Source organism: Rhodococcus sp. 077-4, assembly GCF_047782425.1.
Classification (GTDB): Bacteria; Actinomycetota; Actinomycetes; order Mycobacteriales; family Mycobacteriaceae; genus Rhodococcoides.
The window spans coordinates 1,208,056-1,265,726 of sequence record NZ_JAJPWC010000002.1; the positions used below are offsets into that span (position 1 = coordinate 1,208,056).

Genomic DNA, 57,671 nt, shown 5'->3' on the forward strand with positions numbered 1-57,671 from the left:
GAGGGCTCCGATCGCCATCAGCAGGGCGCCCGCGGCTCCGAATCGGCGGATGTTTCGGAGTTGGCCCGTTTCGGACGGGTTCAGCCCCGGCGCTTCCTGCTCGTCGCCGTGCAAGGTAGCGACAACGCTGCCCGGTGGAGTGGGCTCGAGGCCGATGACGCGGCGTGCGGGGGCCAGGACGAATCTGCGGACGATCGCCGACGGGGTGGCCTTCGAGGTGCGGGAGTCCTGTGCCGAGTCGGCGCCGCTCGTGGAAGGTGAGCGCTCGGAACTGTGCTCACTGTCGGTCGATGCCACAAAGGGAGCGTAGCGGTGCGTCCGAGCGCGACCTGCACCGTGCTCCTCGACTCGGCGTCACAACACCCGTGGCGGTGACCTGCATAGGGCACCCTTGCTGGACCGGGTTCGGCAATTCCGTCACACTGGTGTTGTGAAAACAACCGATAGCTCGCTCGTGCGTCCGGGAAGTGTCGAATCCTCGGCCGCCGGCGCAGGCGTTTCGTCGGTGCGACCTGCCTCGGCCCCCGAGGGACAGACGCGGAGCGCAGTGGTCACACTACTGCTCGAAGAAGGCCCCATCACCGCCTCCGATATCGGCACTCGGTTGGGGTTGAGCGCAGCAGGTGTCCGACGTCACCTCGATGCACTCATCGATGCAGGTGAGGCCCGTATCACGACACCCGCGGGTGCGCGTCGGCGTGGTAGGGGGCGTCCGGCGAAGCATTTCCAGCTCACTGCAGCCGGTCGTAACCGTCTCGGTCATACCTACGACGATCTGGCTGGTGCAGCCATGCGGCAGCTCCGCAAGATCGGCGGCGATGCGGCCATCGAGACGTTCGCTCGGCAACGCGTCAACACCATCGTGGCCGATGTCGAACCTGCTACGGGGGCCGACGCCGATGCCGTGGAGGACGCGGCGGGGAGAATCGCCGACGCCTTCAGTGCAGCGGGGTTCTCGGCCACCACCCGGCAGGTCGGCAACGGTGTGCAGATCTGCCAACACCATTGCCCGGTCTCGCATGTGGCTTCGGAGTTTCCGGAGCTGTGCGAGGCGGAGCAGACCGCGTTCGCCGAGATACTCGGCACACACGTGCAGCGCTTGGCGACCATCGCCAACGGGAACTGCGCCTGCACGACGCACGTGCCGCTCATGGTGGCGCGGCACTCGAATACCGATAGTTCCGACAAGAAGACTTCCGACGCGCAGCCCCGTGTCGGAGAACGCCCACGCCTCCGGAAGGAGCCCGCATGACCGTCACACCAGACCAGGTGACACCCACCGCGCCGCTGACCCAGGACGAGACCATCGCCTCGCTCGGCACCTACGGATACGGCTGGGCCGACTCGGACGTAGCCGGTGAAAGCGCCAAGCGCGGTCTCTCCGAGGCCGTCGTTCGGGACATCTCGCAGAAGAAGAGCGAGCCCGAGTGGATGCTCGAGGCGCGCCTCAAGGCACTCAAGACGTTCGAGCGCAAGCCGATGCCGAACTGGGGTTCCAACCTCGACGGCATCGATTTCGACAACATCAAGTACTTCGTGCGGTCCAGCGAGAAGCAGGCCGCAACGTGGGAAGACCTGCCCGAGGACATCAAGAACACGTACGACAAGCTCGGCATCCCAGAGGCGGAGAAGCAGCGCCTCGTCTCCGGTGTGGCCGCTCAGTACGAGTCCGAGGTGGTCTACCACTCGATCCGTGAGGACCTCGAAGCGCAGGGTGTGTTGTTCCTCGACACCGACACCGCGCTCAAGGAGCAGCCGGAGCTGTTCCGCGAGTACTTCGGCACCGTGATTCCGGCGGGCGACAACAAGTTCTCCGCTCTGAACACTGCGGTGTGGTCCGGTGGATCGTTCATCTACATCCCGCCGGGCGTCCACGTGGACATCCCGCTACAGGCGTACTTCCGGATCAACACCGAGAACATGGGCCAGTTCGAGCGCACGCTGATCATCGTCGACGAAGGTGCCTACGTGCACTACGTCGAGGGCTGCACCGCACCGATCTACAAGTCGGATTCGCTGCACTCCGCCGTGGTCGAGATCATCGTCAAGAAGGGCGGCCGTTGCCGCTACACGACCATTCAGAACTGGTCGAACAACGTCTACAACCTGGTCACCAAGCGTGCCAAGGCCGAAGCGGGCGCAACGATGGAGTGGGTCGACGGCAACATCGGCTCCAAGGTCACGATGAAGTACCCGGCCGTGTGGATGACGGGCGAGTACGCCAAGGGCGAGGTTCTCTCGGTCGCGTTCGCAGGCCCGGACCAGCACCAGGACACCGGCTCGAAGATGCTGCACCTGGCACCGCACACGTCCTCGAACATCGTCAGCAAGTCCGTTGCCCGTGGCGGCGGGCGGACGTCCTACCGCGGTCTGATCCAGATCAACAAGGGTGCGCACGGCTCGCGATCGACGGTCAAGTGCGACGCGTTGCTCGTCGACACGATCAGCCGCTCCGACACGTACCCCTACGTCGACATCCGTGAGGACGACGTCTCCATGGGCCACGAGGCCACCGTCTCGAAGGTCAGCGACGATCAGTTGTTCTACCTGATGAGCCGCGGCATGACCGAGGACGAGGCCATGGCGATGGTCGTGCGCGGCTTCGTCGAGCCGATCGCCCGCGAACTGCCGATGGAATACGCCCTCGAGCTCAACCGGCTCATCGAGCTGCAGATGGAAGGGTCGGTCGGATAAGTGAACAACCCCCTCACGGGAGTGATCGGCGCTGTCGCGTCCGAGAACCCGGCCAAGGAAGACAAGACGAAGCTCGTCGAGAACAAGGGCGCGCAGTTCACGTCCTACGACGTGAATGCGTTCGAAATCCCGTCCGGTCGTGACGAGCTGTGGCGTTTCACGCCGCTGCGTCGGCTGCGCGGGCTGCACGACGGTTCCGCCGTCGCCGATGGTGCCGCACAGGTCACCGTCGATGCTCCGGAGTCGGTGGTCGTGGAGACCGTCGGCCGCGAGGACGATCGACTCGGCAAGGCCGGGGTACCGGCCGATCGCATTGCCGCCCAAGCGTTCTCGGCATTCACCGAAGCCACGATCGTCTCCGTGCCCAACGAGGTCGAGGTAGCCGATCCGATCGAGATCACCATCGACGGACCTGGTGTCGATCACGTCGCCTACGGTCACGTTCAGATTCGTCTCGGCACGTTCGCGCGGGCCACCGTCGTGATCGACCAGCGAGGCAGCGGCACGTACGCCGAGAACGTCGAGTTCGTTCTGGGCGACAGCTCGCAGTTGCACGTGGTGCTCATTCAGGACTGGCAGTCCGACGCCGTACACGTGGCGGCGCACCACGCGATGCTCGGACGCGACGCCGTGTTGCGGCACTACAACGTCAGCCTCGGCGGCGATCTGGTGCGCATCAGCCCGACCGTCCGATACAGCGCTCCCGGTGGTGACGCGAACCTCCTCGGTCTGTACTTCGCCGATGCGGGGCAGCACCTGGAGCAGCGCCTGTTGGTCGACCATTCGGCTCCGCACTGCAAGTCCAACGTGATGTACAAGGGTGCGCTTCAGGGTGAAGTAGGCCCGGGCAAGCACGACGCGCACACCGTCTGGATCGGCGACGTTCTCATCCGCGCCGAGGCCGAGGGCACCGAGACCTACGAGCTCAACCGCAACCTGGTGCTCACCGACGGTGCTCGCGCCGACTCGGTACCCAACCTCGAGATCGAGACCGGGGAGATCGTCGGAGCAGGCCACGCCAGCGCCACCGGTCGTTTCGACGACGAGCAGCTGTTCTACCTGCGCGCCCGAGGCATCTCCGAGGAAGTCGCTCGCCGACTCGTCGTTCGCGGCTTCTTCCACGAGGTCATCGACAAGATTCCGGTCCCCGCCGTGCGGGAGCGTCTGGACGCTGCCATCGAGACCGAACTCGCCGTCGTCGGCGCGTAGGTCTCACCCCGAACCTTTCTCGACTGCACAAAGGAACGTGAAGATGTCCACACTCGAAATCCGCGACCTGCACGTCAGCGTCGCCAACTCCGACTCGACCGCGGAGCCCATCAACATCCTCAAGGGTGTCGACCTCACCGTGAAGTCCGGTGAGACACACGCGATCATGGGGCCCAACGGCTCCGGCAAGTCCACCCTGTCGTACGCGATCGCGGGTCACCCGAAATACACGGTCACCTCCGGCACCATCACCCTCGACGGTGAAGACGTGCTCGAGATGAGCGTCGACGAGCGGGCTCGCGCAGGCCTCTTCCTGGCCATGCAGTACCCCGTCGAGGTGCCGGGAGTGTCGATGTCGAACTTCCTGCGCACCGCCGCCACCGCAGTGCGAGGCGAAGCACCGAAGCTGCGGCACTGGGTCAAGGAAGCCAAGACCGCGATGAGCGAACTCGAGATCGAGCCCAACTTCCTCGAGCGCAACGTCAACGAAGGATTCTCCGGCGGCGAGAAGAAGCGCCACGAAATTCTTCAGTTGGGACTGCTCAAGCCGAAGATCGCCATTTTGGACGAAACCGACTCCGGCCTCGACGTCGACGCACTGCGCGTGGTCTCCGAGGGCGTCAACAAATACAAGGAGCGCGAGGACGGCGGAGTACTACTGATCACGCACTACACCCGCATCCTGCGCTACATCAAGCCCGACTTCGTGCACGTCTTCGTCAACGGGGAGATCGTGAAGTCCGGCGGAGCCGAGCTGGCCGACGAGCTGGAGGCCAACGGATACGCCGGCTACGCCCAGGCCGCGACCACCGGAGCATGAGTACGGCTGCGCCGGCAACGGTAGCGGCATCGTTCGATGTCGCCACCGTTCGGCGCGACTTCCCCATCCTCTCGCGCACCGTCCGTGACGGAAAGCCACTGGTGTACTTGGACTCCGGCGCTACCTCGCAGCGGCCCGTACAGGTACTCGACGCCGAGCGGGAGTTTCTGACCACCTGCAACGCTGCCGTACACCGCGGGGCACATCAGTTGGCCGAGGAAGCCACCGACGCCTACGAGGGCGCTCGCGGCGCCATCGCGTCGTTCGTCGGGGCGGATGTCGACGAAATCGTGTTCACCAAGAACGCCACCGAGTCGCTCAACCTGGTCACGTACGTTCTGGCCGACCAGCGCTTCGATCGGCATCTCGGTCCGGGCGACGAAATCGTCGTGACCGAACTCGAGCATCACGCCAATCTCGTTCCCTGGCAAGAACTTGCGGCCAGGACAGGTGCGACTCTGCGCTGGTACGGCGTCACCGACGACGGACGAATCGATCTCGACTCGCTCGAATTGTCCTCCGCCGTCAAGGTTCTCGCGTTCACTCATCAGTCCAACGTGACCGGTGCCGTTGCTCCGGTCGAGGAATTGGTGCGTCGAGCCAGGTCCGTGGGCGCACTCGTCGTTCTCGATGCGTGCCAGTCGGTGCCGCACATGAAGGTCGATTTCCACGCGCTCGACGTCGACTACGCTGCGTTCTCCGGTCACAAGATGCTCGGGCCCTCGGGTGTTGGCGTTCTCTACGGCAAGGCCGCACTGCTCGAGGCGATGCCCCCGTTCATCACCGGTGGCTCGATGATCGAGACCGTGACGATGGAGAAGACGACTTTCGCTGCGCCTCCGCAGCGGTTCGAGGCCGGAGTTCCGATGACCTCGCAGGTGGTCGGACTCGGCGCTGCTGTGCGCTATCTGGAGAACATCGGCATCGATGTCGTTGCAGCGCACGAGAAGACCCTGGTCGCAGCAACTCTCGCCGAGTTCGCGAAGATCGACGGGGTCCGAGTCATCGGCCCCACCGAGAACGTCGACCGCGGTTCGGCAGTGTCGTTCGTCGTCGACGGAATCCACGCCCACGACCTCGGGCAGATCCTGGACGACGAGGGCGTCGCCATCCGCGTCGGGCATCACTGCGCATGGCCACTACATCGCCGGTTCGGTGTGGCTGCGACGGCTCGCGCCTCGTTCGCGCTGTACAACACGGTCGAGGAAGTGCAGGTTCTCGCGCAGGCGATCCGCCGCGCGCAGGCGTTCTTCGGTACCGCCGACGCAGGCGCGGGAGGTCAGCTGTAGATGCGGATGGAACAGATGTATCAGGAAGTGATCCTCGATCACTACAAGCACCCGCACGGCCGCGGGCTGCGCGAGCCGTTCGGTGCTCAGGTGCATCACGTCAACCCCACCTGCGGTGACGAGGTGACCCTCCGTGTGCAGATCGAGGACGGCACCGTCGCCGATGTCTCGTACGACGGCCAGGGTTGCTCGATCAGTCAGGCCGCGACGTCGGTTCTGACCGATCAGGTCGTCGGCCTGACCGTCGCCGAGGCTCTGAAGACCGTCGACGCGTTCAGTGAGATGGTCGGCAGCAGAGGTACCGTCGAGGGTGACGAGGATGTCATCGGTGATGGAATCGCGTTCGCCGGTGTGGCCAAGTACCCGGCCCGCGTCAAGTGCGCGCTCCTGGGTTGGATGGCTTTCAAGGACGCGGTTGTTCAAGTAGTGGACGCAGATTCGACACCCACGACAGGCGAGACCGCCCAGTCGGCATTTTCCGGAGGACAGCAATCATGACGGACGCAACAGAGACGACGCCGGAGACCACACCGACGGAATTGACCGCCGAAGAGATCAAAGTGCTCGAGGATCTCGAAGAAGCGATGCGCGACGTCGTCGACCCCGAACTCGGCATCAACGTCGTCGACCTGGGGCTGGTCTACGACATCAAGATCGACGCCGAAGACATCGTCACGGTGGACATGACGCTCACCTCTGCGGCCTGCCCGCTGACCGACGTCATCGAGGATCAGGCCCGCGGCGCGCTCGTGCGCAGCGGGCTTGCCGCCGACCTGAAGATCAACTGGGTCTGGATGCCGCCGTGGGGTCCCGACAAGATCACCGACGACGGACGCGAGCAGCTCAGGGCTCTCGGCTTCACCGTCTGACGTAGGGCCGCTGGGTGCCGTCAGGCACCTTTGGCTTCGGCGTCCTTGGCATCTGCCTTCGCGGGAGCCGACTTCTTCGCCGCGGCTTTCTTGGCCGGGGCCTTCTTGGCCGCCGCTTTCTTCGCGGGTGCCTTCTTCGCCGGAGTCGTAGTGGTGGACCCCGATTTGGCGTTCTTACCGGCCGCCTCGACGCTGCGTTGCAACGCAGCCACGAGGTCGACCACTTCGGCGTCCTCGCCGTCGTCGTCGGATTCTGCCTCGGTGTGCACGACTTTCTCGCCACCGTTGGCAAGCGTCTCGTCGATCAGCTTTCGCAATTCGATCTGGTAGTCGTCCGTGTACTCGGTGGGATCGAATTCCGAGGACATGCTCTCGACCAGCGACGTCGCCATCTTGACTTCCTGCGGACGCGCGGACGGTGCATCCTCGAGCGAAGGAAACTCAGCGGCCCTGACCTCGTCCGGCCACAGCAGCGTCTGGATCACCAAGACGTCGTCGCGCACCCGCAGCGCGGCCAGCCGAGTTTTCTGCCGCAGAGTGAAGTGCACCAGCGCAGTGCGCTCGGTCTCTTCCAAAGTTTCCCGTAGCAGTACGTACGCCTTCGGTGACGCGGAGTCCGGCTCGAGGAAGTAGCTCTTGTCGTAGAGAATCGGATCGATCTGCTCGGTCGGCACGAATTCCAGAACAGGGATCTCGTGCTTCTCCGCTGCTGGGAGCTTGTCGAAATCGTCGTCGGTGAGGATCACACGTTCGCCGTCGGGGGAGTCGTAGGCCTTGTCGATATCGGCGAACTGCACCGACTTGCCGCATTCCTGGCAGATGCGGTCGTACTTGATGCGACCGCCGTCCTTCGCGTGCACCTGATGGAACCTGATGTCGTGCTGCTCGGTGGCCGAGTAGACCTTCACCGGAACGTTGACCAGTCCGAAGGCAATCGAGCCCTTCCATATGCTGCGCATCTGTCAATGATCGCCGACCGGGCACCCGCGTGTCGACCGTTGGCGAAGAAACTCAGCTGCGGGACGTTCGATGCACGATCGTGCGCGCTATCGCCAGCCTGGCCGATGATGGCAGCGTCGGAAACATCCGCAGCATCGCGGTCATCGTCCCGAGAGCGTCGTCGTGGCCTGAGAGGTACGAGCGCTGCAGTTCGACCGGTAGTGAGAAGAAGCTGGAGAAGAACTGGGGAACCATCTCCGGTTCGAGTGCGAGCGCCGTACGCAGCCCCAGGTTTCGCAGCTTCTGCACTGTCCAGATGTTGAGTGCGCGGCGGCGCCGCGGTCGATCCCCGTCACGGAACCGGTCGACGAGAACATCCGCCGAGGCCAGGGACGCTGCCACGCTGTAGCCCGTGGCGGGGTGCATCAGATTCGAGCGAGATCCGAACAGCACCGGACCGCTTCGCCCGGTGTGCAGCAGCGACCGAGGCGGTGGCTCGACCGAGAAGCGAACTCGCTCTACATCCTCCTGGCCGTTCGGTTTCACATTGCGGTTCGCCAGACGGTGATGCAAACGTTTGCGAAGGACCGCGAGATCCAGCGCCGGTCGGCCTACCAGGCACGTCTCCTCGAGCAGAATTCGATCATCGTCGAGCGCCACGGCGTACAGGAAACTCGGGGCTTCGCCGGGTCGAGCGCCGTTGTCGGTGCGCCAGTCCATGAACCAGGCGTCGGACCCTTCGAGAATCGGTTCGGCGCGGTCCCGTTCGACGACGATGCCGAAAGCGGTTTGCTGCGCGAGATCGCGAGAATCGAGCGTCCCGCGGGCATCGACGACATGCAGCGCGTCGATGGTGGTCCCATCGGTTGTCGTCACACGAGAACCTGTGACATCGACGGCTGCTCCGGCCAGTACGCGCACTCGGTCCAGAGACAGGGTTGCTTGAAGTTTCGGTGTGTGCAGCACGCAGTACGACCGATCGATGATCCGGTGGTGATCGGTCCACACAGCCGGCTTCTGCGCGGTCGAGGCGACTGCTTCCGCGGGCAACCACGACGGTAACTCGTCGGCCCAGGCAGAGTAGGTCGGCGTCCACGTCCGCGCCGGGTGCGGATCGAGCACGAGGACGTCGAGTCCGGCCTCTGCACATCGGTGCGCAACGGCCCGCCCCGCCGGGCCGAGTCCGACGACAGCGACGTCGGCCGAGTAATCGTTCACATTCCGCCGGTGGCGAGCAAACCACCGTCCACGCGCACGGTCTCGCCGGTGATCCAGGAGGACGCGTCCGAGACCAGGAATGCGACCAGAGCCGCTACATCTTCCGGGTTTCCGAGACGCTTCATCGGATAGCCGGCCGCGGCTGCGTCTTCTCCGTTGGCAACGAGAGCCTCCGCGAACTTGGTCTTCACCACACCCGGTGCCACCGCATTGACGCGAATTTTCGGCCCGAGCTGCCAGGCGAGCTCCTCGGTGAGGCGGATCAAGGCAGCTTTCGATGCGCCGTACGCGGCGATCACGCCGGTGGAGCGGATACCCGCCACGCTCGCAATGTTGACGATAGCGCCGCCGTTCTCACCCATCCAGGCATGGAACGCCTGCTGGACGAAGCCGAGAGTGCCGACGACATTGGTGTCGAAAATCTTGCTCACACCCGCCAGGTCGGCGTCCATCAGCGAGCCGTACACGGGATTGATACCGGTGTTGTTCACCAAGATGTCCAGGGAACCGAACGTCTCGACGGTTCTCGTCACCGCGTCGCGTCGGTGCTCCGGATCACCTGCATTGCCGTCGATCGCGAGTACGGAATCGCCGAGTTCGGCTGCCGCCGCAACGAGCGGTTCCCGTTTGCGTGCGGTGATGGCCACGTTCGCTCCGCGAGCGAGCAGTTCCGCGGCGATCGCCTTACCGATGCCCCTACTACCTCCGGTGACGAGCGCGGTGCGCCCGGTGAGGTCGAGGGTCGGCGCGCTGGTTGCAGAGTCCGTTTCGAAGGCGTCGGTCATCGATCAGACGTTACCGGTGTCACCGTCGTTACTGGGTGAGGGCACGTGAATGCTGAGCTAAAATGGGGGTTTGCTGTGCCGTGCTTCGGCGCACCTGTGTTCGCCCGTCGGTCGACGGGCAACGATCTTGTTCGGCAATCGCTAGGAGCTCACGCGTGATCACCGCCACCGACCTGGAAGTTCGTGCCGGTGTGCGGACCCTTCTGTCCACCGAGGGGCCCGCGCTCCGTGTCCAGGCAGGCGACCGCATCGGGTTGGTGGGTCGTAACGGTGCAGGCAAGACCACGACTCTGCGCATCCTGGCAGGCGAAGGTGAGCCGTACGCGGGCGAGGTCGTGCGTACCGGCGACCTCGGCTACCTGCCGCAGGACCCCAAAGAAGGCGATCTCGACGTGCTGGCCAGGGATCGGGTGCTCTCGGCCCGGGGCCTGGACACCCTCCTGCACAGTATGGAGAAGCAGCAGGCGCTGATGGCCGAGGTCGCGGACGAGGCGTTGCTCGACAAGGCCGTCCGCAAGTACGGCGAACTCGAAGAACGCTTCGCCTCCCTCGGTGGCTACGAAGCCGAGAGCGAAGCTGCGCGCATCTGCAACAGCCTCGGCTTGGCCGACCGCATCCTCGGCCAGCCACTGCGGACACTGTCCGGTGGTCAGCGTCGCCGAGTCGAGCTGGCCCGCATTCTGTTCGCCGCGTCCGACGGTAGTGGCGGACGCTCGAACACGACGTTGCTCCTCGACGAGCCGACCAACCACCTCGACGCCGATTCCATCACCTGGCTGCGCGGATTCCTGCAGAGCCACGAGGGCGGACTGATCGTCATCAGTCACGATGTCGAGCTGCTCGGGGACGTCGTGAACAGGGTGTGGTTCCTCGACGCCGTGCGCGGGGAAGCAGACATCTACAACATGAACTGGAAGAAGTACCTCGACGCCCGCGCCACGGACGAGCAGCGGCGCCGTCGCGAGCGCGCCAACGCCGAGAAGAAGGCCGGAGCACTGCGCGTGCAGGCTGCCAAGATGGGCGCGAAGGCCACCAAAGCCGTTGCAGCACAGAACATGGCGAAGCGCGCCGACAAGCTGATGGCCAACCTCGACGCCGAGCGAGTGTCCGACAAGGTCGCTCACATTCGTTTCCCCGAGCCGGCACCGTGCGGCAAGACACCGCTGATGGCGAAGAACCTGACCAAGATGTACGGGTCTCTGGAGATCTTCGCCGGCGTCGACCTGGCGATCGACCGAGGCAGCCGCGTCGTGGTGCTCGGACTCAACGGCGCGGGCAAGACGACGCTGCTGCGCATCCTCGCCGGAACCGAGAAGGCCGACACCGGAGAGATCGAACCCGGCCACGGCATGCGCGTCGGATACTTCGCACAGGAACACGACACCCTCGACGATCACGCGTCGGTCTGGGAGAACATCCGGCACGCGGCACCCGACACCGGCGAGCAGGAACTGCGATCGCTGCTCGGAGCCTTCATGTTCACCGGCCCCCAGCTCGACCAGCCTGCAGGTACGTTGTCCGGCGGCGAGAAGACCCGATTGGCGCTCGCCGGGTTGGTGTCGTCGGCAGCGAACGTACTGCTGCTGGACGAACCGACCAACAACCTGGACCCGATCTCGCGTGAGCAGGTCCTCGACGCACTCCGTAGCTACAAGGGTGCCGTCGTACTCGTCACCCACGATCCCGGTGCCGCGGAAGCGCTCTCACCCGAACGGGTGATTCTGCTCCCCGACGGGACCGAGGACCACTGGTCGCAGGAATACCTGGAACTGATCCAGCTCGCGTAACAGTGCTCAGTCCTGCCTGCGGACCGATTCTTCGACCAGGTCGAGGATTGCCGCCAGGTTGGACCCACCCTGACCGGACGCTATCCGAGCGACCAGACCGTCCAGCACGAGATCCAGGTAATCGGCCAAGACGTCGTTGGGGACATCGTCACGCAGTCTTCCCGCGGTCTTCTGACGTTCGAGCCGGCCGAGAGTCGCGTCGGTCAGTTCCGCCGAACGCTCGGCCCAGCTGGTCCGGAAATCGGCGTCGGTGCGCAGTCGCCGGGTGATCTCGAGCCGGGTTCCGAGCCACTCGAACTGCTCGGGTTGCGCCAGCATGTCTCGCATCACCTGGACCAAGCCCTGGGTGGCCGCGACCTCTGCCATGCGTCGGGCGTCTTCTTGCGCCAACGCCAGGAACAGGCCGTCCTTGTCCTTGAAATGGTGGAATATGGCTCCGCGCGAGAGACCGGTTGCTTCTTCCAGGCGTCGTACCGTCGCGCCTTCGTAACCGAACTCGCCGAAGCACTTTCGCGCGCCGTCGAGAATCTCGCTTCGGCGGGCGGCCAGGTGGTCTTCGCTGACCTTGGGCACGTGTGAGTTCCCTACTTTCGATGAGGGCCTCGACCGATACGGCGATGGGCCCGGAAACACGTTGTCGGTTCCGGGCCCATCGCCGCTGCAAGGCGTACGTCAGATGACGCGCACTCAGCCTCTGATCATGTTGCGCAGCACGTACTGCAGGATGCCACCGTTGCGGTAGTAATCCGCTTCACCCGGGGTGTCGATGCGAACCACGGCCTCGAACTCGACCTTCGAGCCGTCTTCCTTGGTCGCGATGACGGTCATCGTCTTCGGGGTTGTACCCTCGTTCAGCTTCGCGACGCCGACGATGTCGAACGTCTCGGTGCCGTCGAGCTTGAGCGACGACGCGCTCTCACCGGCCGGGAACTGCAGGGGAACGACGCCCATGCCGATGAGGTTGGAGCGGTGGATGCGCTCGAACGACTCGGTGATGACGGCCTTGACGCCGAGGAGCGAGGTGCCCTTGGCGGCCCAGTCGCGCGAGGAGCCGCTGCCGTACTCCTTGCCGCCCAGCACGACCAGCGGGATGCCGGCCTTCTGGTAGTTCTGCGACGCGTCGTAGATGAAGGACTGCGGTCCACCGTCCTGCGTGAAGTCGCGGGTGTAGCCGCCCGAGACGTCGTCGAGGAGTTGGTTCTTGAGGCGGATGTTCGCGAACGTTCCGCGAATCATGACCTCGTGGTTTCCGCGACGCGAACCGAGCGAGTTGTAGTCCTTGCGCTCGACGCCGTGCGAGTCCAGGTACTGCGCGGCGGGCGTGCCTGCCTTGATGGGTCCGGCCGGGCTGATGTGGTCGGTGGTGACCGAATCGCCGAGCAGAGCCAACACGCGTGCACCCGTGATGTCCTCGACCGGAGCCGGGTCCATCGTCATGCCGTCGAAGTACGGAGGCTTGCGCACGTACGTGGACTTGGGATCCCACTCGAACGTGTCGCCTTCGGGGGTCGAGAGGTTCTGCCAGCGGCTGTCACCGGCGAAGATCGTCTCGTAGGACTTGCTGAACATGTCCCGACTGATCGAGGACTGGATGGTCTCTTCGATTTCCTGCGAGGACGGCCAGATGTCCTTCAGGAACACGGGGTTGCCCTCGTGGTCCTCGCCGAGCGCATCGGTCTCGAAGTCGAAGTCCATCGTGCCCGCCAGGCCGTAGGCGATGACCAGCGGCGGTGACGCCAGGTAGTTCATCTTCACGTCGGGGGAGATGCGACCCTCGAAGTTGCGGTTGCCCGACAGCACTGCGGTGACCGAGAGGTCGTTGTCGTTGATCGCCTTCGAGATCGGCTCGAGCAGCGGGCCGGTGTTACCGATACACGTGGTGCAGCCGTAACCGCCGAGGTAGTAGCCCAGCTTCTCGAGGTACGGCCACAGGCCGGCCTTCTCGTAGTAGTCGGTGACGACCTGCGAGCCGGGCGCCATGTTGGTCTTGACCCAGGGCTTGGTGGACAGGCCCTTCTCCACGGCATTGCGGGCGAGCAGCGCTGCACCGAGCATGACCGACGGGTTCGAGGTGTTGGTGCAGGAGGTGATGCCTGCAACCACGACGGCACCGTGATCGAGGACGAACTCGCCGGCTTCGTCGGTGGTGACGCGAACCGGCTTGCTCGGACGACCCTCGGAACCGTAAGCGGCCGAACGAACGTCGACGGAGTCCTCTTCGGCGAAGCTCAGCGACGCGGAGTCGCTGGCCGGGAACGATTCGTCGAGTGCCTCGTCGAGCTTGCTGTCACCCTCGTGCGCCGGGTGGTTCTCCTCGACGTAGTTGTGGATGTCCTTGCGGAACGCGATCTTGGACTCGGACAACAGGATTCGGTCCTGCGGGCGCTTCGGGCCTGCGATGGACGGAACGACCGTGTTGAGGTCGAGCTCGATGTACTCGGAGTACACGGCCTCGTTCTTCGGGTCGTGCCACATGCCCTGTTCCTTGGCGTACGCCTCGACGAGCGCGAGCTGCTCGTCGCTGCGGCCGGTGAGGCGCAGGTAGTTGATCGTCTCTTCGTCGATCGGGAAAATTGCTGCGGTGGAACCGAACTCGGGGCTCATGTTGCCCAGGGTGGCGCGGTTCGCGAGCGGAACCTCGGCCACACCCTCGCCGTAGAACTCGACGAACTTACCGACGACGCCGTGCTTGCGCAGCATCTCGGTCGCGGTCAGCACCACGTCGGTCGCGGTGACGCCGGGCTGGATCTCACCGGAGAGCTTGAAGCCGACGACGCGCGGGATGAGCATCGAGACGGGCTGGCCGAGCATGGCTGCCTCGGCCTCGATGCCGCCGACGCCCCAGCCCAGCACACCCAGGCCGTTGACCATCGTGGTGTGCGAGTCGGTGCCGACGCAGGTGTCGGGGTAGGCCTGGCCCTTGCGAGTCATGATGGTCGGTGCCAGGTACTCGATGTTGACCTGGTGCACGATGCCCATGCCCGGGGGGACGACCTTGAAATCGTCGAATGCGCCCTGTCCCCAACGCAGGAACTGGTAACGCTCGCCGTTGCGCTCGTACTCGAGATCGACGTTGCGCTCGAGGGCATCGGCGCGGCCGAAGACGTCGAGGATGACCGAGTGGTCGATGACCATGTCGGCGGGGGAGAGGGGGTTGACCTTGTTGGGGTCGCCACCCAAGGTGGTGACGGCTTCACGCATCGTGGCGAGGTCGACGATGCACGGCACGCCGGTGAAGTCCTGCATGATGACGCGTGCAGGGGTGAACTGAATTTCGAAGCTCGGCTCCGCGGACGGATCCCACGAGGCAATCGAACGGATGTGGTCGGCGGTGATGTTGGCGCCGTCCTCGGTGCGAAGGAGGTTCTCCGCGAGGACCTTCAGCGCGTAGGGCAGTTTCTCGGCACCGGGCAAGGCCGACAGTCGGAAGATCTCGTACGAGTTCTCGCCGACTTCGAGGGTGCCCTTTGCACCGAATGAATCATTACTTGCGGTCACTTCTGCTCCACTCGTCTCTGAGGCACACCGCCGACGGGGCTGTGTCGACGGTTGAAGCGAGGCGCTCACCGTGGGCCTCGGCCTCGAGTCTCGAAACCGGGATCTCGAGGCGGACGCACGATCAGTGTCTCGATGGAAGTCTAACAGTACGCTTGTCCTGTGAAAACCTGCGGTCCTGTTCTCGGCGCGTGTCGAGAGAGGGATGCGCACCACGATCCTCACGCAGTGCTCCCTGCTACGCAATGAAGGGCGACCTCAGTAGTGGCACCGGAGCTGCACGCCTACCAGGTGTGGACGCGGCTGTGACGTAGGGTTCGACGCGACTGGTTCCTACCGACTGGACGAGAGATGCCTGAGCCGATTCACGCCGTTTCCCCACTTGCCACCGACATTCCGGCAGGTCTGGACGTCGACAGCATCGTCGCCACGGTCAGCGAGTCCGGCGTCAGTGCGCCGGCCGACGAGCAAGCCGGGCTCTCCGGAGCAGTGGCACGCGCCGAAGACCACGGCATCGATCTGAGCATCGTCATCGTGCCGACGGAACCTCGCCACGATTCGCAGCTCCGCGACCTCGCAACCGCGGTGGGCGCGCGCGAGGGCGGCACGGTCCTCGTTCTCAGTCCAGGGCAGGTGGGCACGTTCAGCGACTCCATCAGCCGAGTGACGCTCGAAGCGGGTCAGGACCGTACCTACACCGGCAATCACGTCGTCGCCGCCGACAACTTCGTCGACACCCTCGTGGAGGACCAGACGCCGTGGGGTCTGATCACGGGCGGCCTCGTCGTCGTGGTCGCCGCTGCGGCGACCCTCACCGCTGCCGTCAAGGTACGTCGGTACCGCGCTGGTGCGGCGTCGAGTCCCGACTCCGACGCGAACTGAACCGAGTTCCACCGCGTCGTTCACACAACCGACGCCCGAGCCGCGCGACGCGCTCGCGATTTGTCGCGACCCACCCCTCGAAAAAGTCGGAAAAATTGTTTCCGACAAACTCCGAGTTCACAGCGTTGTGCCTGGTGAAATCACAAATGTGTCATTTGTGACTGGAGTTTCTTTAGCGTGCAAAGTGTCGTACGGTGCCATTGGCACTGCTGGGGAAGGAGTGTCGCAGAAGGCGGTTGTCATCCGTGGGGAACTCGGGAGGCCACTGCTTCGGGTGTGACTGACGTGGTTCGCACCTGTCGTATCGCTGCGTGTTTCTTTCCCGCTCGGCGAGCGCGTTCACCGTCACCTGCGATCGGGGTGGAGGGCGGAGAGCACCTCGACGGCACGACGGTTCGAAGGGACCCGAGTGAAGGCCGGACCCGAGGGAGACATTTGTGAGCCGACGTCCAGTCCGCGGAACTCGCCGCAGAACGCTCGTCCGTACCCGATTCACGCTGGTGGGCGCAAGCCTCGTACTCGCATTGATGGCAACTCTTCCCGGAGTTGCCGCTGCAGTACCACCGCCGCCGCCCAACCCCTCGGACAACGACATCGCTGCAGCAGGAAGCGCCGTCGATGCGCGCCTGGGTCAGGTCGGCCAGTTGATCGATGCAATCGCGTCGGCCAACCAGCAGCTCACCCAGCTCGACAACGAAGTCGCCTCAAAACGAGAAGGCGTCAACAAAGCCCTGGTCGATCTGCAGAATGCTCGTGACGCAGCCGATGTCGCCGCCGCGCTCGTCGGCGCTGCCCAACAGGCGCTCGCGGACGCAGGGACTCAGATTCAGGCAGCGCAACGAAAGTTCGACGAGTTCGCCAAGTCCAGCTACACCCAGGGCTCCGGCGTGGCCTCGATGGCGTCGTTCCTCGGTTCGAGCGGACCGGACGACGTCTTGGACCGCGCCCAGGTGCTGAAGGTCCTGTCCAACAGTCAGAACGCGGTGCTCGACGGCCTGCAGAGGGCCCGCACCGAGCAGGCGAACCGCGATTCCGCGGCACGTGAATCCAAGCAACAGGCCGACGACGCAGCCTCGGAAGCCGAGGCCAAGAAGGCCGAGGCCGAGCAGGCCATCGCCGAGGCACAGGCAGCTCTGCAGGCAGAGGCCGACCAGAAGGCCGCGATCGAATCTCAGCGCGATGCTGCGCAGAGCGAGCTCGACGCAGCCCGCAGCAACGTCGCCGGTCTACAGGATCAGCGCGCAGCGTACGGCGACTGGGAGACACAGAAGGCAGCCGAGGACGCGGCCATCGCCGCCGCCACGGCCGCAGCGAAGGAAGCTGCCGTGCAGGCAGCCGCCCGCGTCTCGGCCAACTTGGCGGCGCAGCAACGCGCCGCGGCCATCGCCGAGGGTCAACGTTCGCACGTGGACGTCGACGACGATACGAGCGCGACCACCGAATCGGACAGCTCGACCGCAACCACCCCGGCCAAACCCAAGCCCACCAAGCCGAAGACGACCACAACGCCGTCGGTCACCGGGAGCGCGGCCGTCGAGTTGGCGATCGACCGCGGAATGAGCCAACTCGGTGTGCCCTACTCATGGGGCGGAGGCGACGAGAACGGACCGACCAAAGGCATCAGAGACGGCGGCGTCGCAGACAGCTACGGCGACTACAACAAGGTCGGCTTCGACTGCTCGGGCCTGATGATCTACGCCTTCGCCGGTCTGGGAATCTCCCTGCCGCACTACACCGGCTACCAGTACACAGCGGGCAAGCAGGTGCCGTCATCGGACATGAAGCGCGGCGACATGATCTTCTACGGACCCAACGCCAGCCAACACGTCGCGCTGTATCTCGGCGACGGCAAGATGCTCGAAGCGCCGCAGTCGGGTTCGGTGGTCAAGGTGTCCGACGTGCGCTACAGCGGAATGACGCCGTACGCCGTGCGAATGGTGTCCTGACCGCCGTCCGGCAACTTCCGGCCTCCCGTCGGGGGTGCCTTTCGGCGCGCATTCGGATCACCTGGAATAGTTGATCGCGGCGGTATCGAACAGTGCCCGACGATGATCGACTGAAAGCGGTGAATTCTTGGTGACATCACGTGACGGCCGGATTTCGAACGACGAGGCGGCGGCGCAAGCCGAGTCTCCGACTCCGAATCCACCGGGTGGGGAGCCGAAGCGGGTGGACAGTCCTGGCCTGGCCGAGGACGTCCAGCTTCTCGAGAAGGCCGTGTACGAGGTCAAGCGCGTGATCGTCGGTCAGGACCGACTCGTCGAGCGCATCCTGGTCGGGTTGCTCGCTCGCGGGCACGTGTTGCTCGAAGGCGTGCCAGGCGTTGCCAAGACCCTCGCCGTCGAAACCTTCGCGCGCGTGGTCGGCGGCTCGTTCTCTCGAGTCCAGTTCACTCCCGACCTCGTTCCGACAGACCTCGTGGGCACCCGCATCTACCGCCAGGGGCGCGAGGAGTTCGACACCGAACTCGGACCCGTCGTGGCGAACTTCGTGCTCGCCGACGAGATCAACCGCGCGCCTGCCAAGGTGCAGTCGGCATTGCTCGAGGTGATGGCCGAGCGACACGTGACCATCGGTGGCAAGACGTTCCCGATGCCCGATCCGTTCCTGGTGATGGCAACGCAGAACCCCATCGAGAACGAGGGTGTGTACCCCCTTCCCGAGGCTCAACGCGACCGGTTCCTGTTCAAGATCGTCGTCGACTACCCGACGGTCGAGGAGGAACGCGAGATCGTCTATCGCATGGGCATCAAGGCTCCCGAGCCCAAGCAGATCCTCGACCCCGTCGAGTTGGTTCGACTGCAGAACCTCGCCAGTTCGGTGTTCGTGCACCATGCGCTCGTCGACTACGTCGTGCGGGTCATCTCGGCCACGCGCACGCCCGAGCAGTTCGGTCTGGACGATGTGGCGAACTGGATCGCCTACGGTGCGTCGCCGCGTGCCACGCTCGGCATCATTGCCGCCTCACGCGCGCTGGCTCTGCTCCGGGGTCGCGACTATGTCGTACCTCAGGACGTTCTGGAAGTCATTCCGGACGTGCTTCGGCACCGCCTCGTCCTGTCCTACGACGCTCTCGCCGACGAGGTGACCCCCGAGACGGTCATCTCCCGGGTGTTGCAGACCGTGGGGCTGCCTCAGGTGTCGCCGCAGGCGGTACCGGTGCCCCAGAGCAATGGAGCAGGCCCGGACGCGCCGCATTTCGACGGACGCCAGCCGCAGGGGCCGTACCCGGCCCAGGGGCAGTTTCCGGCCCCCGGCCAGTTCCCCGCCCCGGGGCAGTTTCCAGCTCAGGGGCAGGTCTCCGTGCCCCACCAGCCCGGATCTCAGCAGCCCGGGCCCCAGCAACACCCGCAGGGCGGTCAGTACGGCCAACCGGCACCGTCGCTGCAGAAGCCGTCGAGTGACGGATCGGCGATCGGTACGCCGGGGCAGTGAGCGGACCCGACACCGCTCCCACGAACGCAGGCCGCGCCGTCGTCTCACGGCCACCGTCGTTCAGATCGGGTGAGCTGCGCGATCCGAAATTGGCTGCGGCGCTGCGAACACTCGAACTGACAGTGCGTCGACGGCTGGACGGGGTGCTGCACGGCGACCATCTGGGGTTGATTCCGGGCCCGGGATCCGAACCGGGCGACGCCAGGGAATACCAGCCGGGTGACGACGTCCGGCAGATGGACTGGTCGGTGACCGCGCGCACGACGCATCCGCATGTGCGGCAGTCGGTGGCCGATCGCGAGCTCGAGACCTGGCTCGTGGTGGACTTGTCCGCCAGTCTCGATTTCGGCACCACCGGGTGTGAGAAGCGTGATCTCGCGGTAGCGGCGTCGGCAGCCATCACGCATCTGTCCGGCGGTGGTGGCAATCGCATCGGCGCGGTGGTGGCCACCGGTTCCGACACCACGCGAATCCCGGCACGGGGTGGCCGCGTACACACCCAGTCGATGCTCCGGTCCATCGCCACGACACCGGCTGCTGCCGACGGAGTCCGCGGTGATCTGAGAGCTGCCATCGAGGCGTTGCGGCGCCCCGAACGACGCCGCGGGATGGCCGTGGTGATCAGCGATTTCCTCGGCCCCATCGATTGGGAACGCTCGCTTCGAGCTATTTCGGCTCGGCACGACGTCTTGGCCGTAGAAGTACTCGATCCACGAGATCTGGAACTGCCCGATGTCGGTGATGTCGTTCTGCACGATCCGGAATCCGGCCGCACCCGAGAATTCAGCACGACGCCGCGGCTGCGAGCTGACTTCGCCCGCGCCGCGTCAGCACACCGTGACGACGTGGAGAAGGCGCTACGGCGCTGTGGAGCACCTCGTCTGACCTTGCGCACCGACGGTGATTGGATTGCCGATGTCGTTCGGTTCGTCACCGCTCGCAGACACACCATCGGGTCCGGCTTCACCAACACCGCGCGGGCGGGGGCACGATGAGCCTGACCGATTTCGCTTCGCCGTGGTGGCTGGGTTTCATCGTGGTCGTCATCGCTCTGACGGCCGGATACCTGTGGAACCAACGGCGCAAACAGAAGCACGTTCTGCGCTTTTCCAACATGGAACTGCTCGAGTCGGTTGCGCCCGATCGACCCAACCGACTGCGACACCTGCCGACCGCCTTGGTGCTGGTCGGACTGCTGTTTCTCACCGTGGCGCTGGCCGGCCCCACCGCCGACCAGCGGGTTCCGCGCAACAGGGCGACCGTCATTCTCGTCATCGACGTCTCGCTGTCGATGGAGGCCACCGACGTCGAACCGACCCGGTTGGCTGCCGCGCAGGAGGCAGCGAAGTCCTTCGCCGACGGTCTGACACCGGGTATCAATCTCGGGTTGGTCGCGTTCGCCGGTACGGCATCGGTCTTGGTGTCTCCCACGGCCAATCGCGAAGCCACCAAGTCCGCTATCGACAAGCTGCAGCTCAGCGAGCGAACAGCAACCGGAGAAGCCATCTTCACCTCGCTCCAGTCGATCGACACTCTCGGAGCGATACTCGGCGGCGGTGACGCAGCACCACCTGCCCGCATCGTGCTGCTCTCCGACGGCAAGCAGACCGTCCCGCAGAATCTCGACGACCCCCGCGGCGGATACACCGCAGCGCGAGCCGCCAAGGACAAGAACGTGCCGATCTCCACCATCTCCTTCGGCACGAGCTACGGATCTGTCGAAATCGAGGACGAGAACGGCGTCGAGCGAGTTCCGGTACCGGTCGACGATCCCTCGCTGCGGGAGATCGCAAATCTCTCGGGTGGCAGCTTCTTCTCCGCGTCGTCGCTGGAGGACCTCAGGGACGTCTACGACACCCTCGAAGAGCAGATCGGGTTCGAGATCACCCGCGGCGACGCGTCGCGCCCCTGGCTGATTCTCGGTGTCCTGTGCATCTCGGTCGGCCTCGGTTCGGCGTTGGTGATGAGGCAACGAATCCCGTGATCGTTGTTCTTACTCACCAGTAAGTTTCGCTTTGTCATTCCAGGTCGAACAGATAGGTTGCTAGGCATGTCCACACCTGACTTCATCGCGCGATCGGTACTCGTCACCGGAGGTAATCGAGGTATCGGTCTTGCCATCGCCCAGCGCCTCCAAGCCGACGGACACAAGGTTGCCGTCACTCACCGCGGCTCCGGGGCTCCCGAAGGATTGTTCGGAGTCGTCTGCGACGTCACCGACTCCGCCTCGGTCGACGCCGCGTTCAAGGAGGTCGAGGAGAAGCAGGGGCCGGTAGAGGTTCTCGTCTCCAACGCCGGCACCACCGACGACACACTCATCATGCGAATGACCGACGAGCAGTTCTCGAATGTGCTCGACGCCAACCTCACCGGCGCATTCCGGGTGGCCAAGCGAGCGAGTCGCTCGATGCTCCGTGCCCGCTACGGCCGGTTCATCTTTCTCGGTTCCGTCGTTGGTATGACCGGCACTGCCGGTCAAGCAAATTATGCGTCTTCCAAAGCAGGCGTTATCGGCTTGGCTCGTTCCCTGACGAGAGAGCTGGGTTCTCGGTCCATCACCGCCAACGTTGTCGCGCCGGGATTCATCGACACCGAGATGACTCAGGTCTTGGACGAGAAGATCCAGGAAATGGCCGTCAAAGCAATTCCGTTGGCGCGCAAAGGTAAGGCTGAGGAAGTCGCAGGGGTCGTGAGTTGGTTGGCGTCGCCCGATGCAGCTTATGTCTCCGGTGCGGTCATCCCTGTCGACGGCGGTCTGGGAATGGGTCACTGAGAGTTTCTCTCGCACAATTTCATTCAGCTCGAAGCCAGTAGATTTCCATCTCCGAAAGCAAGGAACACAGCACTATGGGCGGATTGCTCGAAGGCAAGACCATTCTGATCACCGGCATCATCACCGATGCCTCGATTGCGTTCCACGCCGCTGCCATGGCCCAGGAACAGGGTGCCAAGGTGATCATCACCGGGTTCGATCGGCTGCGGCTCATCGACCGCATCGCTCAGCGGCTGCCCAAGCCGGTACCCCCGGCGATCGAGCTCGACGCCACCAACGAGGAGCACCTCGCCGCGCTGGCCGACCGCGTACGCGAAGTGGCGCCCGAGGGCATCGACGGGGTCCTGCATTCGATCGCATTCGCGCCCCGCACTCTGATGGGTCCGGACGCCAAGCCCTTCCTCGACGGCCCCGGCCCCGACGCCGCGAAGGCATTCGAGATTTCGGCGTGGAGCTACGCATCGCTCGCGCGTGCAGTTCTCCCGGTCATGAACGAGGGTGGCTCCATCGTCGGCATGGACTTCGACCCACGCACGTCGATGCCGTACTACAACTGGATGGGTGTCGCCAAGGCTGCACTCGAGTCGGTCAACCGCTACGTGGCTCGGGAAGTGGGCGCGGCCAAGCGAATTCGTTCCAACCTCGTCGCGGCCGGCCCGATCAAGACGCTCGCCGCCAAGGCCATCGCCGGCACGGCAACGGACGACGCGGCAAAGATGAACCAGCTCAACGTCTACTGGGACGGTGCAGCCCCGATCGGCTGGAATGTCGACGACCCCACCGTCGTCGCCAAGTCCATCGTCGCGTTGCTCTCCGATTGGCTGCCCGGCACCACCGGATCCATCGTGTACGTCGACGGCGGAGCCAGCCACAACACGTACCTGCCCGAGAACATGTGAGGCCGCGGTGGGCGAAACCGCACGTGGTTTCGCCCACCGACAGGTTTCGTTTGCCGATCGGACCCCGACCGGGGCCGGTCTGTGACGGGGGCACAATGGAAAACATGACCACCCCTGGAGACTTCGACGCATTGTTGGTGCTCTCGTTCGGCGGGCCGGAACAGCCCGCCGACGTACGCCCATTCTTGGAGAACGTCACTCGCGGACGCGGAGTGCCGCCGGAGCGGCTCGACGCCGTCGTCGAGCATTACATGCATTTCGGGGGTGTCTCTCCGATCAATCAGCTCAATCGAGACATCATCGATGCGCTGCGTAGCGAATTCGATTCCGCCGGCGTGGATCTGCCGATCTATTTCGGAAACCGCAACTGGCATCCGATGATCGAGGACACCCTGGCGACAATGAAGTCGGACGGGATCGAGAATGCACTCGTCTTCCCGACTTCAGCGTGGGGCGGATACTCGGGATGCAGGCAATACCACGAGGACATCGCCCGAGCCCGCGCTGCCGTCGGTGACGATGCACCGCACCTGCTCAAGATTCGTCAGTACTACGACCACCCTCTGATGGTCGACGCCTTCGCAGACGCCGTCGCAGCGGCCCGCGCCTCGCTGCCCGAACAGCACCGCGCCGGTGCACGTCTGGTGTTCACCGCACATTCCATTCCTTCGGCAGCCGACGCCAACGCCGGCCCGCCCGCGGACGGCGGTCACCTCTACAGCCGCCAGGTGGCCGAGGCATCGAGGCTCGTTGCAGCCGCGTCGGGTGTCGAAGACTACGACCTGGTGTGGCAGTCCCGCTCCGGTCCGCCGCAGGTTCCGTGGCTCGACCCCGACATCTGCGACCATCTCGAGGCGCTCTCGTCGAGGTCGGTCGGTGCCGTGATCGTCTGCCCGATCGGGTTCGTCTCCGACCATCTCGAGGTCGTGTGGGACCTCGATACCGAGGCGCAGGAGAAGGCCGACGAACTCGGAATGGCCTTCGCCCGCGCCGGAACTCCCGGATCCGACTCGCGTTTTCCGAAGATGATCCGCGAACTCGTGGACGAGTATCGGGTCGGCGGCAGCTGTCGTGGTCTCGGTCGGGTGCCGGGCTACGGCTCGACTCTCGACGGCAGTCGCTGCGCCGTCGGATGCTGCGAGCAGCCGACCCGGCCGACGAGGCCTGCACCTAGCGCGTCGTGAATACCTCTGCCTGACAGCCGCTTTCCGCGCGCTGTCAGGCGGAGTGCATTGCCGCTTCGATGCTCGTTGCCACAGCTATGGTGCGCGCAGTGCGCACTGCGGCCCACAGTGGGCGAACGAGCTCCTCACGTGCTGCGGCTGCCGACGCGGTCGGGGCCTCCGACGGAGCCGATCCGGCCGCCACCGTCAGGATGGCCGCGACCCGATCGGCCGATTCGAGAACCCGAAACGCGCGGTCGGACATCTCGGCCGGGTAGCGGTGACGGGCCGCGTCGGCGATGGATGCGGCGATGCGGGTGCGTGGATCGGCGTCGAGCGTTCTGGTGGGCAGCGACTGCATCTGTGCAAGAGCCTCCGCTGCGCCACGCACGGCCTCACGCATCTCGAACTCGGCCTCGCCCAGTCCTCGATCGCGATGACCGTGTTCGGGAACGACGATCGAGTACACGGTCCAGCGCAACACATCCGGTCCCTCGACGACGGGCACCAACCCGATTCCGGCGTTGCCCGAGGTGCCGACGATCACCGCCTGACCGGTGTTCAGGGCAGCTCGCGAGAAGTCCGTGTTCGCGGGTAGACCGCTCACCGCACCGGGAGCTGGGAGGACAAGCTTCACCCCGGCGTCCCCGGCGGCGGGTGTCGACGCCGTTGCGGCCGCTCTGATCGCCTGCAACAGACTCGCGATTCCTTCGGTGTAGCCCGGGTACTGCAACCCGAAATCGGTGGCCGCGTCCGAGTCGCCTGCACCCACCAGATGCATCGGTGCCCACTCGGACATGGCGTCGATCACGTCGTCCGGGGAACTGGCACCGGCCAGCCACGAACCGGCCCACAGGGCGAGACTTGCACTCGAAGAACACACGACTCACAAGCATAGGTCGGCGTGGCGAACCGTGCTCGAGACGCCGGTGTCGCTAGCGTTGGTCGCCGTGAACGACATGTACGGCGGAGACATTCTCAGAGGGCACAGTCGCATGCGCAAAGTGCCCGCACCGGAGGTTCCGGCAGAGCGCGGTTTGGTCGTCGAAGATGCCGGTAGTGGTTACTGCGGCGCGGTGGTCGGCTTCGAGCGCACCTACGACGGGGATTTCGTCCGGCTCGAGGACGGTGCCCGTACGACGCGTCTGTTCGCTCTGCGTGAGGCGGCGTTTCTGATCGACGGCCGTCGGGTGACTCTGGTCCGGCCCAAACCGGCTGCAGCGCAGTCGAAGCAGACGCGATCTGCGTCCGGTTCGACGAAGGTCGAGGGATTGCGTGCGCGCACGGCCCGCGCGAGCCGCATCTGGGTCGAGGGCGTGCACGACGCGGCCCTGGTGGAAAGTGTGTGGGGACACGATCTTCGGGTGGAGGGCGTGGTCGTCGAGCATCTGGAAGGGCTGGACAATCTGGGGGAGCGGTTGGCTGATTTCGGTCCCGGCCCCGGTCGTCGTGTGGGCGTTCTGGTGGACCACCTGGTGACGGGGTCGAAGGAGTCGAAGTTGACTCGGTCGTTGGGCGAGTACGTCCTCGTGACCGGCCACCCGTTCATCGATGTGTGGGAGGCAGTCAAGCCTGCGGCTGTCGGTATCGAGGCGTGGCCGAAGATCCCGCGCGGTGAGGACTGGAAGACCGGAATCTGCCGGGAGCTGGGGTGGGGTAGTCCTCGGGAGGGGTGGCGTCGGGTGTATTCGTCGGTGTCGAGCTTTCGCGATCTCGAGGCACCGCTGATCGGAGCCGTCGAACAATTGGTCGACTTCGTCACCGAGTAGGGCTGTGTCCAGCAACGCACCGGCAATTGTCCTATTCGTGCTTGGATGGAGGCTGTGGCAGCGATCGTGTGGCTCATAGCGGCAGTGGTTCTCGCCGGTGCCGAGGCACTGACGGGTGACTTCTTTCTTCTGATGATCGCCGGTGGTGCACTCGGCACCGCGGGTGTTTCGGCGTTGACCGACTTCCCGGTGTGGGCCGATGCGATCGTCTTCGGTGTGTTGTCGTTGGCTTTGGTTCTCGGCCTGCGGCCGATTCTGTTGCGGCGCTTCGCACATCCGCCGGATGTCCCGATGGGTATTGCTGCGCTCACCGGAAAGAGTGCCGTCGTGCTCGAGCAGGTCACCGCGCGCGAAGGCCAGATCAAACTCGGTGGAGAGGTGTGGAGCGCTCGCCCACTCGACGAAACCGAGGTCTATCCCCCTGGTACCACCGTGACCGTGATGGAAATTGACGGCGCTACTGCCGTCGTATGGAAGGGACCGTAGTCCAGTGGAAGCACTCATCGCACTGGCCGTCATCGTCGTGTTCGTCGCGGTGTTGATGGCCAAGTCCATCTCGATCGTCCCGCAGGCCGAGGCGGCGGTGATCGAACGACTCGGTCGGTACACCCGCACCGTGTCCGGTCAGCTGACGTTCCTCGTGCCGTTCGTCGACCGCATCAGGGCCAAGGTCGACCTGCGCGAGCGGGTCGTGTCGTTTCCGCCGCAGCCGGTGATCACCAAGGACAACCTGACCGTGTCGATCGACACCGTCGTCTACTTCCAGGTGACCAATCCGCAGGCGGCCGTGTACGAGATCAACAACTACATCGTCGGTGTCGAGCAGTTGACGACCACCACTCTGCGCAACGTGGTCGGTGGAATGACGCTGGAGGAAACCCTCACCTCGCGTGATTCGATCAATGGTCAGCTGCGCGTCGTACTCGACGAGGCGACCGGTCGCTGGGGGCTGCGCGTGGCCCGAGTCGAACTCAAGAGCATCGATCCGCCGCCCTCGATCCAGGAATCGATGGAGAAGCAGATGAAGGCCGACCGCGAGAAGCGTGCGACCATCCTCACCGCCGAGGGTCATCGCGAATCTGCGATCAAGACAGCGGAGGGCGACAAGCAGAGCCGCATTCTCGCGGCCGAGGGCGGCAAGCAGGCCGCCATCCTCACCGCCGAGGGTGAGCGGCAGTCTCGCATCCTGCGTGCTCAGGGTGACCGCGCCGCGAAGTACCTCGAAGCGCAGGGCCAGGCCAAGGCCATCGAGAAGGTGTTCGGTGCCATCAAGGCAGGCAAGCCGACGCCGGAACTGTTGGCCTACCAGTACATGCAGACGCTGCCGCAGATGGCTCAGGGCGACGCGAACAAGGTGTGGATGATTCCGAGCGATTTCGGCGATGCCCTCAAGGGGTTCGCCAAGACACTCGGTGCGCCCGGCGAGGACGGTGTGTTCCGGTACGAGCCCAACGAATCGGCGGGCAACGAGCCCAAGCCCGAGGACGATTCGGACGAGGTTGCCGAATGGTTCGAGACCAAGACCGATCCGGCGGTGGCAGAGGCCGTCAAGGCCGCAGAAGCCGTGGCGCGCAAACCTGTCGACACGTCGTTGGCGGCCGCACCTGAGCTGTCGAAGGGTTTCGACGTCGGTGCTCTGTCGGCGTCGCCCGAGGCCGAGCCGGAACAGCGCTGATCACGAGTTGATCGCGAATCCCACGCCCGCGGCAGCCAGAGCCCACAGGACGCTGGCGAAGGTTCCGATGATGAATTGCTCGGAGGCGTGGGATTCGCGCAGTTCGGGGTAGCGTGCAAGCCCTTTGACGGCCAGTACGACGGCAATGCCTTCGGGCCAGCCGGCGAGGATCGACACGGCGACCGCCACGCGTTCGAGAATCCCGATGGTCAGCCCACCGCGAAGCGGCTCGGCCGGATCGTTTCCGGTCGAGTCGTTCTGCCTTCTGGCAATTCGGAAGACGCTGGGCACCAACGCTGTTCCGCCCACCGCCGCAGTGACGACGCCGAGTACGAGTGCGGCGGCGTGGCCGAGGCCGTAGGCCGGTCCGGCTGTCGCTGCCAGGATTGCTGCTGCTGCGAGCAGGCTCGATGCTGCTGCAGCGGGCATCCATTGACGGATGTGGTTTCCCGCAGGGATGAGCGCAGCCACTGCGGCCAGTGACAGCAGGGCGAGGGTTGCGACGATCATGGCCGGTGACTCCCTGTCGTGTTCGCTGCGTCGAGCAATCGCGTGGCAAGGGTGCGGCCTGCGTTCTCGATGTGCCAGCCGGCCACCGAAAGTCGTTGCGACATCGCTTGCTTGCTGATCTTCAAACGGTTGGCTGCGTCGGTCTGCGATAATCCGCGGGCCATGAGCTCGACCGCTTCTCGGCCCTGATCCGAGCGTCTGACGACGAGCAGAGCCACGAGGGTCGATGCGGTTTCCGCATCCTCGGCGGCGGCAGGCTCGGGGCCGCTGACAGCGAGTGCAGCGGGGGCAGTCTTGGCTCTGGTCACGGCGTCTCGGGCTGCCTCGAACGCTGGTCCGCGACCGGCGCGGGTCGTCTCGGGTAGTGGAAGTTCGACCGAGCCGATGCCTATTCCCACGCTCCAATGTGGCGTGGAGACCAATTCGAGGGCGATCGAGACGACGGTCGCGGCGTCCTCGCACACGGCTTGCACTTCGTCTCCTGCGGTGCGCTCGAAGCGACGGATCAGCTGGTGGTCGCGGTATCGGTCGAGCAGTTCGGGCACGCGGTCGATGTCGCGTCTACTGCGGCGTTGGTCCACGGTCAGCACGAACATGGGACAAGGCTAGATCGTTGATGTGGACCAGTCAAGCTTCAAGGCTTGATTAAGCAGAATCAAGGTTCTCGGCTTGTCGACCATCGGCGGGCACCGACTCGGACCGGGCACCCCGCGAGAGCCGCCAATCCACCACCAGGCCACTCAGTCCGATCGCGATGCAGATACCGGACAACACCAGCAGTGCCGGGTGTGACTCGCCTCCGATCGCTCCACCGATCACGACGATTCCGAGCGTTCCGGGCAGCATGCCGACGGCGGTAGCCACCGCGAACGGCACAGTCCGTACCGCCGACACACCGCAGGCGTAGTTGACCAACGAGAACGGCACAGGGGCGATCAGGCGTAGCGAACCGACTGCCAGCCAGCCTCGTCGGCGCAAACTGTCGTCGATCGAATCGAGGGCCGAATGCGACATCCGTGCAGCCACGGCCTCCCGTCCGATTGCGCGGACCAGCAGCAGCGCCACGATCGCACTGACCGTGGATGCGCCGATGGTGACGGCCAGACCGGTCAGTGGCCCGAACAGCACTCCGGCGCTGAGAGTGAACAGCGTTCTCGGCACCGGCGCCACGGTCACGAGCGCATGCACGGCGAAGAAGACGAGCGGGAATGCGGGGCCGACGGATGTGCCCCAGCGGCGAATCTCTTCGACACTCGGATGGGGCGCGAACACCGCCACGAGAGCAAAGACCAGAATCACCGCCAGCAGCGCAATCAGGCGAAGGTCGCGCAGGTGCCGGGTCACGAGAGGTCAGCGTACCGGCGCGAGATGACACCTTGTGTTTCACGAAGTTCGACAGTGGTGCCGCACCGTCGAACGTGAGGTGATCCTCACGATAACCTGCAACACAGTGGGGTTAGCATCACTTCAAGTCGGGTGCAGGACTACCCGGCCGAACCGAGGGAGCAGCACACGTGTCCATCGCATCGCACGAAGATGCCGCACGCAGCGCTCATGCGGCCTGGCAGAAGGCAGTGGCCGGTGTCCTGGCCAAATCTCGCCGGGTCGACGTGGCCGATCTGCCCGACGATCCCGAACACCTTCTCGATTCCACGACGTACGACGGGATCACCGTGTCCCCGCTGTACACGGCATTCGACGAGCGACCGGAAGGCCCTCTTCCAGGGCAGTTTCCGTATCTGCGGGGCCGAGACCCTCATCGCGACGTCAACGCGGGGTGGAAGGTGTGCACTCGCCACGGTCGAGACGCGGCCGACGGCGACGCGGCCACCCTCAACACCCAGATTCTCGAGTCACTGTCCAACGGCACCAGTGCTCTGTGGTTGACGGTCGGCACCGGTATCGATCCGAAGGCTCTGCCGGAGGTCCTGCGCGGGGTGTTCCTCGAACTCGCACCGCTGACTCTCGATGCGCGCGGGGCAGTTCGAGCAGCGGCCACAGCGTTGTTCGGGATGCTCGATTCGGCAGACATCGACGACCGCGGTGCAGTCGACATCCGGCTCGGAGTGGACACTCTCACCGCCCGAATGGTCGGCACCGACACGATCGACATGACCGAGGCCCTGGAGCTGGTCCACGAGTCGATCGGACGCACCGAAACTGTTCGTGCCATCACCGTCGACGGCACCGTGTTCCACAATCTCGGTGGCGCGGACGCACAGGAGCTCGGCGCGTCCATCGCCGCGGGACTCGAGTACCTCCGGTCGATGACCGACGCCGGCGTCGCCATCTCGGATGCCCTGCGGCAGATCGAGTTCCGGTTCGCCGCCACCGACGACCAATTCCAGACCATCGCCAAGTTCCGCGCCGCCCGCACGCTCTGGGCGCGCATCGCGCAGGTGTGCGGAGCCCCGGACGCCGGTGATGCCCCACAGCATGCCGTCACCTCGGAAGCGATGATGTCCCAGCGGGATCCGTGGGTGAACATGCTGCGAACCACGCTGGCGTCGTTCGGAGCCGGAGTGGGCGGGGCAGATTCGGTCACCGTACTGCCGTTCGATGCAGCGCTCGCCGGTGGCGCAGCGGGGGTGTCGAAGACGTTCGCGGCCCGTATCGCCAGAAACACCCAGCTGTTGCTGCTCGAGGAAGCGCACCTCGGACGCGTTCTGGATCCCGGTGCCGGATCCTGGTACATCGAAGAACTCACGGCTGCGGTCGCCGCGAAGGCCTGGGAGTTCTTCCAGACCATCGAATCGTCGGGTGGGTTCCGCGCGGCCGTGGACGACGGTTCGCTCGTGGCCGCGATCGAGACGACCCGCGCCGAGCGCGATTCCGACATCGCTCATCGGGTGACCCCGCTGACGGGCGTCAACGAATTTCCCAACCTGGCCGAGGCTCCGCTGAGTCCGGAACAGACCACGCAGCAGGGCTCGGCAACGGTGTACCGGTACGGACGCGCATTCGAGTCTCTGCGAGATCGTTCGGATGTCTTTCTGGCCGAACATGATTCGCGACCGTCCGTGCTTCTGGTACCGCTGGGCAGCGTCGCCGAACACAACGTCCGCACGACGTTCGCGTCGAATCTGTTGGCGTCGGGCGGAATCGAGGCCGTCAATCCCGGTCCGCTGACCGTCGACGGTATCGCCGCCGCGGTGGAGGGATCCACGTATTCGACAGCCGTGGTCTGCGGCACCGACAAGCGATACGCGGACGAGGCCGTCACAGCCGTGGACGCTCTCCGGGCGGCAGGTGTCACGCAGGTTTTCCTCGCAGGCCCGGAGAAGATCTTCGCCGGCGTCGAGGGCAAACCGCGTCCCGATGGATTCCTGACGGCCAAGGTCGACGCCGTCGCAGTGCTGACCGAACTTCTCGACACCCTGGGAGCCTCGAAGTGAGTACCGACGCGAACCGAATCTCGCACACCATCGGCAGTTTCGCCGAGGTCCCACTGGTCGATCCCGGCGAGCCGACTCCGCCGCCGCCGTCGGCGGAGGACGTCACTGCTCATGTGGAGCAGGGTGCGAAAGCCAACTTCTACACTCCCGAGCAGGTGGTGTGGTCCACTCCCGAGGGTATCGACGTCAAGCCGGTGTTCACCGAGGCGGATCGTGACGCCGCTGAGGCGCAGGGCTATCCGCTGCACAGCTATCCGGGTGCCCCTCCGTTTCTGCGCGGGCCGTATCCCACGATGTACGTCAATCAGCCGTGGACCATTCGCCAGTACGCGGGCTTCTCCACCGCGGCCGAGTCCAACGCCTTCTACCGCCGCAACCTCGCGGCCGGGCAGAAAGGTCTGTCGGTGGCGTTCGACCTGGCCACCCACCGCGGCTACGACTCGGACCACCCGCGGGTGCAGGGTGATGTCGGAATGGCCGGTGTCGCCATCGATTCCATCTACGACATGCGGCAACTGTTCGACGGTATCGACCTGGGCAGCGTCTCGGTCTCGATGACCATGAACGGTGCGGTGCTGCCGATCCTGGCGCTGTACGTCGCGGCCGCGCAGGAGCAGGGCGTCGGACCGGAGAAGCTCGCCGGGACCATCCAGAACGACATCCTCAAAGAGTTCATGGTCCGCAACACCTACATCTATCCGCCGAAGCCGTCGATGCGCATCATCTCGGACATCTTCGCGTACACCAGCGAGAAGATGCCGAAGTACAACTCGATCTCCATTTCCGGCTATCACATCCAAGAAGCCGGAGCCACAGCCGATCTGGAACTCGCCTACACCCTCGCGGATGGCGTCGAGTACATCCGGGCCGGTCTGGATGCGGGAATGGACATCGATACGTTCGCGCCGCGACTGTCGTTCTTCTGGGCCATCGGAATGAACTTCTTCATGGAGGTCGCCAAGCTGCGGGCCGGGCGTCTGCTGTGGGCCGAGCTCGTCCAGCAGTTCGAGCCCAAGAGCGCCAAATCCCGGTCGCTGCGCACTCATTCGCAGACTTCGGGTTGGTCGTTGACGGCACAGGACGTGTTCAACAACGTCGCCCGCACCTGTGTGGAGGCAATGGCGGCCACCCAGGGCCACACCCAGTCGCTGCACACCAACGCGCTCGACGAGGCACTCGCCCTGCCGACGGACTTCTCGGCGCGGATCGCCCGCAACACCCAGCTGCTCATTGCGCAGGAGTCCAACACCGTTCGCCCGATCGATCCATGGGGCGGCTCGCACTACGTCGAGTGGCTCACCCATCAGCTCGCGAATCGGGCTCGGGCACACATCGCCGAGGTCGAGGAAGCGGGCGGCATGGCCCAGGCCATCGGTGAGGGCATCCCCAAGCTGCGCATCGAGGAGGCGGCGGCCCGCACACAGGCGCGCATCGACTCCGGCCGTCAGCCCCTGGTCGGCGTCAACAAATACGTGCCCGACGAGCCCGACACCATCGAGGTGCTCAAGGTCGAGAACTCCAAGGTTCGGCGTGAGCAGATCGAGAAGCTCGAACGCCTGCGTTCCGAGCGCAACACCGCAGAGGTCGAGGCCGCCCTGGCGAACCTGACCCGAGCAGCGGCCTCGGACCAGCCGGGGATGGAGAACAACCTGTTGGCTCTCGCCATCGATGCGGCACGCAAGATGGCCACTGTCGGCGAGATCTCCGATGCACTCGAGAAGGTCTACGGGCGCCATCAGGCCGAAATCCGGACAATCAGTGGTGTGTACCGCGACGAGGCAGGCAAATCCGAGAACATCACCCGCGCCACCGCGTTGGTGGAGCAGTTCGCCGAGGACGAGGGCCGTCGGCCACGCGTGCTGGTGTGCAAGATGGGCCAGGACGGTCACGACCGGGGCCAGAAGGTCATCGCAACGGCATTCGCGGACATCGGCTTCGACGTGGACGTCGGCCCGCTGTTCCAGACGCCCGAGGAGGTGGCCCGGCAGGCCGCCGACAACGACGTTCACGTCGTCGGCGTGTCGTCGCTGGCGGCAGGCCACCTGACGTTGGTGCCCGCCTTGCGTCGAGCCTTGGCCGACGTCGGCCGCGAGGACATCATGATCGTCGTCGGTGGCGTCATTCCTCCCGGCGATTTCGACGAGCTCTACGCGGCGGGCGCCGCGGCGATCTTCCCTCCGGGCACCGTGATCGCAGACGCCGCGATCGGACTGGTGGAGAAGCTGTCCGTTGCGCTCGGGCATGCTCCACGCGAGGCCAACGCCTGAACATGGCTTCTCCGAGCGACAACATGAGTTCCTCGAACAGGGGCCGCGTCATCGACATCGATGCGGTTGCCGAGTCGGTCCGAGCGAACGAACGATCCGGACTGGCTCGCGCCATCACCCTGGTCGAATCGACTCGAGCGGATCATCGCGATCTGGCGCAGCAGCTGCTTCTGCGCGTGCTGCCCGATGCAGGCGGCTCCCACCGGGTGGGCATCACAGGAGTGCCGGGCGTCGGCAAGTCGACGTTCATCGACGCGCTGGGGATGCGGTTGATCGAGAAGGGGCACCGGGTCGCGGTGCTCGCGGTCGATCCGTCGTCGACGCGTACCGGAGGTTCCATCCTGGGTGACAAGACGCGGATGTCGCGGCTCGCGGTGCAGGAGAACGCGTACATCCGGCCGTCGCCGACATCGGGAACCCTCGGCGGAGTTGCACGCGCGACGCGGGAGACGATCGTGCTCCTCGAGGCCGCAGGTTTCGACGTCATTCTGGTCGAGACCGTGGGCGTCGGACAGTCCGAGGTGACGGTGGCGAACATGGTCGACTGCTTCACGTTCCTCACGCTCGCGCGCACCGGAGATCAGTTGCAGGGCATCAAGAAAGGCGTTCTCGAACTTGCCGACCTGGTGGCCGTGAACAAGGCGGACGGCAAGCACGCGACCGAAGCGAAGAACGCGGCTCGGGAATTGGCGGGCGCACTACGGCTGATCTATCCCCACGACGCGATCTGGAAACCCCCAGTGCTGACGATGAGTGCCATCGAGGGCACCGGGCTCGACGAATACTGGGACACCGTGCTGCGCCACCAGCAGGTACTCAGTGACGCAGGCGAATTCGCGGAGAAGCGTCGCAAGCAGCAGGTCGACTGGACGTGGACGATGGTCAACGACCAACTGCTGCGGCGGTTGGCGCAGAACCCGTCGGTGAAAGCCATCCGCGGCGACGTCGAGACCCGTGTGCGCGACGGTTCCCTGACGGCCGCGTTGGCCGCCCAGGAGCTACTCGACGCGTTCGATTCCTGACTCTGCTTCGGCCGCAGGCGTCGCCGCGGGATAGAGCCGGGCGGCGAGAGCGCCGACTCGTTCGATCAGTCCGTCGAAGAACGCCTCGGGGTCGGTGTGCGTGGCGATCGCGGCATTGGGGGCCTTGCCCCACATGCCACGCCAGTCGGCGACTGTTGTTCCGCGCGTGAGGGTTCCGGCAAGTTCGACGTCGACGGTCGCGTGTCGATAGGTCGCGATGTCCGGCTGCACCGCTATCGCTGCCGCGAACGGATCGTGCATGTGTGCCAGAAACCCTTGATCGTGATCACGATGAAATTCCATGTAGAACCGCACGGCGTCGGAGAAGTGCCGCACGATTGGATTCGACGCGGTCGACCGAACACCAGGTGCATCCTCGGGCGAGATCGACTCCGCCGGAACACTGTCTGCGCGCGCGGCCAGTCGACGGATGTGGTCGGGAGTCATTTCGATGGTTTCGGTGATGTCGAGCGCACAGACGATGGGACGGCGTTCGGGCGGTAGTCCCGAGAAGGCCGCGAACACTTCCGCGGCGGCTTCGGGATCGACAGCGATGTTCCATTCGCTGGTCGGAGTGGTGTTGCCCTGATGCTGAAATGCCCCGCCCATCAACACAAGTCGCTTCAGCAGTCGGGGTAGCTCGGGATCGCGGCGGATGGCGAGAGCGAGATTGGTCAGCGGACCGGTGACGAGCCCGGTGACCTCGCCCGGGCGCGAACGGACCAGCTCGACCCACATGGTGGTGGCGTCGCGGTCGGACAGCGGCCGCGTCGAGACCGGAAGCTCCGCATACCCGATGCCCTGCGGTCCGTGAGTGTCCTCGGTGGTCATCAGCGGAGCAACCAGCGGTGCCTGCGCGCCGAGCGAGACCTCGACGTCGCCTGCGCGGCACAGGTCCAGCCAGGCCAGATTGTTTGCGGCTACCTGGTTCACCGGCACGTTGCCCGCGGTGGACGCGATACCCAGTATCTCGGCATCCTCACTGGCGAGCAGGTAGAGCAGGGCGAGCGAGTCGTCGATTCCGGTGTCGACATCGACGATCAGGGGAACGGTCACGACGCCACCTCGGTCGTCGGTGTGTGCCGGACCGGGAAGTTGACCGACCGTGCGATGAAGCACTTCGACGACGCGGATGCGTGCAGCTTCTCGGCGCGGGCCACCATCGACGGGTCGGCGACGGTCACGACCGGGGCGAGGGTGACCTCGACGAACTGGCCCGATCCATCGGATTGCTCGGTCATCACACCGGTGGGGGAGTCGACGTATCCGGTGACGATCACGCCGGAGGCAGCTGCCAGCCCGAGATACCAGAGCATGTGGCAACTCGACAGGGACGCTACGAGCAGTTCCTCGGGGTTCCAGCGCTCGGCATCGCCGCGGAAGTTCGGATCGGAGCTTGCGGCGAGATCGGGTTTACTCGGAGCCGAGACCACGTGGTCTCGGTCGTAGGCGGCGGCGCCGCTGGTGCCGTCGCCGCGGTTGCCCGTCCAGCTCACTGTCAGTCCGTAGTTGTGGTTCGGCACGGGTCCATCGTGCCAGTACCGGGTTCAGGAGCGACGGTTCACCTCGACTCCCGGTGTCCGGATCGACCGGATTGCCCCAATTGTCAACGGAGCCAGGCAAAATGGATCATTCACCCACCGACCTGGTGAAACCTGTGCCGATATCGTCGCTCGGCCCGTTCGTTGTTTGAAATGCGGTTGTTCCCCTGGCTAACGTTGCAGCAATGACGGTTGCGCAAGGTCCAGAATCTCCCGAGTCGTCACCGCCACAAGCGCGATGGGGACACAGACACGTCCAACATCTTCGGCGTGATGCGATCTCGAAGCGGATGCGGAGAAAGCCGGCACTCTCGGAAGAGAGCATCACGGTTGTCGATCGACCGATGCTCAAGCGAGCCGTCTCGGCCGCTGCCTTGGGCAACACCATGGAGTGGTTCGACTTCGGGGTGTACGGCTACCTCGCCGCCACGCTGGGCAAGGTGTTCTACCCCGACGCCACGCCTGCGGTTCAGCTCATATCGACCTTCGCGACGTTCGCGGCTGCGTTCGTCGTCCGGCCGTTGGGCGGACTGTTCTTCGGCCCGCTCGGCGACCGGATAGGCCGTCAGAAGGTACTCGCCGCCACCATGATCATGATGGCCATCGGCACGCTGGCCGTCGGTCTCATCCCCAGCTACGCGACCATCGGCATCTGGGCACCGATCCTCCTTCTCGTCGCTCGTCTGGTTCAGGGCTTCTCCACCGGCGGTGAATACGGCGGGGCGACGACCTTCATCGCGGAGTATTCACCCGACAAACGCCGAGGGTTTCTCGGCAGTTGGCTCGACTTCGGCACGTTCGTGGGTTACGCGATGGGTTCCGGCCTGGTGACGATCCTCAACGCGGTGTTGGGCGACGCCACGATGGTCGAATGGGGTTGGCGCATACCGTTCTTCATCGCGGGCCCGATGGGCATCATCGGGCTGTATCTGCGGCTCAAACTCGAGGACACCCCCGCCTTCCGCAAGCAACTCGACGAGCACGACAGCAAGGTCAAGGCGCAGGAAACCGGTCGCAGCTCGGTCGGAAGAATCTTCACCGACCACTGGCGGGCACTGCTCGTATGCATGGGAATCGTGTTGTTGTACAACGTGACCAACTACATGGTGACGTCGTATCTGCCCACCTACTTCACCGAGGTCGTCGGACGCAGTCAACTCAGTGCCGATCTTCTCGTGCTCTCCGCAATGGTGATCGTGGTGACCATCATCGTGGCTGTGGGGCGCCTGACGGATCGGATCGGGCGAAAGCCTGTATTCGTGTTCGGTGCCATCGGCCAGATCGTCCTCGCCGTCCCGTGCTTTCTGTTGCTGCAGGGCAGCGGGTGGATCGGGCCACTGATCGCGTGCCTGCTCCTCGGCCTCGTTCTGGCGTGTTTCGCGGCTCCGAGTGCATCGACGCTTCCAGCGCTCTTCCCGACGCGGGTTCGCTACGCGGCACTGTCGATCGGCTTCAACCTGTCGGTGTCCATCTTCGGCGGTACCACGCCACTGGTGACCTCGGCTCTGGTCAGCGCAACCGGTAGCCCGATGATCCCTGCGTACTACCTCGTCGTCAGCGGCGTCGTAGGTCTCATCGCTGTCGGATTCCTGCGCGAGTCGGCCACGCAACCCCTGGAAGGGTCGCCACCACAGGTGGATTCGGCCGAGGAGGCCAAGGAGCTCTACACCGAAGCGTCGGCCATGGTTGCGAGACCGTGACGTCGCGGGTACCCACCGTCACAGCCACGTCGCGTCGTCGTCGGCCCACGTGTGGGCAGGAAACGGATAGTCGGGATACCCGTCGAACACCGGCCTGGCGGCCGTGACACGACCGTGCGTCACGACGCAGTCCGGCGGCGGTTCCCCGGCCGGGCCGTGATTCGGGGTCCGGCCGGGCAGTTCGGTCAGCCAGGCGGCAGTCCGGGCCAAGGACACCTCGATCGCTGCACCCGACCCGGAACCCGCCGCGCGGTCGGCCAATTCGGAGACGATCCCTGCAGCGAGTAGATACCCGCTCGCATGGTCGAGTGCCTGAGCGGGCAAACGCCCGAGATGCCCACCTTCGCCTTCGAGGATCGAGATCCCGGCGGCGGCTTGGACGAGGCTGTCGAACCCGCGTCGGCCGGACCACGGTCCCCGGGTGCCCCATGCACTGACACGACCGTGCAGGACGTGTGCGCTGTGTTCGAGTCCGAAGCGTTCGAGGGCGCCCGGTCGATATCCGGTGACGAGGACGTCGGCGGCATCGAGCAGTCCGCGCACTCGGGCCAGTCCTTCACCCGTGCTCATGTCCACCGCTGCCGAACGTTTGCCTTGGCCGTTCTCCATGTGTTGCCATGCGATTTCGGGGCGGTGGGGTGGGTCGATGCGCAGCACTTCGGCACCGAACAGAGCGAGAGCGCGGGTCGCAACCGGCCCGGCGATCACCCGAGTGAGGTCGAGTACGCGCACGCCCGCGAGCGGAGCAGCACGAGTGCCGCGGAACTCGGGAACCCGACACGAGGATGCGCTCGCGGCGTCCGCACGTCGGATCACCGGGCCCGCGTGGGCAGCCACCCCCGCCGGATGCGCCGACCACTGATCCTCGGTGCGGACCTGCACTGCGAGCGCCCCGTTGTTCGCACACGTCCATTCGATCTCGGCACCGGTGAAACCCGCCAACCGTTTCGCGAATCGATCTGCGTCGCTGTCTCCGTCGAGGCCGACGGCGTCGAGCAACGCAGTCCGGTGGTGCGGGTAGTTCGCGTGCGTCCTTGTCCAGCCGTCGGACACCCGGAAGAAACCGGACAGCTCAGCGAACGGCTGTACTCGAGCGCCGTCGATCCGCAGCATCGCGTCGCCCCGGAACGAAGCAGCGATTCGTTCCGGGGACGCGGTCGGGCCTGCATCGGGCGCGGAGGGGATCGCACCGGTCGACGAACCGAGTCCCAGAACAGTGCGTAGCCGGCCGACGGCACTGCCGAGGGCACCGACCGACTCGGCTGCGAGGGTGGCGACCGGCAATGTCGCCGCAAGTAACTCACTCACCGGCTGTTCCACACGGACATCACCTCTCGCGCCGACTCAGTTGCGCTTGGCCCAGATCTCCATTCCGGCCGCGTTGAGGCGATCGACGAGAACGTCTCCGATCGCGGTGGCCGGGGTGAGAACGCCGCTGGCCTTCGGTAGGGCATCCCCACCGAGTACCAACCCGAGGGCCGACTCGGCGAGCATGACCGCCGTCGCCTTGTAACCGGGGTCGCCCGACGCCTTGACCCGGGCCCGGTAGCGTGCGCCCGACGTGGTGAGGGTGTAGAGGTCGACGGTGAAATGACCCTTCTCGCGGGCCTTTTCACTGGGGCCGGTGCCCGGCTTGGGCAGAATGCGGTCGAGTACCTTGCCCGGAAGCACCGTCATGGCGGACACACCGACGAACAGCCCGGCGGAGAGGGCACCGGCGAGGACAGGGCTGGCGAACGACGAACCAACGCTCATGACCTCGCTGTAGCGGAACTGCTTGCCGTAGGCCCAGTCGCGAAGAGCGTTGGTACGTCGCACGACTCGCGTGTTGTACGAGGCCATCACGAAGGGAGCTTTCCAGCCACGCAGGCTGGGATCGATCTTCTTGCCGTCGATCAGTACGGCGTCGAGCTGACGGCCGAGCTGTGGTTCGAGGCCGCGATCGGGACTGAGCGAGTACGGCCGCGCGGCGATGCGTCGGGCCCGCTTGTCCTTCTTCATCGCCTCGATCTGACCGCGTAGAGAGTCGACGGTGCCGCCGCTTACTCCACCGGACATCGAGGTGACCACCAGGGTGGTGTCGGTCAGTTCGCCCGCGTTGTCGGCGGTGACGGCCTCGTACAGGGCATGGACGCCGATGTCCGACGGGACGGAGTCGAAACCACACGAGTGGACGATGCGGGCTCCTGTCCGCTGCGCGATCTCGTGGTTGGCGTCGATGCTCTCGCGGGCGAACAGGACCTCACCGGTGAGGTCGACGTAATCCGTTCCGGCTTCGGCGCAGGCCGTCGCCAGAGCCAATCCGTACTTCGCGTAGGGACCGACCGTGGTGATGACGACCTTGGCCGATCGGGCCATGGCTTCGAGTGATGCCACGTCGGTGGCGTCGGCCTCGAGAACGGACCACTGCTGAGCCCTGGGGCCGAGTTCCTTCTGCGTAGCCTGCACACGAGTCGACGAGCGACCCGCGAGGGCGATCCGAACGTCGGCAGGTGCGTGTTCGGCCAGGTACTTCGCCGTCAATTTTCCGACGAAGCCGGTGACGCCGTACACGACGATGTCGTAGGTGCGATCGGGGCCGACGGTCGAGTCGGAAGCAGGCGAGTTCATACCAGCGACACTAACGCGGCTCACCCTTGCGGGTCGAAGCGCAGTCAATTCGTCCAGGTGTGCACCGGTTCTCCGGCGTTCATGAGCGAAACGTAGTCGCCGAGCATCCCGGCGAGGGCACGATCGCGTTTCTCCCCGGCCCGTTCACGCGCGACCACGGCATTGCGCTGCCACACCGATCCGGACTGCTTCGCCAGGCACCGTGCTTCGATCACGCCGAGATACCGATCGCGAACCGCACCGTCCACGCCGTAGGCGGCCAACCCGGCATCGGCCATCGGTAGCAGTCTTCGCAACACGAGTTCTTGCGGGCTCACCCAGCCGACCTCCGGCCAGTAGAGCATCGAGTCGAATCCACCGCGGGCGGCGGAGTGCACGTTCTCCTCGGCAGCGTCGAACGACATCTGGGACCACAGAGGGCGGTCGGCGTCGGCCAGTGCGCGCACGGTTCCGTAGTAGAACGCCGCGTCGGCCAAAGTGTCGACCACCGAAGGGCCGGCCGGGAGAACGCGATTCTCGAGCCTGATGTGGTGGCCGTCCCCGGACCGGTCGTAGATCGGTCGGTTCCACCGGTAGACGGTGCCGTTGTGCATGCGGAGCTCGGACAGCGACGGCGTCGTGCCCTCGGCGAGAGCAGCTTTGGGGTCCTCCTCGCTGCACACCGGCAACAGCGCCGGGAAGTAGCGTGAGTTCTCCTCGAACAGGTCGAAGATCGAGGTGATCCACCGTTCTCCGAACCACACCCGCGGTCGCACGCCCTGGTTCTTGAGTTCCTGTGGCCTGGTGTCGGTGGCCTGCTCGAACAGTGGGATGCGCGTCTCGTGCCACAGCGCGCGCCCGGCGAAGAACGGCGAGTTGGCCGCAAGCGCTACTTGGACGCCCGAAAGCGCTTGCGCGGCATTCCAATACGACGCGAACTCGTCCGGAGCAACCTGCAGATGCAGCTGAACGGAGGTGCACGCTGCCTCCGGGAGAATCGTATCGGTCACGATGTCGAGATCCTCGGCGGCAGCGGCACCGGGCAGGCGGACCCCGCCGATCTTCAGTTCGATGTCCTCTCCGCGCGCGGCGAAGATCTGCTGATTGAGGAGGTCGTAGCGCGGATTCGCCGAGAGCCAGCGGTGCTCGAAGTGTTCCTCGTCCAGGGTCGGCAGCATGCCGATCATGGCGAGTCGACTACCGGAGGTGCGGGCCCGTTCGTCGGCTGCGTTGAGCGAGCGCCGTAGGTCCGTCTCCAACTCGGCGATGGAGGCACCACGCAGTGGGCGAGGATCGACGTTGATCTCGATGTTGAACTGGCCCAGTTCGGTTTGGTAGTCGGGGTCGGCGATGGCGTCGAGCACCGCCGCATTGGCCATCGACGGCTCCATGTCGTCATCGACGAGATTGAGCTCGATCTCCATGCCGATCTGCGGTTCGCCGACGTGGAATGTTTCGTCGGCCAGCATGATCGCCAGGGCGTCGAGACAGTCCTGGACCTTCTGACGAAACTCGTGCCGATCCTGCCTGGTGAACTTGCGGCGCTCGACGTCCTCGCCCATGGTGACCGCCTATCGGTGCGTGAAGAAGGGCCGTTCGCTCGCGCGAAACGACTTCGGCCTACGAGTATCGCAGCCTGTGTTCACCGAGGGGGACGCACGCGAAAATCACCGAGGCAGTCACCAGGGCGAGGGCTGATAGTCCTTGAGGAAGGAGCCGTACAGATCGATTCCGAGTTCACCCTGCACAATCGGGTCGTACACCCGAGCGGCACCGTCCACCAGGTCGAGTGGAGCGTGGAACCCCTCGTCGGCCAATCGCATCTTGGTGGGGTGCGGCCGTTCGTCGGTGATCCAGCCGGTGTCGACGGCGGTCATCAGGATTCCGCTCTCGAGCATCTCCTTGGCGCTGGTGCGGGTGAGCATGTTCAGGGCAGCCTTGGCCATGTTGGTGTGCGGATGACCAGGCCCTTTGTACGCACGTCCGAACTGGCCTTCCATCGCCGAGACGTTCACGACGTACTTGCGTCGCGCGTCCGAGGCCTCCATCGCCGTGCGAAGCCGCGACACCAGAATGAAAGGCGCGACGGAGTTGCACAGCTGCACCTCGAGCAGCTCGACCGGATCCACTTGCTCGACGGTATGGATCCAGCTGTTGGTCTCGGCCAGGTCGGGAACCAGACCGCCCGCGTCGATCGCGAGCCCGCTCTCGATTCTCTCGGCCGTCACCGAGCCGGCCACCATGGCGAGCGAGGCGACGTCGTCCGCGCTCAGGGCCGCGGCAGGCCGCCCGCCGAGCGCGGTGGCGGGCAGTGAACTCGCCAACGAAGCGGGATGCGCATCGCTGGTCTTGCCGAACGTGATGCGCTCCGGGCCATGTCCCTCCGTCAATGCGGCGGGGAGAGGTTCGGCCTCGGCGTCGGCCAACGCACTGTAGGAACCGGGGGAGCGCTTGACGGTCTGCGCGGCGTTGTTGATCAGGATGTCCAGAGGCCCCTCGGCTGCTACCGAATCGGCAAGTGCCACAACCTGAGCCGGGTCGCGCAGATCGATGCCGACGACGCGCAGCCGGTGCAGCCACTGATCGCTGTCGTCCATCGCTGCGAAGCGCCGCACGGCATCGTTGGGAAAGCGAGTGGTGATCGTGGTGTGGGCACCGTCGCGCAGCAATCGAAGTGCGATGTACATCCCGATCTTCGCTCGCCCGCCGGTCAACAGCGCCCGCCGGCCGGACAGGTCGGTTCGAGCATTGCGCTTGCCGCGATTGAGCGTCGCGCACTCCGGGCACAGCTGGTGATAGAACGAATCGACGTCGGTGTAGCGCTGCTTGCAGATGTAGCAGGGACGGGCCTTGATCAGCGTGCCTGCGATGTCACCCTCGGCGCGGGAGGTGAGGGACAGTCCTGCTGTCTCGTCGTCGATCCGGTCCGGGGATCCGGTTGCGGTCGCGGCGACGACGGCCCGGTCGGCCGCGTTGACGGCATTGCGCGCGGCGACGCGTCGAGCCCGCTTCAGGTCCTTGAACATGGCGCCGGACGCGCGCTGAACGGCAATGGAATCAGGATGATTCTTGTCCAGTTCCGCGGCCTGCTTCAACACGCGTAGGCACGTCTCGAGATCGGTGGGGTCGATCGAGTCCATCTTCAGTCTCCTAGCATCGGCCCGGTCGAGCCGTCGACGTGAGAACAACGAAAAAGACCCCGATTCCGAAGAATCAGGGTCAGTTTCGTCTGTCTCAACTCAGATCTGTGAAAATCTTTGTCTGTGAACAACATTCAGACGGTGTCCGAGGGGGGACTTGAACCCCCACGTCCGTTAATAGGACACTAGCACCTCAAGCTAGCGCGTCTGCCATTCCGCCACTCGGACAAGTGCGACCACTGCCGCATATTCTTTTGTTGCTTTCACAGCCGGCCGCTGTGTGCTGCGTAAGATTATCCGACGGGTTCCCGATAACCCAAATCCCCACGTCAGTTCATGCCTGAGACCGTTGTGCATGGTGCCCGCGGCAGATTCTGGTGGTAGGAACAAGAAGTGCCCAACGATCCGAGCAATCCCCGAAACGCAAGCGATATCCACCCCACCGTTGCCCTCGAGGAGGTCGTGGATCTCGTCAGTTCCCTCATTCGGTTCGACACCTCGAACACGGGGGAGCTCGACACCACGGTCGGCGAGAAGGAATGTGCCGAATGGGTGGCGAGCAAGCTCGAGGAGGTGGGGTACGAGACCGAATACGTCGAGTCCGGAGCCCCCGGTCGAGGCAACGTCTTCGCGTGGCTGCGCGGAGCGGACTCCTCTCGCGGTGCCTTACTGATCCACGGCCACCTCGATGTCGTGCCCGCGGAACCGGCCGACTGGAGCGTTCACCCGTTCTCCGGGGCCGTCGAGGACGGGTACGTGTGGGGCCGCGGAGCCGTCGACATGAAGGACATGGTCGGCATGGCCCTGGCACTGGCCCGTCAGTTCAAGTCGAACGGAACCGTCCCGCCCCGCGACATCCTGTTCGCGTTCCTTGCCGACGAGGAAGCCGGAGGCAAGTACGGATCGCACTGGTTGGTGGACAACCGCCCCGATCTGTTCGAGGGCGTCACCGAGGCTGTCGGCGAGGTCGGTGGATTCTCCCTCACCGTGGCCCGCCCGGACGGCACCGAGAAGCGGCTCTACATGGTCGAGACCGCGGAGAAGAGTCTCGCGTGGATGCGGCTGACCGCCAAGGCGCGCGCAGGCCACGGATCGTTTCTGCACGACGACAACGCGGTGACCTACCTCGCCGAAGCGGTGGCCAAGCTGGGAAATCACACGTTCCCGTTGGTACTCACCGAATCGGTCACACAGTTTCTACAGGCCGTGTCCGAGGAATCCGGGCTGGATTTCGATCCCACCTCGCCCGACATCGACGGCACTCTGCTCAAGCTCGGCAGCATCGCCCGGATCGTAGGAGCGACCCTGCGCGACACCGCGAACCCGACGATGCTCTCGGCCGGCTACAAGGCCAACGTGATCCCGCAGACGGCGACGGCAGTGGTGGACTGCCGGGTGCTGCCCGGGCGTCAGGCGGCATTCGAGAAGGAGGTCGACGAGTTGATCGGCCCGAACGTGGAACGCGAATGGATCACGAAGCTCGAACCGTACGAGACCACGTTCGACGGAGATCTCGTCGATGCGATGAACGACGCCGTGCTGGCACACGATCCGAACGGCCGAACCGTTCCCTACATGCTCTCCGGTGGTACCGACGCAAAAGCGTTCGCGCGCATCGGGATTCGCTGCTTCGGCTTCGCTCCGCTGAAGCTGCCACCGGAACTGGATTTCGCGGCGTTGTTTCACGGCATCGACGAACGAGTACCCGTGGAGTCGTTGGAGTTCGGTACACAGGTTCTCGAACACTTCTTGCTGCACAGCTGATACGAAAGGAAACACCGTGGCGTACAACCCATACGACTCGCTTCCGGACCTCCCGTCCTTCGAGTTGACGTCCGAGGACGTCGAGGACGGCAAGACGTTGGCCGCTCAGCAGGTCAGCGGAATCATGGGGGCCGGTGGACACGACAACTCACCGCAGCTGTCCTGGTCCGGCTTTCCCGAGGGCACCAAGAGCTTCGCCGTCACCGTCTACGACCCCGACGCGCCGACGGCGTCCGGCTTCTGGCACTGGGCAGTGGCCAACATTCCCGTCGAGACGACCTCATTGGTGTCGGGCGCAGGCGACGACGGTGGAACCGGCGTGCCGAGCACCGCGGTGACGCTGAAGAACGACGCCGGGCTGTTCCGCTACATCGGTGCGGCTCCGCCCGCAGGCCACGGGCCGCACCGCTACTTCATCGCGGTGCACGCGGTGGATGTGGAGCGCCTCGAGGTGGACGAGACGGCGACTCCCGCCTACCTCGGATTCAACCTGTTCTCGCATGCGATCGGACGTGCGGTGCTGACCGGTATCTACGAGCTCTGAGTTCGGCTCCCCTCGTGCGCGTTTTGCGTAGGTAGGACTACGCAAAACGCGCACGAGGGTGGGGCGGTCAGGACTTGTTCGCCGAACCCACGGCATCAGCGATCGTGGCGAACCCGTGCTCGTCGAGGCGAGCCGCAAGTCCTCGATGAATGCTCTTGATCCACAACGGGCCGCCGTAGATGAAACCGGTATAGCCCTGCACGAGCGAGGCACCTGCGGTGATGCGTTCCCAGGCCTGCGCCTCGGTCTCGATGCCGCCGACGGAAATCAGAGTCAACTGCGCCCCCACCCGGCGGTACAGGCGGCGCAGGACCTCGAGTGACCGCTCGGCCAGCGGAGCGCCGGACAGTCCGCCTGCTCCCAGTGCGGCGACCACGTCGGCTCCGGTGCGCAGACCGGCACGCGAGATCGTCGTATTGGTGGCCACGATGCCGTCGAGTCCGAGTTCGACGGCCAAATCCGCGACGGCGTCGATGTCCTCGTCTGACAGGTCGGGAGCAATCTTGACCAGCACCGGCACCGACACCACCGACTGCACAGCGGTCAGGATCGGCCGGAGCGATTCCACCGCCTGCAGATCTCGGAGCCCAGGGGTGTTGGGTGAGCTGACGTTGACGACGACGAAGTCTGCCAGTGGCCCGAGGAGTCGAGCGCTGGCCGTGTAATCGGCGGCGGCACCGGCCGGTTCCACGATCTTGGTCTTGCCGATGTTGGCGCCGATAGGGATGCGGGTGCGCCGATTGCGCAATCGGACCGCGGCATGCTCGGCGCCGTGGTTGTTGAATCCCATCCGGTTGACGATGGCGCGATCGAGAGGCAGCCGGAACAGTCGGGGCTGGGGATTGCCCGGCTGGCCCTGTGCCGTCACGGTCCCGATCTCGGCAAATCCGAATCCGATGGGGGCCCAGGCGTCGATCCCGTCGGCGTTCTTGTCGAAGCCGGCCGCGAGACCGAGCGGAGCCGGGAAGTCGACGCCGAATGCCGTGGTGCGCAGACGTGGATCATCGGCCACGAACAGCCTCTCTGCCAGGTACCGGAGAGGCGGCACGATCGCCACCGCTCGGAGTGCACCGAACGCGAGGTGGTGAATCCTCTCCGGTGGCAACAGAAACATCAGGCGTAGCAGGACGCGGTACAGACGGTTTCCCACGGTCTTCTTTCCGGTCGATCTGGCTCGGTCGAACGCATGCGAGGTTTCGACGATAGTGGCCGAACAGTACTGCGGAGTGGTCAGATTCCGGGCTCGGGGATGTGATGCGCCGTTTTCTTGCGCTTGAGCAGCACTCGCCTGCTGCCGTCGGTGTACAGGCGAACCCGCGACAGTTCCCAGCCGCCGAACTCCGCCTGAATGGCCAGCCGCATCGACGCGGTCACGCGGGTGACGTCGGGCGGCAGTCTCAGTGGCACGTACTCCCAATCGTCGGACGCCGAAACTTCCCATCCGACGGGCATCTTCGCTCGGCCCGGGGTCGAATTCTCGTGTGCGTTCACGTGCCTCCTTCCACTGATCGACGCTCAGCGACCCGCGGCTGGAATGCGTTGCACACCGTCGCCGGTTGCCGATCCCACGTACAAGTCGCCGGTGTCGGTGTCGACGGCAACCGAATTGGGCTGCCGCACAGTGGGCAACCGCCGGGCCTCGACCGGAATTCCGGTATCGAGTGTGTACCCGACCACCTCGTTGAGGGCGGGCAGCGTCACCCATGCGACACCGGACTGTTCATCGTAGGCGATCGCCCACGGCTGCGAACCGACCGGAAACCGTTGTCGCATGAGCAAATCGTGCGAGGTGAAGACGAGCAACTCCGTACCGGTCGAATCGGTGACCAACAGACGCCCGAATTCGTCGCTGGTCATCTCGGCGGCACCGTCACCTGCCCGCAAGGCGACTCCGAGTGTGCCGTCGTCCAGGTTCACATCGGTCACCGACGTCTGCCGACGATCGAGCACCGAAACGCCCTTCGGCGTACTTGCCAGGGCATCGGCCGAGGTGACGCTGCCACCGGACACCGTGGTCGTGACCTGCCCGGTGGCGTCGAGTACTCGGATCGTTCCGGTGTCGTCGCCGACGGCGGTGGTGCCGTCCGGGAGATCGGCCGCCGAGAGAATGTCGGCGTCGACTGCGATATCGCTCCGCTGTCCGTCCGCCACACCGATTCTCGCGACGGAGCCGTTCATCGGGACGAGCACGCTCGAGTCGCGTCCAGGAACAAGACCGGCAGCCGTGCCGCCCAGGTCGACCACTCGAGTGGCCGCCGTTGCTCCATCGCCGACCAGACTGACGGTCGTGGACGAGTCCGTCAGCGCAACCACGGTGCGAGTGACGGGATCGAACATGAGGGCATCCACGGGCGCGAACGCGGCAACGGTTCCGGCAGGAGTCACGGTAGGTACGGGCGATTGTGCGGGCGGTAGCGGTTCGACGGAGATCTCGTCGGCATTCTCGTCGTCGCTCGAGCACCCGCCCACCGACAGAACTGTGACGACGGCGAGCGCGGACGCAACAGCCGCTCGAACCGTACGAGCCGACGGTGTTCGCATGGGGCCGAACCTACTTCCTGGAGAAGATCAACCTGATGTGACGCTGCCACATCTGTACCAGCGTGCCTGATGTCGGCGAAATCGACCGCGCCCGCATCGAGCTTCGACCCGTGGGCGTCGAGAGAAGCGGTAGCGTGATCGTCCAAGGATGAGTGCACGACATGGGAGCAGACGTGGGATCCGAGGAATCACACTTTCTCGTCGAGGAAGTGAACGCGGGAACACACCCGAACGGATTCGGGCGAACCGACGACGGCCGGGCCTTCGCGTTTCGCGTGCATCGCAGCACCCTGTACGTCGAGATATACCGGGCCGATGTGCAATCGCCCGTACCCGACAAGTCCGAGGTAGAGGCGGTTGCCGAACATTCGGTCACCGAAATCGACATGACGGACGAGCGCAGCATCATCGGTGTGGTGCGTGACGCGGTCTCTCATGCCCAGCAATTGTCCGATGCGTCACAGCGAGACACCACGGCCGTGCGAGCCTTCGTCAATCGAGTCAATTCGGTGCTGGAGGGTTTTTGAGTCGGTGGGGAACCACCAGCTGGTCGCCGGTGTCGGGGTGGTCGAAAACATCGACGGGGTGCCCGTAGACCCGGGTGAGCCGATCGGCGGTGAGCACCTCCCGCGGCGGACCGGTTGCCACCAGTTCACCGGAATCGAGAACTGCGACGCGGTCGGCGTAGGCAGCCGCGAGGCCGAGATCGTGCAGCACGACGACCACTGCACGTCCCGCTCCGGCAAGTGAGCGCACCACGGCCATGACCGACTCCTGGTGCCCCACATCGAGTGCGGCGGTGGGCTCGTCGAGCAGAAGCGTCGCGGTGTCCTGGGCAATCACCCTGGCCAATGCAACCCTGGCCTGCTCACCGCCGGACAACGACGCGAACGGTCGATGTGTGAACTCGGAGACATCGCAGGCAGCCATTGCGGACTGCACGCGAATGTCGTCCTCGCGTGCCGCGGAAGTCCCGGACCACGGCGCGCGACCCATGCGGACGATCTGCTCGGCCGTGAACGCAAATCCGACGCCGTGTTGCTGGGGCAATACCGCGCGTCGCCGCGCTGTGTCGACAGGGCGGAACCGGTTCAGCGGTTCGCCGTCGAGCAGAACCGATCCGCTGCTCGGCGAGGTGTCTCCCGACAGAACCGACAGCAAAGTCGACTTTCCGGCACCGTTCGGGCCGACCAGGGCCAGGATCTCGCCGGCGACCACGTCGAGGCGGGCGTCGAACAACACGGTTGCGTCCCCGCGCCGTGCGAAGACTCCGCGGGCGACGAGGGTACTCGATCCCGGCGCAGGGGAAGTCGGAATATCGTTGCGCGCCAAACTGATTCGCCGCATCACGCCCAGCCGCCCTGGCGAGCGCGGGTACGGCGGAGCAGCCAGAAGAAGAACGGTGCGCCGGCCAGCGAGGTGACCATGCCGAGCGGGAGGTCGACGTTCGAGACGAGGGTGCGCGTGACGAGATCGGCGGCAAGCAACACGACGGCCCCGGCGAGTGCACTGGCCGGGATGAGGATGCGATGCGCGGGTCCGAGCACCATCCGCACGGCGTGAGGAACGACCAGACCCACGAACAGAATGATGCCGGTGAATGCGACACCGGAGGCGACGAGCAGGGCGACGATCACGATGGCGAACTGTCGGAGTCGTTCGACGTTCACACCGAGATGGCGCGCCACGTTCTCACCGAGGGCCAACAGGTCGAGTCGGTGGGCGATCGCCGTGGACGCGCCGATGCCCAGCAGCGCGAGCGGACCCACCACCGCCACCGACTGCCAGGTTGCGCCGGCCAGCGATCCCAGTTGCCAGAACACGATCTGGTCGCGGGCGGCGGGTCCGGCGACGAACGTGAAGAACGCGATGACACCGCCGGCGAAGGCGTTGACCGCAACGCCGGTGAGAATGAGCGTCACCACCTCGGTGCGGCCCGCGTTGCGCGCCAGCACGTAGACGGCGATCGTGGTGACGAGCCCGCCGACGAAGGCTGCGGCCGCCACACTCCAGACCCCGGCGAAGCTGCCACCGAGCACGATGACCGAACTGGCACCGACAGCGGCACCCGAGGAGACTCCCACGACTCCCGGCTCGGCCAGGGGATTGGCGAACACGCCCTGGAGCAGCGCGCCCGCGCACCCCAGGCACGCGCCCACCACGACAGCGAGTGTCAGACGCGGGAACCGGACCTGCCACAGCGTTACCTCGCCACTGGGGTGAGCGGGCATGGGGCCGAGATCGAGACCCAGCCGATGCGCCACGCTGCCGAGTACCTCCAGCGGGGTCGTCGGAACCTGCCCCACGACGGCCGAGATCAGTGCCAGCACTACCAGCGCCATACCCAGAACACCGAACGTGGCTGCTATCCGACGCGCGTCCCTGCCCGATCCGGCGAGTGTGCGGGCGGTCATGACGCCGGGTCGTACACGGCCTTCGACAGTGCGCCCAGAACCTTTCCGGTGTTCGGGCCGAAACTGAGAATGGTCCCGTCGTCCATGTCCACGATCCGGCGATCTCGACCTGCCGGTGTCTGCGCGATGCCGGGAATCTGCTCCAGCCCCTCGATGCCGCCGATGGACTCCAAACCCTTGGTCATCATCAGAATGACGTCGGGCGCTGCGGCGATCAACGCCTCGCTGGTCACCGGCACGAACTGCTCGGTCAGGCCGGATTCGACCCCGGCGTCGCGTGCTCCCAGGGCCTCGATCAGTGCGTCCGCACCCGAGCCGGGACCGGCAAGCATCTTGATCGCTGGACCGCGCATGTAGAGAAACGCGATCTTCAGCGGCTCGTCCGATTCGGGTGTGTTGTCGGTTGCTGCAGCAATCTCGGTGTTCGCACGCTCGGCGAGGGCGGCACCGGCGTCGGGCACTCCCAGGGCGGCGGCGACGGCCTCGATCTGCGTGCCGACCCCGGGAAGAGTTCTGGCGGGATCGAAATACACGAGAGGAATGCCCGCGGCTCGGATCTGGTCCTGCACCGCACGTGGACCGATGCTGGTATCGGTCAGAACCACGGTCGGTGACAACGCCAGAATCCCTTCCGCGCTCAGCGAGTGGCCGGTCGGGGTGACATCGGGCACGTCCTCGACTGCGGGAAATGCCGCGGAGGTGTCGCGACCGACCAGTCGGTCGCCGAGGCCGAGCGCGAAGACCGTCTCGGCCAGCGTTCCGTACTGGTCGGCGGCGACGATGCGACTGGTGTCCGTCACGGTGACGGCAACGCCGTCGAACCCGGTCACGGTGACGGGAAGTACCGCGGCCGGATCGGCCGTGATGGGCTCCGGGTTCGGATCCTCGACCACGGCGGTGCGCGGGCCGACGACACCCGTGGATTCGGAGCCGGGAGTGTTCGGCGAGCAGGCGACCAGGAGTCCGGCGACCAGCAGTACAGCGGCGAGACGGTTGACAGTCACCACCGAAGGTTAGCCTGTCCGATGTTCGTCGGTGCTCAGGCGCTGACGTCGTCCAGCGCCGACGCGATGGCGGGCGGCAGTTCGAGTTCCTCGGCCATCAGCGCGCCCATCAACTGGGCGAGATCACGGGCCCCCACGATCGCGCTGCTCACTCCCGGCCGATCACGGGCCCAGGCGAGCGCGACGACCAGGGGAGAGGTGGCGAGCCCGTCGGCGGCGGTGGCGGCTGCGTCGACGACGCCTACCGCGGAATCGGTCAGGTACGCGTGTACGGCCTCGGCGTGCAGTTCGTCGGCACCACGGGAGTCCGCCGGTATCCCATTACGGTATTTGCCCGTCAGGACGCCCCCCGCAAGCGGAACGGCCGCGAGGACGCCAATGCCGTGGTGGTGCGCGGCTGGCACGAGTTCGTCCTCGATTCCGCGAGCCAACAGCGAGTATTCCGCCTGTGTGGCCACGATGCGTCCGGTACCGGCTGCACCTGCTGCCGTGGCCAGTTGCCACCCGAGGTATCCGCGGGCACCGGTGTAGCGGACTCGTCCACTGGTGACGGCATAGTCGAGCGTCGCGGCGACCTCGTCGACCGGAGTGTTCGGGTCCCAGGCCGCCACCTGCCACAGGTCGAGGTACTCGGTTCCGAGCTCTCGCAGAGTGGCATCCAATTGGCCGAGCAGGCCCCGCCTCGAGCAGTCGACGTGATAGCGGCCGTAGCGCGAGCTCAGTCCCGCGGCGCTGCTGATCACCAGTTCGTGTCGCGGAACCACGTCGTCGAGCAATTCGGCCAGCACTCGTTGCGCGCGCCCGTCGCCGTACGCCGGGGACGTGTCGACCAGCGTGCCACCGGCCTCCGCGAACGCCGACAGTTGTGCCGCGGCATCATCACCGTCGGTTCCGCTGCCCCAACCGAGGGTGCCCAGGCCGAGCCTGGACACTCGAAGTCCGCTGGTGCCGACCGATCTCTGCTTCATATGTGCCGAATGTCCTTTTACGTGTGATCGTCGGTGTCGAACTGCACTGCCGCCAGTGCACAGTAGTGCGCCGCGCCGCTCGGTGTGTGAGTGCCGCGCCGCTTCGCTCCGCTCGGTGTGTGAGTGCCGCGCCGGGTACGGTCGTGCCCGTGAATCGCGAACTCAGGGGCCAGGCCATCGGCCGCGCATCGACAGAGAAGAGTCCATCGGTGTCGATCTCGGGACGGTACGCCGCATGATCGACATGACGTGGTTGCAGGCCGTCATCCTCGGCGCGGTGCAGGGCTTGACCGAATTCCTTCCCATTTCCTCATCGGGACATCTGCGCATCGTCTCCGGTGTCTTCTGGAACGAGGACGCCGGTGCGTCGTTCACCGCCGTGACTCAGCTGGGTACCGAAGCTGCAGTGCTGCTGTTCTTCTGGCGGGACATCGTCAGGATCGTCAAGGCGTGGTTCGTGGGCCTGACGAAGAAGGAAGAGCGCGGTCTCGATTACCGCATGGGGTGGTACGTGATCATCGCCACCATCCCCATCGGCGTACTCGGCCTGCTGTTCAAGGACGAAATTCGGACCGGTGCCCGCAACCTGTACCTGATCGCGGTGATGTTGATCGTGTTCGCCGTCGTCATCGCGATCGCAGAAAAGGTGGGCCGGAAGGAACGGCCGATCGAGAAGTTGACCACCCGCGACGGCATCGTCATGGGTCTGGCGCAGTGCCTGGCTCTGGTTCCCGGAGTGTCACGATCCGGCGCGACCACCAGTGCGGGCCTGTTCCTCGGACTCGAACGCGAAGCGGCAGTGCGCTTCTCGTTCTTGCTCGCTATCCCTGCTGTCACCGCCTCCGGTCTGTTCTCGTTGCCAGACGCGTTCGAGCCGGTCGGCTCCGGCCTCGCCGCGTCGGGTCCGCAGCTGCTGGTGGCGACGATCATCGCCTTCGGCCTCGGCTACGCCTCGATCGCCTGGTTGCTCAAGTTCGTCGCGAACCATTCGCTGTACTGGTTCGTCGGCTATCGCATCGTGCTCGGGGTCGTGGTGCTCGGTCTGTTGGCGGGCGGGGTCGTATCCGCAACCTGAATTTCACCTCGCTAGGCTCGGTGCAATGACAGTCATCTTGCTTCGGCACGGTCGTTCGACGTCGAACACCGCCGGCACGCTCGCAGGTCGAAGCGCGGGAGTCGAGCTCGATGATCGTGGGCGTGAGCAGGCGCAGGCGGTAGCGGATCGCCTCGGTGAGCTTCCGGTGGCCGAGATTGTGCGTTCGCCGTTGCTGCGGTGTGAGCAGACGGTCGAACCGCTGGCAGCCCGGCTCGGGCTTTCGCCCGTGGTCGAGGACCGGCTGGTGGAGGTCGATTACGGGCAGTGGACCGGTCGGACGATCAAGGAACTCTTGGCCGAGCCGCTGTGGAAAGTCGTCCAGCAACATCCGTCGGCTGCGGTGTTTCCGGAAGGCGAGGGATTGGCCACTGTGCAGCAGCGCGCAGTGCAGGCCGTGCGCGAGCACGATGCCCGGTTGGCTGCGCAGCACGGTCGCGACGTGTTGTGGGTGGCGTGCTCGCACGGGGACGTCATCAAGTCGGTGCTCTCGGACGCGATGGGTGCGCACCTGGATTCCTTTCAGCGCATCGTCGCCGATCCGGCATCGATCAGTGTCGTTCGCTACACCTCGACGCGACCCTTCGTGCTGCGGACCAACGACACCGGATCGGATTTGAGCGCGTTCGTCCCGAAGGCCGAAGAGCCGAGCACCGCGGAACCGGATGAAGCGGACTCTTCCGACGCGGTCGTCGGCGGCGGAGCGGGCAGCTAGGCACCGATTCGGCGCTCGGACGCCAACTGGTGGCAGGCTGGAGGGCAAGCAAGACCGTTCGCAGTCGAATTGTGGCCGATAATGAAGGTTCCGCGACTCGCATCGTGGAGTTGTTCTCGACGTTAGGAGGTGCAATGCCGCGCGCAATACACGTTTTTCGCACCCCTGATCGTTTCGTTGCCGGGACCGTTGGTGAACCGGGCGACCGAACGTTCTTCCTCCAGGCGGTGCACGATGCCCGAGTGGTGTCGGTCGCCCTGGAGAAGCAGCAGGTCCAGGTACTCGCCGATCGGATGGGGCTTCTGCTCGAAGAAGTACACCGACGTTTCGGGGCCGATGTTCCGGACGAGGAGACCGAGACGGTCGACACCAGTCCGTTGCTCACGCCCATCGACACCGAGTTTCGCGTCGGCACCATGGGGCTCGGCTGGGATGCCGACGCCAACGCCGTCGTGGTGGAGCTCCTGGCTGTCAGCGAGGTCGAGGTGGACGAGTCGGTCGTGCTCGACGACACGGACGAGGGTCCCGACGCGGTACGGGTGTTCCTCACTCCGATTCAGGCTCGCGAATTCGCGGTGCGATCCGAGCGAGTCATCGCGGCGGGGCGCGCGCCGTGCCCCCTCTGCGGACAGCCACTGGCCCCCGAAGGGCACGTGTGCATCAGAACCAACGGCTATCGCCGCGGGGCCACGTTCGGCCCGGTGACCGAGGTCGACGAGTCTTGACCGTCGAACTGCCCCCGTTCGAGGGCCGCGAAACCATGGAGACCGGCGAGCTGACCATCGTCGGGCGAGTGGTGTCGGCCAGCAATGCCACCCTGGTGTGCGAGGCGGGCGAGGGCGATTCGGCTGTCCGGTGCGTGTACAAACCCGTTCGGGGCGAAGTGCCGCTGTGGGATTTTCCCGACGGCACTCTCGCCGGACGGGAGGTGGCGTCCTACGAGATATCCGAGGCGCTCGGCTGGGGTGTCATCCCCCCGACGGTGTTGCGCGACGGGCCGTTCGGGCCGGGAATGGTGCAGAAGTGGATCGACACCCCCGACGATCACGCCGAGGGACGCGTCGACCTCGTCGATATCTGCCGTCCGGATCTCGTGCCTGCAGGATGGATCCCGGTACTGCAGGCATACGACGGTGACGGCGAAGAGATAGCGCTCATCCACGCCGACGATCCTCGACTGCAGCGGATGGCGGTTCTCGACGTGATTCTCAACAACGCCGATCGCAAGGGCGGACACGCACTCGAAGGCCTCGACGGATACGTCTACGGCGTCGATCACGGCATCTGCCTGCACGCCGAGAACAAATTGCGCACGGTGCTGTGGGGTTGGGCAGGCCAGGCGGTGGACGACGCGTTGATGACCGATGTGGTTCGGTTCGTCGAGACGTTCGATGCCGTCGTCGCACCGCGGCTGACGGACAAGATCACCCTGGCCGAAACCGTCGCAGTTCTCGATCGAGCGCAGGAGCTGATCGCGCGTCCGGTGATGCCCGAGCCTCGCTCGAGCAGACCCATACCGTGGCCCGCCTTCTGATCGGCCTCGGATAGGCTCGGACGCATGCATTCTTGGTCGAGCCCGGAGATCCCGACAATCCCAGGACAGGGTCCAGCGCTTCGGTTGTTCGACACCGCCGACCGCCAGGTCCGTCCCGTGACCCCCGGTTCGACGGCTCGGATGTACGTCTGCGGAATCACCCCGTACGACGCCACCCACCTCGGGCACGCAGCGACGTACCTGACGTTCGACCTGATCAACCGCCTGTGGCGGGACGCGGGCACCGACGTGCACTACGTGCAGAACGTCACTGATGTCGACGATCCACTGTTCGAGCGCGCCGACCGCGACGGCGAGGACTGGCGTGATCTGGGTGCCCGCGAGATCGAGCTCTTCCGCGCCGACATGGAGGCGCTGCGGGTGATCCCTCCACGCGACTACATCGGGGCCGTCGAGTCCGTCGATGAGGTCGTCGAACTGGTGGAGAAGTTGGTCGCGGCCGGTGCCGCATATGTCGTCGACGACGCCGAATACCCCGACGTGTACTTCCGAGCCGACGCCACCGAGCAGTTCGGCTACGAGTCCGGTTACGACCGCCCCACGATGGACACGTTCTTCGCCGAACGCGGTGGCGATCCGGATCGGGTCGGCAAGCGGGATCCGCTCGATGCGTTGCTGTGGCGCGCGGTGCGCCCGGGCGAGCCGTCGTGGCCGTCGCCGTGGGGTCCGGGTCGACCCGGCTGGCACGTCGAGTGCGCGGCGATCGCTCTGAACCGGATCGGATCAGGATTCGATATCCAGGGCGGCGGAAGCGATCTCATCTTTCCGCACCACGAATTCTCGGCGGCCCACGCCGAGGCAGCGACCGGTGACCCCCGTTTCGCGCGCCACTACGTGCACACCGGAATGATCGGGCTCGACGGTGAGAAAATGTCCAAGAGCCGCGGCAACCTGGTGTTCGTCTCGAAGCTCCGGGCCGAGAACGTCGACCCCGCAGCCGTACGACTCGGTCTGCTCTCCGGCCACTACCGGCAGGATCGGCCCTGGTCCGACGAGGTTCTCGAGCGGGCCCACGTTCGGCTCGCACTGTGGCGTCGGGCAGCTGCCCTCGAGAGTGCGGCATCGGCCGACGACGTGATCAACCGGCTGCGTCAGCACCTGGCCGACGATCTGGACACACCCAAGGCCCTCGATGCGCTCGACGCATGGGCGAGCTTCGCCGTCGAGCGCGGTGGATCGGACGCGGGTGCTCCCGCTGCCTTCGCGGA

54 protein-coding genes and 1 tRNA gene (2 of these 55 only partly in view) are annotated in these 57,671 nt (G+C 65.3%); 31 read left to right on the forward strand and 24 right to left on the reverse strand.

The genetic code is table 11. The features are described from left to right. Positions 1-195: the start of a polyprenol phosphomannose-dependent alpha 1,6 mannosyltransferase MptB gene (gene mptB / locus ACNEOT_RS14970; protein WP_415975197.1), read on the reverse strand. It extends 1,476 nt beyond the left edge of the window; 195 of the gene's 1,671 nt are visible here — the first part of the coding sequence; the start codon lies at positions 193-195; its stop codon lies beyond the left edge, outside the window. A 235-nt stretch (positions 196-430) separates the two neighbouring features. Here mptB and ACNEOT_RS14975 point away from each other — a divergent pair, with 235 nt between their 5' ends. Genes ACNEOT_RS14975 through ACNEOT_RS15005 form a run of 7 tightly spaced genes read left to right on the forward strand, consistent with a single transcriptional unit; the run spans position 431 to position 6,881 of the window. Continuing rightward, the gene (locus ACNEOT_RS14975) at positions 431-1,252 is read left to right on the forward strand and encodes a helix-turn-helix transcriptional regulator (RefSeq protein WP_415974808.1); all 822 of its coding nucleotides are present in this window, start codon (positions 431-433) and stop codon (positions 1,250-1,252) included. Next, positions 1,249-2,694, forward strand: a complete 1,446-nt coding sequence (gene sufB / locus ACNEOT_RS14980; protein ID WP_032377835.1) for a Fe-S cluster assembly protein SufB — start codon at positions 1,249-1,251, stop codon at positions 2,692-2,694. Before ACNEOT_RS14975 ends, sufB begins: the two co-directional genes overlap by 4 nt. Next, positions 2,695-3,903: a Fe-S cluster assembly protein SufD gene (sufD, locus tag ACNEOT_RS14985; protein WP_415974809.1), complete on the forward strand. Its 1,209-nt coding sequence runs from the start codon at positions 2,695-2,697 to the stop codon at positions 3,901-3,903. It begins immediately after the preceding gene. A 43-nt stretch (positions 3,904-3,946) separates the two neighbouring features. After that, positions 3,947-4,723, forward strand: coding sequence for a Fe-S cluster assembly ATPase SufC (sufC, locus tag ACNEOT_RS14990; protein ID WP_415974810.1), 777 nt, complete (start codon positions 3,947-3,949; stop codon positions 4,721-4,723). Beyond that, entirely contained in the window at positions 4,720-6,012 is a 1,293-nt protein-coding gene (locus ACNEOT_RS14995; protein ID WP_415974812.1) for a cysteine desulfurase, read from the forward strand. The genes sufC and ACNEOT_RS14995 overlap by 4 nt, the downstream gene beginning before the upstream one ends. Further along, positions 6,013-6,510 (forward strand): Fe-S cluster assembly sulfur transfer protein SufU, encoded by a 498-nt coding sequence (gene sufU, locus ACNEOT_RS15000; RefSeq protein WP_415974814.1) that lies wholly within the window; start codon positions 6,013-6,015, stop codon positions 6,508-6,510. Then, positions 6,507-6,881 (forward strand): metal-sulfur cluster assembly factor, encoded by a 375-nt coding sequence (locus ACNEOT_RS15005; RefSeq protein WP_415974815.1) that lies wholly within the window; start codon positions 6,507-6,509, stop codon positions 6,879-6,881. Before sufU ends, ACNEOT_RS15005 begins: the two co-directional genes overlap by 4 nt. Before the next feature lie 20 nt (positions 6,882-6,901). On the opposite strand, the gene ACNEOT_RS15010 is transcribed toward ACNEOT_RS15005, so the two are convergent. From ACNEOT_RS15010 to ACNEOT_RS15020, 3 genes are read right to left on the reverse strand one after another with little or no spacing between them, the layout of a single operon-like run. Continuing rightward, entirely contained in the window at positions 6,902-7,840 is a 939-nt protein-coding gene (locus ACNEOT_RS15010) for a Ku protein (RefSeq protein WP_415974816.1), read from the reverse strand. 52 nt (positions 7,841-7,892) lie between these two features. After that, positions 7,893-9,038, reverse strand: coding sequence for a lycopene cyclase family protein (locus tag ACNEOT_RS15015; protein WP_415974817.1), 1,146 nt, complete (start codon positions 9,036-9,038; stop codon positions 7,893-7,895). After that, positions 9,035-9,823, reverse strand: coding sequence for an SDR family oxidoreductase (locus tag ACNEOT_RS15020; protein ID WP_415974818.1), 789 nt, complete (start codon positions 9,821-9,823; stop codon positions 9,035-9,037). Before ACNEOT_RS15020 ends, ACNEOT_RS15015 begins: the two co-directional genes overlap by 4 nt. Positions 9,824-9,978: 155 nt before the next feature. On the opposite strand from ACNEOT_RS15020, the gene ACNEOT_RS15025 reads away from it, so the two are divergent. Continuing rightward, entirely contained in the window at positions 9,979-11,610 is a 1,632-nt protein-coding gene (locus ACNEOT_RS15025; protein WP_415974819.1) for an ABC-F family ATP-binding cassette domain-containing protein, read from the forward strand. Positions 11,611-11,616: 6 nt separating this feature from the next. On the opposite strand, the gene ACNEOT_RS15030 is transcribed toward ACNEOT_RS15025, so the two are convergent. After that, on the reverse strand, positions 11,617-12,183 hold the full coding sequence (locus ACNEOT_RS15030; protein WP_415974820.1) for a TetR/AcrR family transcriptional regulator: 567 nt from the start codon (positions 12,181-12,183) through the stop codon (positions 11,617-11,619). A 114-nt stretch (positions 12,184-12,297) separates the two neighbouring features. After that, complete coding sequence (locus tag ACNEOT_RS15035) at positions 12,298-15,108, reverse strand: aconitate hydratase (protein WP_415974821.1); 2,811 nt, start codon at positions 15,106-15,108, stop codon at positions 12,298-12,300. Positions 15,109-15,456: 348 nt separating this feature from the next. Here ACNEOT_RS15035 and ACNEOT_RS15040 point away from each other — a divergent pair, with 348 nt between their 5' ends. From ACNEOT_RS15040 to ACNEOT_RS15075, 8 genes are all read left to right on the forward strand, one after another. Further along, complete coding sequence (locus ACNEOT_RS15040) at positions 15,457-15,987, forward strand: DUF6676 family protein (protein WP_415974822.1); 531 nt, start codon at positions 15,457-15,459, stop codon at positions 15,985-15,987. A gap of 437 nt (positions 15,988-16,424) precedes the next feature. Then, a complete protein-coding gene (locus tag ACNEOT_RS15045; RefSeq protein ID WP_415974823.1) occupies positions 16,425-17,933 on the forward strand; it encodes an NlpC/P60 family protein in 1,509 nt (502 codons plus the stop codon). A gap of 223 nt (positions 17,934-18,156) precedes the next feature. Continuing rightward, entirely contained in the window at positions 18,157-19,422 is a 1,266-nt protein-coding gene (locus tag ACNEOT_RS15050; RefSeq protein ID WP_415975199.1) for an AAA family ATPase, read from the forward strand. Next, positions 19,419-20,417 (forward strand): DUF58 domain-containing protein, encoded by a 999-nt coding sequence (locus ACNEOT_RS15055; RefSeq protein WP_415974824.1) that lies wholly within the window; start codon positions 19,419-19,421, stop codon positions 20,415-20,417. Before ACNEOT_RS15050 ends, ACNEOT_RS15055 begins: the two co-directional genes overlap by 4 nt. Further along, positions 20,414-21,406: a VWA domain-containing protein gene (locus ACNEOT_RS15060; RefSeq protein ID WP_415974825.1), complete on the forward strand. Its 993-nt coding sequence runs from the start codon at positions 20,414-20,416 to the stop codon at positions 21,404-21,406. Before ACNEOT_RS15055 ends, ACNEOT_RS15060 begins: the two co-directional genes overlap by 4 nt. Positions 21,407-21,472: 66 nt before the next feature. Beyond that, positions 21,473-22,195: a 3-oxoacyl-ACP reductase FabG1 gene (fabG1, locus tag ACNEOT_RS15065; protein WP_415974826.1), complete on the forward strand. Its 723-nt coding sequence runs from the start codon at positions 21,473-21,475 to the stop codon at positions 22,193-22,195. 74 nt (positions 22,196-22,269) lie between these two features. Beyond that, positions 22,270-23,094 (forward strand): NADH-dependent enoyl-ACP reductase InhA, encoded by an 825-nt coding sequence (inhA, locus tag ACNEOT_RS15070; RefSeq protein WP_415974827.1) that lies wholly within the window; start codon positions 22,270-22,272, stop codon positions 23,092-23,094. Positions 23,095-23,198: 104 nt separating this feature from the next. Beyond that, positions 23,199-24,278 (forward strand): ferrochelatase, encoded by a 1,080-nt coding sequence (locus ACNEOT_RS15075; protein WP_415974828.1) that lies wholly within the window; start codon positions 23,199-23,201, stop codon positions 24,276-24,278. A gap of 34 nt (positions 24,279-24,312) precedes the next feature. Here ACNEOT_RS15075 and ACNEOT_RS15080 read toward each other — a convergent pair whose 3' ends face one another. Then, the gene (locus tag ACNEOT_RS15080) at positions 24,313-25,140 is read right to left on the reverse strand and encodes a hypothetical protein (protein ID WP_415974829.1); all 828 of its coding nucleotides are present in this window, start codon (positions 25,138-25,140) and stop codon (positions 24,313-24,315) included. A 76-nt stretch (positions 25,141-25,216) separates the two neighbouring features. Between ACNEOT_RS15080 and ACNEOT_RS15085 the strand changes: the two genes are divergently transcribed. Genes ACNEOT_RS15085 through ACNEOT_RS15095 form a run of 3 tightly spaced genes read left to right on the forward strand, consistent with a single transcriptional unit; the run spans position 25,217 to position 27,701 of the window. Continuing rightward, positions 25,217-26,026: a DUF3097 domain-containing protein gene (locus ACNEOT_RS15085; RefSeq protein ID WP_415975200.1), complete on the forward strand. Its 810-nt coding sequence runs from the start codon at positions 25,217-25,219 to the stop codon at positions 26,024-26,026. A gap of 54 nt (positions 26,027-26,080) precedes the next feature. Then, entirely contained in the window at positions 26,081-26,512 is a 432-nt protein-coding gene (locus ACNEOT_RS15090) for an NfeD family protein (protein WP_415975202.1), read from the forward strand. A gap of 4 nt (positions 26,513-26,516) precedes the next feature. Continuing rightward, positions 26,517-27,701, forward strand: coding sequence for an SPFH domain-containing protein (locus ACNEOT_RS15095; protein WP_415974830.1), 1,185 nt, complete (start codon positions 26,517-26,519; stop codon positions 27,699-27,701). Here ACNEOT_RS15095 and ACNEOT_RS15100 read toward each other — a convergent pair whose 3' ends face one another. The 3 genes from ACNEOT_RS15100 to ACNEOT_RS15110 are packed head-to-tail and all read right to left on the reverse strand — an operon-like array spanning position 27,702 to position 29,555. Next, positions 27,702-28,211 (reverse strand): hypothetical protein, encoded by a 510-nt coding sequence (locus ACNEOT_RS15100; protein ID WP_415974831.1) that lies wholly within the window; start codon positions 28,209-28,211, stop codon positions 27,702-27,704. Further along, positions 28,208-28,807 carry a hypothetical protein gene (locus tag ACNEOT_RS15105; RefSeq protein WP_415974832.1) on the reverse strand — a complete coding sequence of 200 codons (600 nt, stop codon included), beginning with the start codon at positions 28,805-28,807 and terminating at the stop codon, positions 28,208-28,210. The genes ACNEOT_RS15100 and ACNEOT_RS15105 overlap by 4 nt, the downstream gene beginning before the upstream one ends. 49 nt (positions 28,808-28,856) lie before the next feature. Further along, the gene (locus ACNEOT_RS15110) at positions 28,857-29,555 is read right to left on the reverse strand and encodes a TVP38/TMEM64 family protein (RefSeq protein ID WP_415974833.1); all 699 of its coding nucleotides are present in this window, start codon (positions 29,553-29,555) and stop codon (positions 28,857-28,859) included. 170 nt (positions 29,556-29,725) lie between these two features. Between ACNEOT_RS15110 and mutA the strand changes: the two genes are divergently transcribed. The 3 genes from mutA to meaB are packed head-to-tail and all read left to right on the forward strand — an operon-like array spanning position 29,726 to position 34,895. Then, entirely contained in the window at positions 29,726-31,606 is a 1,881-nt protein-coding gene (gene mutA / locus ACNEOT_RS15115) for a methylmalonyl-CoA mutase small subunit (RefSeq protein WP_415974835.1), read from the forward strand. Beyond that, the gene (gene scpA / locus ACNEOT_RS15120) at positions 31,603-33,873 is read left to right on the forward strand and encodes a methylmalonyl-CoA mutase (RefSeq protein ID WP_415974836.1); all 2,271 of its coding nucleotides are present in this window, start codon (positions 31,603-31,605) and stop codon (positions 33,871-33,873) included. Before mutA ends, scpA begins: the two co-directional genes overlap by 4 nt. A 23-nt stretch (positions 33,874-33,896) precedes the next feature. After that, positions 33,897-34,895 (forward strand): methylmalonyl Co-A mutase-associated GTPase MeaB, encoded by a 999-nt coding sequence (gene meaB, locus ACNEOT_RS15125; protein WP_415975203.1) that lies wholly within the window; start codon positions 33,897-33,899, stop codon positions 34,893-34,895. Here the strand turns inward: meaB and ACNEOT_RS15130 are convergent. Together ACNEOT_RS15130 and ACNEOT_RS15135 are read right to left on the reverse strand one after the other, a co-directional pair. Further along, the gene (locus ACNEOT_RS15130; RefSeq protein ID WP_415974838.1) at positions 34,872-35,951 is read right to left on the reverse strand and encodes a nucleoside hydrolase; all 1,080 of its coding nucleotides are present in this window, start codon (positions 35,949-35,951) and stop codon (positions 34,872-34,874) included. The two genes, meaB and ACNEOT_RS15130, sit on opposite strands and share 24 nt — an antisense overlap. Then, positions 35,948-36,418, reverse strand: a complete 471-nt coding sequence (locus tag ACNEOT_RS15135; protein WP_415974839.1) for an OsmC family protein — start codon at positions 36,416-36,418, stop codon at positions 35,948-35,950. The genes ACNEOT_RS15130 and ACNEOT_RS15135 overlap by 4 nt, the downstream gene beginning before the upstream one ends. Before the next feature lie 203 nt (positions 36,419-36,621). Here ACNEOT_RS15135 and proP point away from each other — a divergent pair, with 203 nt between their 5' ends. Next, complete coding sequence (gene proP / locus ACNEOT_RS15140) at positions 36,622-38,136, forward strand: glycine betaine/L-proline transporter ProP (RefSeq protein ID WP_415974841.1); 1,515 nt, start codon at positions 36,622-36,624, stop codon at positions 38,134-38,136. 18 nt (positions 38,137-38,154) lie between these two features. On the opposite strand, the gene ACNEOT_RS15145 is transcribed toward proP, so the two are convergent. The 5 genes from ACNEOT_RS15145 to ACNEOT_RS15165 all read right to left on the reverse strand — a co-directional run bounded on the left by ACNEOT_RS15145 (position 38,155) and on the right by ACNEOT_RS15165 (position 44,093). After that, positions 38,155-39,444: a CoA transferase gene (locus ACNEOT_RS15145; RefSeq protein WP_415974843.1), complete on the reverse strand. Its 1,290-nt coding sequence runs from the start codon at positions 39,442-39,444 to the stop codon at positions 38,155-38,157. Between the two features lie 36 nt (positions 39,445-39,480). Beyond that, positions 39,481-40,746: a saccharopine dehydrogenase family protein gene (locus ACNEOT_RS15150; RefSeq protein WP_415974844.1), complete on the reverse strand. Its 1,266-nt coding sequence runs from the start codon at positions 40,744-40,746 to the stop codon at positions 39,481-39,483. 44 nt (positions 40,747-40,790) lie between these two features. Continuing rightward, entirely contained in the window at positions 40,791-42,287 is a 1,497-nt protein-coding gene (locus ACNEOT_RS15155) for a glutamate-cysteine ligase family protein (protein WP_415974846.1), read from the reverse strand. 117 nt (positions 42,288-42,404) lie between these two features. After that, positions 42,405-43,865, reverse strand: coding sequence for an SDR family NAD(P)-dependent oxidoreductase (locus tag ACNEOT_RS15160; RefSeq protein WP_415974847.1), 1,461 nt, complete (start codon positions 43,863-43,865; stop codon positions 42,405-42,407). A gap of 142 nt (positions 43,866-44,007) precedes the next feature. Next, positions 44,008-44,093, reverse strand: a tRNA-Leu gene (locus tag ACNEOT_RS15165). A gap of 204 nt (positions 44,094-44,297) precedes the next feature. Between ACNEOT_RS15165 and ACNEOT_RS15170 the strand changes: the two genes are divergently transcribed. Both ACNEOT_RS15170 and ACNEOT_RS15175 read left to right on the forward strand, forming a co-directional pair. Further along, a complete protein-coding gene (locus ACNEOT_RS15170) occupies positions 44,298-45,629 on the forward strand; it encodes a M20/M25/M40 family metallo-hydrolase (RefSeq protein WP_415975204.1) in 1,332 nt (443 codons plus the stop codon). 16 nt (positions 45,630-45,645) lie between these two features. Beyond that, positions 45,646-46,173 (forward strand): YbhB/YbcL family Raf kinase inhibitor-like protein, encoded by a 528-nt coding sequence (locus ACNEOT_RS15175; protein ID WP_415974848.1) that lies wholly within the window; start codon positions 45,646-45,648, stop codon positions 46,171-46,173. 67 nt (positions 46,174-46,240) lie between these two features. Here ACNEOT_RS15175 and ACNEOT_RS15180 read toward each other — a convergent pair whose 3' ends face one another. From ACNEOT_RS15180 to ACNEOT_RS15190, 3 genes are all read right to left on the reverse strand, one after another. Further along, complete coding sequence (locus tag ACNEOT_RS15180; RefSeq protein WP_415975205.1) at positions 46,241-47,311, reverse strand: quinone-dependent dihydroorotate dehydrogenase; 1,071 nt, start codon at positions 47,309-47,311, stop codon at positions 46,241-46,243. 92 nt (positions 47,312-47,403) lie between these two features. Continuing rightward, positions 47,404-47,625: a DUF5703 family protein gene (locus ACNEOT_RS15185; RefSeq protein WP_415975206.1), complete on the reverse strand. Its 222-nt coding sequence runs from the start codon at positions 47,623-47,625 to the stop codon at positions 47,404-47,406. A 63-nt stretch (positions 47,626-47,688) separates the two neighbouring features. Next, complete coding sequence (locus ACNEOT_RS15190; RefSeq protein WP_415974849.1) at positions 47,689-48,714, reverse strand: YncE family protein; 1,026 nt, start codon at positions 48,712-48,714, stop codon at positions 47,689-47,691. A gap of 161 nt (positions 48,715-48,875) precedes the next feature. Here ACNEOT_RS15190 and ACNEOT_RS15195 point away from each other — a divergent pair, with 161 nt between their 5' ends. Beyond that, the gene (locus ACNEOT_RS15195) at positions 48,876-49,241 is read left to right on the forward strand and encodes a hypothetical protein (protein WP_415974850.1); all 366 of its coding nucleotides are present in this window, start codon (positions 48,876-48,878) and stop codon (positions 49,239-49,241) included. On the opposite strand, the gene ACNEOT_RS15200 is transcribed toward ACNEOT_RS15195, so the two are convergent. From ACNEOT_RS15200 to ACNEOT_RS15215, 4 genes are all read right to left on the reverse strand, one after another. Next, a complete protein-coding gene (locus ACNEOT_RS15200) occupies positions 49,216-50,061 on the reverse strand; it encodes a heme ABC transporter ATP-binding protein (protein ID WP_415974852.1) in 846 nt (281 codons plus the stop codon). The two genes, ACNEOT_RS15195 and ACNEOT_RS15200, sit on opposite strands and share 26 nt — an antisense overlap. Then, the gene (locus tag ACNEOT_RS15205) at positions 50,061-51,128 is read right to left on the reverse strand and encodes a FecCD family ABC transporter permease (protein ID WP_415974854.1); all 1,068 of its coding nucleotides are present in this window, start codon (positions 51,126-51,128) and stop codon (positions 50,061-50,063) included. The genes ACNEOT_RS15200 and ACNEOT_RS15205 overlap by 1 nt, the downstream gene beginning before the upstream one ends. Then, on the reverse strand, positions 51,125-52,087 hold the full coding sequence (locus ACNEOT_RS15210; RefSeq protein WP_415975207.1) for a heme/hemin ABC transporter substrate-binding protein: 963 nt from the start codon (positions 52,085-52,087) through the stop codon (positions 51,125-51,127). Before ACNEOT_RS15210 ends, ACNEOT_RS15205 begins: the two co-directional genes overlap by 4 nt. Before the next feature lie 80 nt (positions 52,088-52,167). Then, a complete protein-coding gene (locus tag ACNEOT_RS15215) occupies positions 52,168-53,100 on the reverse strand; it encodes an aldo/keto reductase (protein ID WP_415974855.1) in 933 nt (310 codons plus the stop codon). 244 nt (positions 53,101-53,344) lie between these two features. On the opposite strand from ACNEOT_RS15215, the gene ACNEOT_RS15220 reads away from it, so the two are divergent. The 5 genes from ACNEOT_RS15220 to mshC form a co-directional block, all read left to right on the forward strand. Beyond that, entirely contained in the window at positions 53,345-54,175 is an 831-nt protein-coding gene (locus ACNEOT_RS15220) for an undecaprenyl-diphosphate phosphatase (protein WP_415975209.1), read from the forward strand. Positions 54,176-54,200: 25 nt separating this feature from the next. Continuing rightward, positions 54,201-54,908, forward strand: coding sequence for a histidine phosphatase family protein (locus ACNEOT_RS15225; protein ID WP_415974856.1), 708 nt, complete (start codon positions 54,201-54,203; stop codon positions 54,906-54,908). A gap of 134 nt (positions 54,909-55,042) precedes the next feature. Beyond that, positions 55,043-55,633 carry a DUF3090 domain-containing protein gene (locus ACNEOT_RS15230; RefSeq protein ID WP_415974857.1) on the forward strand — a complete coding sequence of 197 codons (591 nt, stop codon included), beginning with the start codon at positions 55,043-55,045 and terminating at the stop codon, positions 55,631-55,633. A gap of 35 nt (positions 55,634-55,668) precedes the next feature. Continuing rightward, on the forward strand, positions 55,669-56,442 hold the full coding sequence (locus ACNEOT_RS15235) for an SCO1664 family protein (RefSeq protein WP_415975211.1): 774 nt from the start codon (positions 55,669-55,671) through the stop codon (positions 56,440-56,442). Between the two features lie 24 nt (positions 56,443-56,466). Next, positions 56,467-57,671 carry the 5' portion of a cysteine--1-D-myo-inosityl 2-amino-2-deoxy-alpha-D-glucopyranoside ligase gene (mshC, locus tag ACNEOT_RS15240; RefSeq protein ID WP_415974858.1) on the forward strand. The gene runs 37 nt beyond the window's last position, so 1,205 of the gene's 1,242 nt are visible here — the first part of the coding sequence; the start codon lies at positions 56,467-56,469; its stop codon lies off the right edge, out of view.

Bases quoted from the DNA above. Each gene is read 5' to 3' on its own strand.
- sufB (WP_032377835.1), top strand. From the start codon at position 1,249: ATGACCGTCACACCAGACCAGGTGACACCCACCGCGCCGCTGACCCAG.
- sufC (WP_415974810.1), top strand. From the start codon at position 3,947: ATGTCCACACTCGAAATCCGCGACCTGCACGTCAGCGTCGCCAACTCC.
- ACNEOT_RS14995 (WP_415974812.1), top strand. From the start codon at position 4,720: ATGAGTACGGCTGCGCCGGCAACGGTAGCGGCATCGTTCGATGTCGCC.
- sufU (WP_415974814.1), top strand. From the start codon at position 6,013: ATGCGGATGGAACAGATGTATCAGGAAGTGATCCTCGATCACTACAAG.
- ACNEOT_RS15005 (WP_415974815.1), top strand. From the start codon at position 6,507: ATGACGGACGCAACAGAGACGACGCCGGAGACCACACCGACGGAATTG.
- ACNEOT_RS15010 (WP_415974816.1), bottom strand. From the start codon at position 7,840: ATGCGCAGCATATGGAAGGGCTCGATTGCCTTCGGACTGGTCAACGTT.
- ACNEOT_RS15020 (WP_415974818.1), bottom strand. From the start codon at position 9,823: ATGACCGACGCCTTCGAAACGGACTCTGCAACCAGCGCGCCGACCCTC.
- ACNEOT_RS15040 (WP_415974822.1), top strand. From the start codon at position 15,457: ATGCCTGAGCCGATTCACGCCGTTTCCCCACTTGCCACCGACATTCCG.
- ACNEOT_RS15060 (WP_415974825.1), top strand. From the start codon at position 20,414: ATGAGCCTGACCGATTTCGCTTCGCCGTGGTGGCTGGGTTTCATCGTG.
- fabG1 (WP_415974826.1), top strand. From the start codon at position 21,473: ATGTCCACACCTGACTTCATCGCGCGATCGGTACTCGTCACCGGAGGT.
- inhA (WP_415974827.1), top strand. From the start codon at position 22,270: ATGGGCGGATTGCTCGAAGGCAAGACCATTCTGATCACCGGCATCATC.
- ACNEOT_RS15075 (WP_415974828.1), top strand. From the start codon at position 23,199: ATGACCACCCCTGGAGACTTCGACGCATTGTTGGTGCTCTCGTTCGGC.
- ACNEOT_RS15085 (WP_415975200.1), top strand. From the start codon at position 25,217: ATGTACGGCGGAGACATTCTCAGAGGGCACAGTCGCATGCGCAAAGTG.
- ACNEOT_RS15100 (WP_415974831.1), bottom strand. From the start codon at position 28,211: ATGATCGTCGCAACCCTCGCCCTGCTGTCACTGGCCGCAGTGGCTGCG.
- ACNEOT_RS15105 (WP_415974832.1), bottom strand. From the start codon at position 28,807: ATGTTCGTGCTGACCGTGGACCAACGCCGCAGTAGACGCGACATCGAC.
- meaB (WP_415975203.1), top strand. From the start codon at position 33,897: ATGAGTTCCTCGAACAGGGGCCGCGTCATCGACATCGATGCGGTTGCC.
- proP (WP_415974841.1), top strand. From the start codon at position 36,622: ATGACGGTTGCGCAAGGTCCAGAATCTCCCGAGTCGTCACCGCCACAA.
- ACNEOT_RS15150 (WP_415974844.1), bottom strand. From the start codon at position 40,746: ATGAACTCGCCTGCTTCCGACTCGACCGTCGGCCCCGATCGCACCTAC.
- ACNEOT_RS15155 (WP_415974846.1), bottom strand. From the start codon at position 42,287: ATGGGCGAGGACGTCGAGCGCCGCAAGTTCACCAGGCAGGATCGGCAC.
- ACNEOT_RS15160 (WP_415974847.1), bottom strand. From the start codon at position 43,865: ATGGACTCGATCGACCCCACCGATCTCGAGACGTGCCTACGCGTGTTG.
- ACNEOT_RS15185 (WP_415975206.1), bottom strand. From the start codon at position 47,625: ATGCCCGTCGGATGGGAAGTTTCGGCGTCCGACGATTGGGAGTACGTG.
- ACNEOT_RS15190 (WP_415974849.1), bottom strand. From the start codon at position 48,714: ATGCGAACACCGTCGGCTCGTACGGTTCGAGCGGCTGTTGCGTCCGCG.
- ACNEOT_RS15195 (WP_415974850.1), top strand. From the start codon at position 48,876: ATGGGAGCAGACGTGGGATCCGAGGAATCACACTTTCTCGTCGAGGAA.
- ACNEOT_RS15200 (WP_415974852.1), bottom strand. From the start codon at position 50,061: ATGCGGCGAATCAGTTTGGCGCGCAACGATATTCCGACTTCCCCTGCG.
- ACNEOT_RS15205 (WP_415974854.1), bottom strand. From the start codon at position 51,128: ATGACCGCCCGCACACTCGCCGGATCGGGCAGGGACGCGCGTCGGATA.
- ACNEOT_RS15215 (WP_415974855.1), bottom strand. From the start codon at position 53,100: ATGAAGCAGAGATCGGTCGGCACCAGCGGACTTCGAGTGTCCAGGCTC.
- ACNEOT_RS15220 (WP_415975209.1), top strand. From the start codon at position 53,345: ATGACGTGGTTGCAGGCCGTCATCCTCGGCGCGGTGCAGGGCTTGACC.
- ACNEOT_RS15225 (WP_415974856.1), top strand. From the start codon at position 54,201: ATGACAGTCATCTTGCTTCGGCACGGTCGTTCGACGTCGAACACCGCC.
- ACNEOT_RS15230 (WP_415974857.1), top strand. From the start codon at position 55,043: ATGCCGCGCGCAATACACGTTTTTCGCACCCCTGATCGTTTCGTTGCC.
- ACNEOT_RS15235 (WP_415975211.1), top strand. From the start codon at position 55,669: ATGGAGACCGGCGAGCTGACCATCGTCGGGCGAGTGGTGTCGGCCAGC.